37 protein-coding genes and 1 riboswitch (1 of these 38 cut by a window edge) are annotated in these 42,216 nt (G+C 72.3%); of the genes, 28 read left to right on the forward strand and 9 right to left on the reverse strand.

Annotation, left to right across the window (positions count from 1 at the left end; all coding sequences use genetic code 11):
• Positions 1 to 1,130, forward strand: the 3' portion of a protein-coding gene (locus ACH4K4_RS29245) for a CobW family GTP-binding protein (RefSeq protein ID WP_398171461.1). 121 nt of this gene lie to the left of the window's left edge; 1,130 of the gene's 1,251 nt are visible here — the last part of the coding sequence; its start codon lies beyond the left edge, outside the window; its stop codon occupies positions 1,128 to 1,130.
• Positions 1,131 to 1,204: 74 nt separating this feature from the next.
• Here the strand turns inward: ACH4K4_RS29245 and ACH4K4_RS29250 are convergent, their stop codons facing one another.
• Positions 1,205 to 3,652, reverse strand: a complete 2,448-nt coding sequence (locus ACH4K4_RS29250; RefSeq protein WP_398171463.1) for a DNA topoisomerase (ATP-hydrolyzing) subunit A — start codon at positions 3,650 to 3,652, stop codon at positions 1,205 to 1,207.
• A gap of 248 nt (positions 3,653 to 3,900) precedes the next feature.
• On the opposite strand from ACH4K4_RS29250, the gene ACH4K4_RS29255 reads away from it, so the two are divergent.
• From ACH4K4_RS29255 to ACH4K4_RS29270, 4 genes are all read left to right on the forward strand, one after another.
• On the forward strand, positions 3,901 to 5,238 hold the full coding sequence (locus ACH4K4_RS29255) for a M16 family metallopeptidase (protein ID WP_398171508.1): 1,338 nt from the start codon (positions 3,901 to 3,903) through the stop codon (positions 5,236 to 5,238).
• Between the two features lie 20 nt (positions 5,239 to 5,258).
• Positions 5,259 to 6,626: a M16 family metallopeptidase gene (locus ACH4K4_RS29260; protein WP_398171509.1), complete on the forward strand. Its 1,368-nt coding sequence runs from the start codon at positions 5,259 to 5,261 to the stop codon at positions 6,624 to 6,626.
• Between the two features lie 214 nt (positions 6,627 to 6,840).
• Positions 6,841 to 6,995, forward strand: a riboswitch (cyclic di-AMP (ydaO/yuaA leader).
• A 13-nt stretch (positions 6,996 to 7,008) separates the two neighbouring features.
• Positions 7,009 to 7,806 carry a M23 family metallopeptidase gene (locus ACH4K4_RS29265; protein ID WP_398171465.1) on the forward strand — a complete coding sequence of 266 codons (798 nt, stop codon included), beginning with the start codon at positions 7,009 to 7,011 and terminating at the stop codon, positions 7,804 to 7,806.
• A gap of 224 nt (positions 7,807 to 8,030) precedes the next feature.
• Positions 8,031 to 8,723, forward strand: a complete 693-nt coding sequence (locus tag ACH4K4_RS29270) for a GntR family transcriptional regulator (protein ID WP_398171466.1) — start codon at positions 8,031 to 8,033, stop codon at positions 8,721 to 8,723.
• 257 nt (positions 8,724 to 8,980) lie between these two features.
• Here the strand turns inward: ACH4K4_RS29270 and ACH4K4_RS29275 are convergent, their stop codons facing one another.
• Entirely contained in the window at positions 8,981 to 9,262 is a 282-nt protein-coding gene (locus ACH4K4_RS29275; protein WP_030021209.1) for an HPr family phosphocarrier protein, read from the reverse strand.
• Between the two features lie 259 nt (positions 9,263 to 9,521).
• Here ACH4K4_RS29275 and ACH4K4_RS29280 point away from each other — a divergent pair, with 259 nt between their 5' ends.
• The 4 genes from ACH4K4_RS29280 (at position 9,522) to ACH4K4_RS29295 (ending at position 14,985) form a co-directional block, all read left to right on the forward strand.
• Positions 9,522 to 12,410: a GNAT family N-acetyltransferase gene (locus ACH4K4_RS29280; RefSeq protein WP_398171467.1), complete on the forward strand. Its 2,889-nt coding sequence runs from the start codon at positions 9,522 to 9,524 to the stop codon at positions 12,408 to 12,410.
• A gap of 36 nt (positions 12,411 to 12,446) precedes the next feature.
• Positions 12,447 to 13,034, forward strand: a complete 588-nt coding sequence (locus ACH4K4_RS29285) for a DUF5998 family protein (RefSeq protein ID WP_003981824.1) — start codon at positions 12,447 to 12,449, stop codon at positions 13,032 to 13,034.
• On the forward strand, positions 13,034 to 14,233 hold the full coding sequence (locus ACH4K4_RS29290; protein WP_398171468.1) for an alkaline phosphatase family protein: 1,200 nt from the start codon (positions 13,034 to 13,036) through the stop codon (positions 14,231 to 14,233). Before ACH4K4_RS29285 ends, ACH4K4_RS29290 begins: the two co-directional genes overlap by 1 nt.
• Before the next feature lie 98 nt (positions 14,234 to 14,331).
• On the forward strand, positions 14,332 to 14,985 hold the full coding sequence (locus ACH4K4_RS29295) for a thymidine kinase (RefSeq protein WP_398171469.1): 654 nt from the start codon (positions 14,332 to 14,334) through the stop codon (positions 14,983 to 14,985).
• Between the two features lie 71 nt (positions 14,986 to 15,056).
• Here the strand turns inward: ACH4K4_RS29295 and ACH4K4_RS29300 are convergent, their stop codons facing one another.
• Positions 15,057 to 15,833, reverse strand: a complete 777-nt coding sequence (locus tag ACH4K4_RS29300) for a VOC family protein (protein ID WP_398171471.1) — start codon at positions 15,831 to 15,833, stop codon at positions 15,057 to 15,059.
• A gap of 228 nt (positions 15,834 to 16,061) precedes the next feature.
• On the opposite strand from ACH4K4_RS29300, the gene ACH4K4_RS29305 reads away from it, so the two are divergent.
• Positions 16,062 to 16,898: a sulfurtransferase gene (locus ACH4K4_RS29305; protein WP_398171473.1), complete on the forward strand. Its 837-nt coding sequence runs from the start codon at positions 16,062 to 16,064 to the stop codon at positions 16,896 to 16,898.
• An 82-nt stretch (positions 16,899 to 16,980) separates the two neighbouring features.
• On the opposite strand, the gene sepH is transcribed toward ACH4K4_RS29305, so the two are convergent.
• Positions 16,981 to 18,039, reverse strand: a complete 1,059-nt coding sequence (sepH, locus tag ACH4K4_RS29310; RefSeq protein ID WP_398171475.1) for a septation protein SepH — start codon at positions 18,037 to 18,039, stop codon at positions 16,981 to 16,983.
• Between the two features lie 497 nt (positions 18,040 to 18,536).
• On the opposite strand from sepH, the gene ACH4K4_RS29315 reads away from it, so the two are divergent.
• Complete coding sequence (locus ACH4K4_RS29315; protein ID WP_398171477.1) at positions 18,537 to 19,640, forward strand: hypothetical protein; 1,104 nt, start codon at positions 18,537 to 18,539, stop codon at positions 19,638 to 19,640.
• A 343-nt stretch (positions 19,641 to 19,983) separates the two neighbouring features.
• On the opposite strand, the gene ACH4K4_RS29320 is transcribed toward ACH4K4_RS29315, so the two are convergent.
• Together ACH4K4_RS29320 and ACH4K4_RS29325 are read right to left on the reverse strand one after the other, a co-directional pair.
• Entirely contained in the window at positions 19,984 to 21,369 is a 1,386-nt protein-coding gene (locus ACH4K4_RS29320) for a D-arabinono-1,4-lactone oxidase (protein WP_398171478.1), read from the reverse strand.
• Positions 21,263 to 22,570, reverse strand: a complete 1,308-nt coding sequence (locus ACH4K4_RS29325; protein WP_398171479.1) for an MFS transporter — start codon at positions 22,568 to 22,570, stop codon at positions 21,263 to 21,265. Before ACH4K4_RS29325 ends, ACH4K4_RS29320 begins: the two co-directional genes overlap by 107 nt.
• Before the next feature lie 146 nt (positions 22,571 to 22,716).
• Between ACH4K4_RS29325 and ACH4K4_RS29330 the strand changes: the two genes are divergently transcribed.
• Both ACH4K4_RS29330 and ACH4K4_RS29335 read left to right on the forward strand, forming a co-directional pair.
• Complete coding sequence (locus ACH4K4_RS29330) at positions 22,717 to 23,898, forward strand: ferrochelatase (RefSeq protein ID WP_398171481.1); 1,182 nt, start codon at positions 22,717 to 22,719, stop codon at positions 23,896 to 23,898.
• Positions 23,899 to 23,987: 89 nt separating this feature from the next.
• Positions 23,988 to 24,788 (forward strand): inositol monophosphatase family protein, encoded by an 801-nt coding sequence (locus tag ACH4K4_RS29335; protein ID WP_398171483.1) that lies wholly within the window; start codon positions 23,988 to 23,990, stop codon positions 24,786 to 24,788.
• 95 nt (positions 24,789 to 24,883) lie between these two features.
• On the opposite strand, the gene ACH4K4_RS29340 is transcribed toward ACH4K4_RS29335, so the two are convergent.
• Entirely contained in the window at positions 24,884 to 25,057 is a 174-nt protein-coding gene (locus ACH4K4_RS29340) for a hypothetical protein (protein ID WP_167515092.1), read from the reverse strand.
• 413 nt (positions 25,058 to 25,470) lie between these two features.
• On the opposite strand from ACH4K4_RS29340, the gene ACH4K4_RS29345 reads away from it, so the two are divergent.
• The 4 genes from ACH4K4_RS29345 to ACH4K4_RS29360 all read left to right on the forward strand — a co-directional run bounded on the left by ACH4K4_RS29345 (position 25,471) and on the right by ACH4K4_RS29360 (position 29,098).
• Positions 25,471 to 26,124 carry a response regulator transcription factor gene (locus ACH4K4_RS29345; protein ID WP_360133530.1) on the forward strand — a complete coding sequence of 218 codons (654 nt, stop codon included), beginning with the start codon at positions 25,471 to 25,473 and terminating at the stop codon, positions 26,122 to 26,124.
• Positions 26,125 to 26,130: 6 nt separating this feature from the next.
• Positions 26,131 to 27,432 carry a sensor histidine kinase gene (locus ACH4K4_RS29350; RefSeq protein WP_398171485.1) on the forward strand — a complete coding sequence of 434 codons (1,302 nt, stop codon included), beginning with the start codon at positions 26,131 to 26,133 and terminating at the stop codon, positions 27,430 to 27,432.
• A 511-nt stretch (positions 27,433 to 27,943) separates the two neighbouring features.
• Complete coding sequence (locus tag ACH4K4_RS29355; RefSeq protein WP_003982531.1) at positions 27,944 to 28,246, forward strand: DUF4193 domain-containing protein; 303 nt, start codon at positions 27,944 to 27,946, stop codon at positions 28,244 to 28,246.
• 15 nt (positions 28,247 to 28,261) lie between these two features.
• On the forward strand, positions 28,262 to 29,098 hold the full coding sequence (locus ACH4K4_RS29360; RefSeq protein WP_398171487.1) for a hypothetical protein: 837 nt from the start codon (positions 28,262 to 28,264) through the stop codon (positions 29,096 to 29,098).
• Positions 29,099 to 29,246: 148 nt separating this feature from the next.
• Here ACH4K4_RS29360 and ACH4K4_RS29365 read toward each other — a convergent pair whose 3' ends face one another.
• A complete protein-coding gene (locus ACH4K4_RS29365) occupies positions 29,247 to 29,690 on the reverse strand; it encodes a DUF3093 domain-containing protein (protein WP_398171489.1) in 444 nt (147 codons plus the stop codon).
• Positions 29,691 to 29,748: 58 nt separating this feature from the next.
• On the opposite strand from ACH4K4_RS29365, the gene ACH4K4_RS29370 reads away from it, so the two are divergent.
• From ACH4K4_RS29370 to kdpC, 7 genes are all read left to right on the forward strand, one after another.
• Positions 29,749 to 30,342, forward strand: a complete 594-nt coding sequence (locus ACH4K4_RS29370; protein WP_398171491.1) for a PaaI family thioesterase — start codon at positions 29,749 to 29,751, stop codon at positions 30,340 to 30,342.
• Positions 30,339 to 30,860, forward strand: coding sequence for a dUTP diphosphatase (gene dut, locus ACH4K4_RS29375; protein WP_398171493.1), 522 nt, complete (start codon positions 30,339 to 30,341; stop codon positions 30,858 to 30,860). The genes ACH4K4_RS29370 and dut overlap by 4 nt, the downstream gene beginning before the upstream one ends.
• Position 30,861: 1 nt before the next feature.
• Entirely contained in the window at positions 30,862 to 31,644 is a 783-nt protein-coding gene (locus ACH4K4_RS29380) for a DUF3710 domain-containing protein (protein ID WP_398171494.1), read from the forward strand.
• 314 nt (positions 31,645 to 31,958) lie between these two features.
• Positions 31,959 to 32,048 carry a K(+)-transporting ATPase subunit F gene (gene kdpF, locus ACH4K4_RS29385; RefSeq protein WP_003982525.1) on the forward strand — a complete coding sequence of 30 codons (90 nt, stop codon included), beginning with the start codon at positions 31,959 to 31,961 and terminating at the stop codon, positions 32,046 to 32,048.
• 8 nt (positions 32,049 to 32,056) lie between these two features.
• Positions 32,057 to 33,733: a potassium-transporting ATPase subunit KdpA gene (kdpA, locus tag ACH4K4_RS29390; RefSeq protein WP_398171495.1), complete on the forward strand. Its 1,677-nt coding sequence runs from the start codon at positions 32,057 to 32,059 to the stop codon at positions 33,731 to 33,733.
• Positions 33,734 to 33,774: 41 nt separating this feature from the next.
• The gene (kdpB, locus tag ACH4K4_RS29395; protein ID WP_398171510.1) at positions 33,775 to 35,889 is read left to right on the forward strand and encodes a potassium-transporting ATPase subunit KdpB; all 2,115 of its coding nucleotides are present in this window, start codon (positions 33,775 to 33,777) and stop codon (positions 35,887 to 35,889) included.
• 5 nt (positions 35,890 to 35,894) lie between these two features.
• A complete protein-coding gene (gene kdpC, locus ACH4K4_RS29400) occupies positions 35,895 to 36,548 on the forward strand; it encodes a potassium-transporting ATPase subunit KdpC (protein ID WP_398171496.1) in 654 nt (217 codons plus the stop codon).
• A gap of 105 nt (positions 36,549 to 36,653) precedes the next feature.
• Here the strand turns inward: kdpC and ACH4K4_RS29405 are convergent, their stop codons facing one another.
• Positions 36,654 to 37,202: a GNAT family N-acetyltransferase gene (locus ACH4K4_RS29405; RefSeq protein ID WP_398171497.1), complete on the reverse strand. Its 549-nt coding sequence runs from the start codon at positions 37,200 to 37,202 to the stop codon at positions 36,654 to 36,656.
• Positions 37,203 to 37,415: 213 nt separating this feature from the next.
• On the opposite strand from ACH4K4_RS29405, the gene ACH4K4_RS29410 reads away from it, so the two are divergent.
• The 4 genes from ACH4K4_RS29410 to ACH4K4_RS29425 all read left to right on the forward strand — a co-directional run bounded on the left by ACH4K4_RS29410 (position 37,416) and on the right by ACH4K4_RS29425 (position 42,094).
• Positions 37,416 to 39,980, forward strand: a complete 2,565-nt coding sequence (locus ACH4K4_RS29410; RefSeq protein WP_398171498.1) for an ATP-binding protein — start codon at positions 37,416 to 37,418, stop codon at positions 39,978 to 39,980.
• 91 nt (positions 39,981 to 40,071) lie between these two features.
• Positions 40,072 to 40,755: a response regulator gene (locus tag ACH4K4_RS29415; RefSeq protein ID WP_360133567.1), complete on the forward strand. Its 684-nt coding sequence runs from the start codon at positions 40,072 to 40,074 to the stop codon at positions 40,753 to 40,755.
• A gap of 79 nt (positions 40,756 to 40,834) precedes the next feature.
• Positions 40,835 to 41,233, forward strand: a complete 399-nt coding sequence (locus ACH4K4_RS29420) for an OB-fold nucleic acid binding domain-containing protein (protein WP_398171499.1) — start codon at positions 40,835 to 40,837, stop codon at positions 41,231 to 41,233.
• Positions 41,234 to 41,236: 3 nt separating this feature from the next.
• Positions 41,237 to 42,094 carry a DUF3159 domain-containing protein gene (locus tag ACH4K4_RS29425; protein ID WP_398171500.1) on the forward strand — a complete coding sequence of 286 codons (858 nt, stop codon included), beginning with the start codon at positions 41,237 to 41,239 and terminating at the stop codon, positions 42,092 to 42,094.
• Positions 42,095 to 42,216: the final 122 nt, after the last annotated feature.

The raw sequence follows: 42,216 nt of genomic DNA on the forward strand, positions 1-42,216 counted from the left end.
TCGTCAACGACTTCGGCAGCATCGAGATCGACGCCATGACGGTGGCCGGACAGGTCGACTCGATGGTCTCCCTGGGCAACGGGTGCCTGTGCTGCGCCGTGGACACCAGCGAACTGGACGAGTACCTGGAACGGCTGGCCCGGCCGTCGGCCCGTATCGACGTCATCGTCATCGAGGCGAGCGGGCTGGCCGAGCCGCAGGAACTCATCCGCATGATCCTGGCCAGCGAGAACGACCGCATCGTCTACGGCGGGCTGGCCGAGGTCGTCGACGCGGCGGAATTCCGGGCGACCCGGGCCCGGCATCCGGAGATCGACCGGCATGTGGCCATCGCCGATCTGGTGGTCCTGAACAAGGCCGACCGGATCGGGGAGGAGGAGCAGCGCGCGCTCCTGGCCACCCTCGCCGAGCTGAGCCCGGGGACGCCGGTCGTGCCTGCCGCGTACGGGCGGATCGACCCGGAGCTGTTCTTCGACCGCAAGCCGCGTGACGCGGACGACGAGGCGGTCCGTCAGCTGTCCTTCGAGGACCTGTTCCGCGAGGAGGCGGAAGGGGAGGCCGCAGCGGGCGGGGAGGTGCCCGGGGAGCAGGCGTGCGGCGAGCACGGGCCGGGATGCCACGGCCACCACGGGGCCGGCCGCCACCTCCACGCCGGCTACGAGAGTGTCGAGTTCGTCTCGGACGAGCCCATGAATCCGCGCCGGCTCATGGCCTTCCTGGACAGCAGGCCCGCCGGTCTCTACCGGATCAAGGGGTTCGTCCACTTCGACGTGCCCGAGAACCGCCAGAAGTTCGCCGTGCACGCGGTCGGCGACTTCCTGCGGTTCTATCCCTCGCCGTGGCAGCCGGGCGAGGAGCGCCGCACCCAGCTCGTCCTGATCGGCAGCGGGGTCGACGCGGCGGCGCTGCGCAAGGAACTGACGGACTGCCGGGAGACGGGGCCGGAGCGCGCCGAGCCGGACAGCATGTGGGGGGTGCTGCGGTACGTACCGTCCGCCGGGGAGCCCGGGGGCTTCGTTCCGGGGGAGTCCGGTGAGCCCGCGGACTTCACGTCGGGGGAGCCCGGCGAGCCGACGGACTTCGCACCGGGGGAGCCCGAGGACTTCGACGAGCCGCAAGCCGGACGGTAGAGCGATCCCGCGCAAGGGCGGGGTCCCGGGGCGGCCGCAGCCGCCGGGGACCCCGCCCTCACACCATCTCGCCCCTACACCGGCCCGGCCAGCGCCGCGACCGGCTTCGTCAGCGGTACGCCGGAGCCGTCCCGCCGCGGGTCCGGCTCCGGCAGGTTGACCGGCGCGCCCTTGGCGTCCGCCGCCCGTACCGGGGCGGCGCCGGCCCAGGCGAGCGTGAGGCAGTCCTCGCCCTTCAGGAACCGCTGGCAGCGCACGCCGCCGGTCGCCCGGCCCTTGCGCGGGTACTGGTCGAAGGGGGTGAGCTTGGCCGTCGCGGCCGAGTCGTCGAGCGTGCCGTGCGAGCCGGAGACCGTGAAGACCATGGCATCGGCGGCCGGGTCGACCGCCGAGAAGAAGACGACCTTGGCGTCCGCCCCCAGCTTGATGCCCGTCATGCCGCCCGCGGGCCGGCCCTGCGGCCGCACCTGCGCCGCCGGGTAGCGCAGCAGCTGCGCCTCGTCGGTGATGAAGACCAGGTCCTCCTCGCCCGTGCGCAACTCCACCGCGCCGATGATGCGGTCGCCCTCCTTGAGGGTGATGACCTCCAACTCCTCCTTGTGCGAGGGGTAGTCCGGCACGACGCGCTTGACGATGCCCGCTTCGGTGCCGAGCGCCAGGCCCGGCGAGGACTCGTCCAGCGTCATCAGGCAGATCAGCCGCTCGCCGTCCTGGAAGCTGAGGAACTCCGAGACCGGTGCGCCGCCGGAGAGGTTCGGCCCGGCGGCCGTGTCGGGCAGCTGCGGCAGGTCGACCACCTGGATCCGCAGCAGCCGGCCCGCCGACGTGACCGCGCCCACCTCGCCGCGTGTGGTGGCCGGCACCGCCGAGACGATCACGTCGTGCTTGGCGCGCCGGGCGTCGGCGTCGAAGCCGACCTCGCCGTTGGCGGTACGGGCCAGCAGTCCCGTCGAGGACAGCAGTACCCGGCACGGGTCGTCGGCGACCTCCAGCGGCACCGCGGCCACCGGCGCGCCCGCCGACTCCAGCAGGACCGTACGCCGGTCGGTGCCGTACTTCTTGGCCACGGCGGCCAGCTCGCCGGAGACCAGCTTGCGCAGCTCGCCGTCCGATTCGAGGATCTTGGTCAGCTCCTCGATCTCGGCCGTGAGCTTGTCGCGCTCCGACTCCAGCTCGATGCGGTCGAACTTGGTCAGCCGGCGCAGCGGGGTGTCGAGGATGTACTGCGTCTGGACGTCGCTCAGCGCGAAGCGGTCCATCAGGCGCTCCTTGGCCTGCGCGCTGTTCTCGCTGGAGCGGATGAGGCGGATGACCTCGTCGATGTCCACCAGGGCCGTGAGCAGGCCCTCGACCAGGTGGAGGCGGTCCCGCTTCTTGGTGCGGCGGAACTCGCTGCGCCGGCGCACCACGTCGAAGCGGTGGTCGACGTAGACCTCCAGCAGCTCCTTGAGGCCCAGCGTCAGCGGCTGGCCGTCCACCAGCGCGACGTTGTTGATGCCGAAGGACTCCTCCATGGCCGTGAGCTTGTAGAGCTGCTCCAGGACGGCTTCCGGGTTGAACCCGTTCTTGATCTCGATGACCAGGCGCAGGCCGTGCTGGCGGTCGGTGAGGTCCTTCACGTCCGCGATGCCCTGGAGCTTCTTCGCGCCCACCAGGTCCTTGATCTTGGAGATGACCTTCTCGGGGCCGACCGCGAACGGCAGTTCGGTGACGACCAGGCCCTTGCGGCGGGGTGTCACATTCTCGATCGCGACCGTGGCGCGGATCTTGAACGTGCCGCGGCCGGACTCGTACGCGTCCCGGATGCCGCTCAGGCCCACGATCCGTCCGCCGGTCGGCAGGTCCGGGCCCGGCACGTACTTCATCAGCGTGTCGAGGTCCGCGTTCGGGTGCTTGATCAGGTGGCGGGCGGCGGCGATGACCTCGCCGAGGTTGTGCGGCGGCATGTTCGTCGCCATGCCGACCGCGATGCCGGAGGCGCCGTTGACCAGCAGGTTCGGGTACGCGGCGGGGAGGGCGACCGGCTCCTGCTCCTGGCCGTCGTAGTTCGGTGCGAAGTCGACCGTGTCCTCGTCGATCGACTCCGTCATCAGGGAGGTCGCCGAGGCCATCTTGCACTCGGTGTACCGCATGGCCGCGGGCGGGTCGTCGTTGCCGAGCGAGCCGAAGTTGCCGTGCCCGTCCACCAGAGGCACCCGCATCGAGAAGGACTGCGCCATCCGGACCAGGGCGTCGTAGATGGAGGCGTCGCCGTGCGGGTGGAGTTTACCCATCACCTCGCCGACGACCCGGGCGCACTTGACGTAGCCGCGCTCGGGGCGCAGCCCCATCTCGTTCATCTGGTAGAGGATGCGGCGGTGCACGGGCTTGAGGCCGTCGCGGGCGTCCGGAAGGGCGCGGGAGTAGATGACCGAGTAGGCGTACTCAAGGAAGGAGCCCTGCATCTCGTCGACGACGTCGATGTCGAGGATCCTCTCCTCGAAGTCGTCCGGCGGCGGGGTCTTCGTGCTACGGCGGGCCATCGCGGCTGCGGCTCCTTCGCTTGCGTCCTGCTGCTTGCCGATGCGGGATCAACGTTCGGGTCTGACGCGGACCATTGTGGCCCGCCCCACTGACAACGCCGACCGCGACCCTCCCCGGTCCGTCGGACGGGGTGGCCGCGAGGACCGCTCGTACGAGGCAGCCCGGACGGGAACTTCGCCATAGCTCGGCGCGCTTGCATACAGTGACAGAACTTCCTCGCAAGCGGATCGAAGGGACGTACATGCCCATGGGTCACACGGCCACAGAACAAGCCGGCTCCGGCGGCCTGACAGCGACCGAGCACCGGCTGGCCAACGGCCTGCGTGTGGTGCTCTCCGAAGATCACCTGACCCCGGTCGCCGCGGTCTGCCTCTGGTACGACGTGGGCTCGCGCCACGAGGTCAAGGGCCGCACCGGCCTGGCGCACCTCTTCGAGCACCTCATGTTCCAGGGCTCCGCCCAGGTCAAGGGCAACGGACACTTCGAGCTGGTGCAGGGCGCCGGCGGCTCGCTGAACGGCACCACGAGTTTCGAGCGCACGAACTATTTCGAGACCATGCCCGCCCACGAGCTGGAGCTCGCGCTCTGGCTGGAGGCGGACCGCATGGGCTCCCTGCTGACGGCGCTGGACGAGGAGTCGCTGGAAAACCAGCGCGACGTCGTCAAGAACGAGCGCCGCCAGCGCTACGACAACGTTCCCTACGGCACGGCCTTCGAGAAGCTGACGGCCATGGCCTATCCGGAGGGGCACCCGTACCACCACACCCCCATCGGCTCGATGGCCGACCTGGACGCCGCCTCCCTGGAGGACGCGCGGGCGTTCTTCCGTACGTACTACGCGCCCAACAACGCGGTCCTGTCGGTCGTCGGCGACATCGACCCCGAGCAGACCCTCGCCTGGGTGGAGAAGTACTTCGGCTCCATCCCCGGCCACGAGGGCAAGCGGCCGCCGCGCGACGGCTCCCTCCCGGACGTCATCGGGAAGGAGCTGCGCGAGGTCGTCGCGGAGGACGTGCCCTCCCGCGCACTGATGGCCGCCTACCGCCTCCCGCAGGACGGCACCCGCGAGGCCGACGCGGCCGACCTGGCGCTGACGGTCCTGGGCGGCGGCGAGTCCTCGCGCCTGTACAACCGGCTGGTGCGCCGCGACCGTACGGCCGTGGCCGCGGGATTCGGCCTGCTGCGGCTGGCCGGCGCCCCGTCGCTCGGCTGGCTGGACGTGAAGACCTCCGGTGGCGTCGAGGTGCCGGAGATCGAGAGCGCCGTGGACGAGGAGCTGGCCCGCTTCGCGGCCGAGGGGCCCAGCCCCGAGGAGATGGAGCGCGCGCAGGCCCAGTTGGAGCGCGAGTGGCTGGACCGGCTCGCGACGGCCTCCGGGCGCGCCGACGAACTGTGCCGCTTCGCCGTCCTCTTCGGTGACCCGCAGCTCGCCCTGACCGCCGTGCAGCGCGTCCTGGAGATCACCCCGCAGGAGGTGCAGGAGGTCGCCAAGGCCCGGCTGCGCCCCGACAACCGCGCGGTGCTCGTGTACGAGCCGACCGAGCCCACCGCCGCCGAGGACAACGACGAGGAGGCGGCCCAGTGAGCGACGCCGTCAACAGCACGATGACCTTCCACCCGCAGCCGTCCGGCGGCGAGCCCAAGCCGTGGGCCTTCCCGGCCCCCGAGCGCGGGCAGCTGCCCAACGGGCTGACGGTGCTGCGCAGCCACCGCCCCGGCCAGCAGGTCGTCGCGGTCGAGATCGACATCGTCGCGCCCCTGGAGGCCGAGCCGGCCGGCCTGGACGGCGTCGCCACGATCATGGCGCGTGCCCTGTCCGAGGGCACCGACAAGCACGACGCCGAGGAGTTCGCGGCCGAGCTGGAGCGCTGCGGCGCCACGCTCGACGCGCACGCCGACCACCCCGGCGTGCGCGTCTCCTTGGAGGTGCCGGCCTCCCGGCTGGAGAAGGCGCTCGGCCTGCTCGCCGACGCCCTGCGGGCCCCGGCCTTCCCCGACGGCGAGGTCGAGCGCCTGGTGCGCAACCGCCTCGACGAGATCCCGCACGAGCTGGCCAACCCGGCCCGGCGCGCCGCGATGGCGCTGTCCAAGGAGCTGTTCCCGGCCGACTCCCGGATGTCCCGGCCGCGCCAGGGCACCGAGGAGACCGTCTCCCGTATCGACGCGGCGGCCGTCCGTGCCTTCTACGAGGCCCATGTGCGCCCCGCGACGGCCACGGCCGTCGTCGTCGGCGACCTCACCGGCGTGGACCTGGAGGCGGCCCTCGCCGACACCCTCGGCTCCTGGACGGGGTCGCCCGCGGAACCGGTGAAGGCCAGCCCGATCACCGCCGACGACACCGGCCGCGTCGTGATCGTCGACCGCCCCGGCGCCGTGCAGACCCAGCTGCTGATCGGCCGCATCGGCCCGGACCGGCACGACCGCGCCTGGCCCGCCCAGGTGGTCGGCACGTACTGCCTGGGCGGCACCCTCACCTCCCGCCTGGACCGGGTGCTGCGCGAGGAGAAGGGCTACACCTACGGGGTGCGCTCCTTCGGCCAGGTGCTGCGCTCCTCGGCGGCGGGCGACGGCGCCGCGATGCTCGCCATCAGCGGCTCGGTGGACACCGCCTCCACAGGACCGGCGCTGGAGGACCTGTGGAAGGTGCTGCGCACCCTCGCCGACGGGGGCCTGACGGACGCCGAGCGTGACGTCGCCGTGCAGAACCTCGTCGGCGTGGCGCCGCTGAAGTACGAGACCGCCGCCGCCGTCGCGGGCACCCTCGCCGACCAGGTGGAGCAGCAGCTCCCGGACGACTTCCAGGCGCAGCTGTACGCGCGGCTGGCGCAGACCGGCACGGTCGAGGCGACCGCGGCGGTTGTCAGCGCCTTCCCGGCGGACCGGCTGGTGACGGTTCTGGTGGGTGACGCCTCCGAGATCGCGGAGCCGGTCAAGGCGCTCGGCATCGGCGAGGTGACGGTCGTCGGCGGCTGACGGGTCGTGACTCCGGCGGGCTGACGGCCTGCCACGAGAAGATCCAGTGGTGCGCGCGTGCCACTGGATCTTCTTTATGTCCCAATTGCTGGGAGCGGTTGCCTGATGGCCGTGTGACGTACGGCACAAAACATCAGTTCTGTTTGCCGATTGAAAGTTGCCCCGTTTAGCGTCGATCCGACTGTCCGCCAGACCGACGCCGCAACCGCGGCACGGGCAGTCATCGCCGAGTCCCCGTACGGCGCGAGCCAGGGGAGCCGGGGACCCATGTCCCTTGGGGTGAATCGGACGCCTTCCCGGAGGTGCCCGTAGGAGACCTTCCTGCTCCGAACCCGTCAGCTAACCCGGTAGGCGAGAGGGAAGGAAAGGACACAGCCAGCCCATGGCGTTCACCCGTGCCACCGGGAAGCACCGTGGTCCGAGCCGCAGCGCGCGGACGACCCGTAACCTCGCCGGCATAGCCACGCTCGCCGCGTCCGGCGTCATCGCCTCCGTCGCCTCCCCGGCCCTCGCGGCCGGCAACCCGGACGACGCGAACGCCCACGACACCGGCTTCCACCAGGCCGTCGTCCTCGGTGACGAGCTGGCCGAGCAGATCGAGGCGCAGGCCGACGCGCAGCAGGAGGCCGCCGACGCCGCCGCCGCGCAGGCCAAGGCCGAGGCCGAAGCCCGGCAGCAGGCCGCGGAGGCCAAGCGCAAGGCCGACGCCGAGGCGAAGAAGGAGCGCGAGGCCCAGGAGCGCGCCGCCCGCGAGGCGGAGCGCAAGCGCCTGCTGACGTACGTCGCGCCCCTCGACAGCTCCTACGTCTCCACCAGCTACAAGGCGTCCAGCGGCCTGTGGTCCTCCGGCAGCCACACCGGCATCGACTTCCACGCCTCCTCCGGCACCTCCGTGCACGCCGTGGGCTCGGGCACCGTCGTCGAGGCCGGCTGGGGCGGCGCGTACGGGAACAACGTCGTCATCAAGATGAACGACGGCACCTACACCCAGTACGGCCACCTGTCGTCGATCAACGTCTCGGTCGGCCAGACCGTCACCCCGGGCCAGCAGATCGCCCTGTCGGGCAACACCGGCAACACCACCGGCGCGCACCTGCACTTCGAGGCCCGCACCTCGGCGGAGTACGGCTCGGACATCGACCCGGTCGCCTACCTGCGCTCGCACGGCGTCAACGTCTGACGCGCGCCCGCTCCCTCCGCTTGGTGCCCCGGCCGCCGCGGCCGGGGCACCGGTGTATCCGGGCCTGCCCTGGTCGCCTCGCCTTCCGCGTTCCTGGCCAAAAAATATCCATGAATTCGCCGAGGCCGCCGGATAAAGCCTGCCCGTCGAATAGAGTCGCGGAAATGCCGTCGGCCGACGGCAGGTGCGGACGATTCCAGGGGATTACGGCGGAGGCACGGACGATGCGAGGCCATATTTCCGCGCATGCGGTGTGCACGGCGATCCGCGAAGACATCGTGAGCGGCGTTCTGCCGCCGGGCAGCCGGCTGATCGAGGAACTGCTCGCCGGCCGTTACGGGGTCTCCCGCGTTCCCGTACGCGAGGCGCTGCGGACGCTGGAGTCCGAGGGCTTCGTCACCATCAGGCACCACGCCGGCGCCTGCGTGGCCACACCCACCGAGCGGGAGGCGGCCGACCTGCTGGACATCCGCGGCCTGCTGGAGCCGCTGGGCGCCGCCCGCGCCGCCGCCCGCCGCACCACCGCGCACCTCAAGGTGCTGCGCGGGGTGGTACGGCTGGGCCGTGAGCGCGTCCGGCAGGGGCAGCGCGCCGAGCTGCGTCAACTGGACGGCTGGTTCCACGAGACGCTCGCCCAGGCGTCGGGCAGCGCCAGCATGGCGGCGCTGCTCACCCAGCTGCGACGCAAGATCGACTGGATGTACGCGGTCGAGCCCCCGGTGCGCGAGGACCGGTCGTGGGAAGAGCACGGGGCGGTGCTGGACGCGGTGGCCCGCGGCGACGCGGAGCGGGCGCGCGCCCTGATGGCGGCGCACATCGAGCGCTCGCGCCCGGCGTACCGGCTGCGCCGGCCGACCGCCGCGCCGGCCGTGAGGGAACCGAAACAGTCCGTAAACACGTTGCGCGCCGGGAATTAACAAGGCCGCCGTATACAAGCGATACAGGGTTTTACCGGAAAATGCGCAGGGGTCGGACACCTGTGGACCGGTTGCCTATGGGCCGGAATGCGGGTCGGTCGCCGCGTTACGGATTCTTCGGCCGATTCCGCGATTTCGTATTCGCCGTGCCGTAAAGGCTCGGCGGGCAGTCGTGCGCGCAAGGAAAACGACCCCGCCCGGCGCCGGAAAACCGGCTACCGCGGCGGGGTCGCGCGCGCTGTGACCCGCGAAGGGGTTCAGACGGTCTCCGGGAGCTCCTCAAGGCCCTCGGCGACCAGCTTGGCGAGGCGGTCGAGCGCGGCGTCGGCGCCCTCGGCGTCGGAGGCCAGCACGATCTCCTCGCCGCCCTGGGCGCCCAGGCCCAGCACGGCCAGCATGGAGGCCGCGTTGACCGGGTTGCCGTCGGCCTTGGCGATCGTCACGGGAACCCCGGCGGCGGTGGCCGCACGGACGAAGATCGAGGCGGGGCGGGCGTGCAGACCCTCGGCCCAACCGACATTGACGCGGCGCTCAGCCATGGTGTTGCCCTTCAAGTCGTTGAGGTTGTCTAGACCAGTGTCTCATGCTGCCGGGAGTGCTCCGGCAGGCCGCGGCGGTGCTTTCCGCAGGCCGTCGGCACGCTACCGGCAGGTCACGGGCGCGCGGCCGGACCGTCCGCCATCCGGGACCCGCCATCCGGGACCGCCACCCGGGCCCCCGGCCCGTCCCAGCCTGCCCCGGCCCGTACGGCCACGCATGCCGAGCCGGTTGTCGGTGGCGGGTCGTACGCTGTCCCCCATGCAGAGCCCGTCGGACAGCGTCTACCCGGCCCACTGGGAAGCCGATGTCGTGCTGCGCGACGGCGGCACCGCGCGCATCCGCCCCATCACCCCCGACGACGCGCAGCGCCTGGTCTCGTTCTACGAACAGGTGTCGGACGAGTCGAAGTACTACCGTTTCTTCGCGCCCTACCCGCGCCTGTCCGACCGCGACGTGCACCGCTTCACCCACCACGACTACGTCGACCGGGTCGGCCTGGCGGCCACCGTGGGCGGCGAGTTCATCGCCACCGTCCGCTACGACCGCATCGACGAGCGCGGCCGCCCCGCCAAGGAGTCCGGCGCCGACCAGGCCGAGGTCGCCTTCCTGGTACAGGACGCCCACCAGGGCCGCGGCGTGGCCTCCGCGCTGCTGGAGCACATCGCCGCGGTCGCCCGCGAGCGCGGCATCCGCCGGTTCGCCGCCGAGGTGCTGCCCGCCAACTCCAAAATGATCAAGGTCTTCACGGACGCCGGGTACACCCAGCAGCGCACCTTCGAAGACGGCGTGGTGCGCCTGGAGTTCGACCTGGAGCCCACCGAGCAGTCCATGGCGGTGATGCGCGGCCGCGAGCAGCGCGCCGAGGCCCGCTCCGTGCAGCGCCTGCTCGCGCCCGCCTCGGTGGCCGTCGTCGGCACCGGCCGCGCCCCCGGCGGCGTCGGCCGCTCCGTCCTGCGCAACCTCCTCGGCTCCGGCTTCGCGGGCCGCGTCTACGCGGTCAACCACGCCTTCCCCGAGGGCGGCGCCCCCCTCGCCCCCGAGGGCGTGCCCGGCCACCGCTCGGTGTCCGAGATCCCCGAGCCCGTCGACCTCGCCGTGGTCGCCGTTCCCGCAGCCCAGGTGCCCGACGTGGTCCGCGACTGCGGCGAGCACGGCGTCCGCGGCCTGGTGGTCCTCTCCTCCGGGTACGCCGAGTCCGGCACCGAGGGCCGCGAGCGGCAGCGCGCCCTGCTGCGGCAGGCCCGCTCGTACGGCATGCGCCTCATCGGCCCGAACGCGTTCGGGCTGATCAACACCGCGCCCGCCGCCCGCCTGAACGCCTCGCTCGCCCCGCAGCTGCCCGGCGCCGGGCGCATCGGCCTGTTCACACAGTCGGGGGCGATCGGCATCGCGCTGCTCAGCGGCCTGCACCGGCGCGGTCCCGGCGACGGCTCGATCGCCGGCATCTCCACCTTCCTGTCGGCCGGCAACCGCGCCGACCTCTCCGGCAACGACCTGCTCCAGTACTGGTACGACGACCCCGCCACCGACGTCGCGATCCTCTACCTGGAGTCGATCGGCGACCCGCGCAAGTTCATGCGCCTGGCCCGCCGCACGGCCGCCGTCAAGCCCGTCGTCGTCGCCAAGGGCGCCCGCCACACCGGCACCGCGTCCCTCGGCCACACCGTCCCCACCGTCCGCATCCCCGACAGCACGGTCTCGGCGCTGATGCGCCAGGCCGGCGTGATCCGCGTCGACACGGTCACGGAGATGGTCGACGCCGGGCTGCTGCTCGCCTCCCAGCCGCTGCCCCACGGGCCGCGCGTCGCCATCCTCGGCAACTCCGAGGCCCTCGCCCTGCTGACGTACGACGCCTGCCTCACCGAAGGGCTGCGGCCGCTGCGGCCCCACGTCCTGGCCGCCGCGGCCACCCCGGAGGACTTCCGTACGGCCCTGTCCGCGGCCCTGGCCAACGGGCTCTGCGACGCCGTCGTCGTCACGGCCATCCCGTGGGTGGGGGAGGAGGGCGTGGCCTCCCCCGGCGAGGGCGCCGACCTCGCCGCGGCGCTGCGCGAAGCCGCCTCGGCCGCGGCCCCCGCGAAGCCGGTCACCGTCGTGCACCTGGCCATGGACGCCCTCGCCGACGCGCTGGCGGCCCCGCCGCCGGCCGCCCGTGCCCCGGAGGGCCGTACGGCTCCCGGCGACGCCGCCGAAGCTCCGCGGAGCCCCGCGACGGCCCCCTCCGACACGCCCGGCGGCAGCACGCCCCCCGGCACCCCGCCCGTTCCCCTGATACCGGTCTACCCCGCCGCCGAGCGCGCCGTCCGGTCGCTCGCCCAGGCCGCGTGGTACGCCAAATGGCGCCGGGATGCCGCCGACCCCGGCCGGGTGCCCGAGTACGAGGACATCCAGGAGGCCGCCGCCGGCGCCGACATCGACCGGCTGCTCGACGAGCTCGCCCGGCACGCCGACGTCACCCGCTCCGTCCCGCTGCCCCCCGACGACGCCCACGCCCTCCTGGACCGCTACGGCATCCCCGTCCGCCCCGCCCTCGCCGCCCCCGACCCGGACACCGCCGTACGCGCCGCGGCGCGCCTGGGCTACCCGGTCGCCCTGAAGACCACGGCGCCGCACCTGCGGCACCGCCCCGACCTCGGCGGTGTCCGCCTCGACCTGCCCGGCGAGCCGGAGCTGCGCCGCGCCTACGCCGAGCTGACCGACTTCCTCGGCAAGCCGGCGGAGCTGCGCCCGGTCGTCCAGCCGATGGTGCCGCGCGGCGTCGACACGGTCATCCGCGCCGCCATCGACCCGGCCGCCGGCGCCGTACTGTCCTTCGGCCTGGCCGGCGCCCCCTCGCAGCTCCTCGGCGACACCGCGCACCGCCTCATCCCCGCCACCGACCGTGACGTCGCCGAGCAGGTGCGGTCCATCCGCACCGCCCCGCTGCTGTTCGGCTGGCGCGGCAGCCAGCCGGTGGACACGGCCGCCCTGGAGGACCTGCTGCTGCGGGTGTCCCGGCTGGTCGACGACCACCCCGAGGTCGTCGGCGTCGACCTGGAGCCGGTCGTCGTGGCCCCGCACGGCCTCGCCGTCCTGGACGCCACGGTCCGCCTGGCCCGCCCGCCGGCCACCACCGACCTCGGCCCCCGCCGACTGCCCGCCTACTGAGACCTCCCGGCCGGTGCGCCCCGTAAGATGGGCCGCATGGCTAAGACCGGTACGACGACCCAAGGGCTGCGCGCGGCGATCGAGCGCAGCGGCTATTACCCGGCCCTGGTGGCCGAGGCGGTGCAGGCCGCGGTCGGCGGCGAGCCGGTGGTGTCGTACTTGGTCCACCAGGAGACGACCTTCGACGCCAACGAGGTCCGCCGCCACGTCACGGTCCTGGTCCTGACGGGCACCCGTTTCATCGTCAGCCACACCGACGAGCAGTCCGCCGACGACACGTCCCCCTCGCCGTACGCGACGACCTCCACCGAGTCCGTGAAGCTGGGCCGGATCTCCTCCGTCGTGCTCAGCCGGGTGGTGGCCAACCCCGAGTCGTACACCCCGGGCCGGCTGCCGCGCGAGGTCGTCCTGACCATCGGCTGGGGCGCCGTCGCCCGGCTGGACCTGGAGCCCGCCACCTGCGGCGACCCCAACTGCGAGGCGGACCACGGCTACACGGGCTCCTCGACCGCCGACGACCTGTCGCTGCGCGTCAGCGAGGCCGGCGACGGCCCGGACACCGTGCGGCAGACCCTCGCCTTCGCCCAGGCCCTGTCCGAAGCGACCGCGGCCACCACCCGCTGATGGCGCACGCCGTCCCCGCCTGGCCGGAACCGGAACCCCTCGACCCGGCCGGTGCGCCGGTGCCCGCGTACGGCACCGGCTCGCTCGCCGACCTGCTGCCCGCCGTCACCGCGGGCCAGGGGCTGACCCTGCCCGGCGCCGGGGGCCCCGGCATGGACCTGGCCCCCGCCGACCGTGTCTGCGTCTTCCTCGTCGACGGGCTCGGCTGGCAGCTGCTGCGCGACCACCCGGACGAGGCCCCGTTCCTGACGTCCCTTCTGGACAGCTCGTTCAACCGCACCGGCCGCCCGATCACCGCCGGCTTCCCGGCCACCACCGCGGCCTCGCTCGCCTCGGTCGGCACCGGCCTGCCGCCGGGCGCCCACGGCCTGGCCGGCTACACCTGCCTGAACCCGGACACCGGCGAGCTGATGAACCAGCTGCGCTGGTACCCGTGGACCGATCCGTACGCCTGGCAGCCCTACCCGACCGTCTTCCGGCAGGCGCACGCCGCCGGCATCCACACCTGCCAGGTCTCCTCGCCGAACTTCGAGCGCACCCCGCTCACCGAGATCGCGCTGAGCGGCGGCACCTTCCACGGCCGGCTCTCCGGCGAGGAGCGCATGGACCTGGCCGCCGAACAGCTCGGCGCCGCCGACCGCTCGCTGGTCTACACGTACTACGCCGAGGTGGACGGCGCCGGGCACCGCTACGGCACCGACTCCGACGCCTGGCGCGGCCAGCTGATGTACGTCGACCGCCTCGCCCAGCGGCTCGCCGAGCAACTGCCGCCGCGCTCCGCCCTGTACGTCACCGCCGACCACGGCATGATCGACATCCCCTTCGACCCGGAGTCCCGCATCGACTTCGACGAGGACTGGGAACTGCGCGCCGGCGTGCGCCTGCTGGGCGGCGAGGGCCGGGCCCGGCACGTGTACGCCCACCCCGGCGCGGCCGGTGACGTGCTGGCGGTATGGCGCGAGGTGGTCGGGGAACACATGTGGGTGGCGGGCCGTGACGAGGCCATCGCCGCCGGGTGGTTCGGCCCCCGGGTCGACGACCGGGTCCGGGCCCGTATCGGTGACGTCGTCGCCGCCGCACACGCCGACATGGTGATCGTGGCGAGCGAGACCGAGCCGCGCGAGTCCGCGATGGTCGGCATGCACGGCTCGATGACCCCGGCCGAACAGCTCGTCCCGCTCCTCGAAGTCCGCACCTGACCCCTGCCCCCCCCGCCCGTCCGGTGAGCGCACCCCACACCGCGCGCTCCCACCCGTACCCCCACTGCCGTACGAGCCCGAAAGGCCCGCCTTCTGCCATGCCCGAGCTGGTGTTCTTCTCCGGAACGATGGACTGCGGAAAGAGCACCCTCGCTCTGCAGATCGAGCACAACCGCTCGGCCCGCGGCCTCCAGGGAATGATCTACACGCGTGACGACCGGGCGGGCCGCGGCAAGCTCTCCTCCCGCCTCGGCCTGGTCACCGAGGCCGTCGAGGTCACCGACGAGACGGACTTCTACGCCCACATCGTCGGCGAACTCAGCTCCGGCGGCCGGGTCGACTACGTCATCGCCGACGAGGCGCAGTTCCTCGCCCCCGGCCAGATCGACCAGCTCGCGCGCGTCGTCGACGACCTGGAGCTGGACGTCTTCGCCTTCGGCATCAGCACCGACTTCCGCAGCAAGCTCTTCCCCGGCTCCCAGCGCCTGGTCGAACTGGCCGACCGCATAGAGGTCCTCCAGGTCGAGGCCCTGTGCTGGTGCGGCGCGCGCGCCACGCACAACGCCCGCACGCTGGACGGCCAGATGGTCGTCGAGGGCGCGCAGGTCGTCATCGGAGACGTGCACAGCGCACCGGCCGAGGTCGGCTACGAAGTGCTCTGCCGACGCCACCACCGACGCCGCCAGACCTCCGCCTCCGCCCACGCGGCGGCGCTCTCCCCGGACGTACTGCCGGTGGACGCCCCCAGGTAGCGCGAGGAGCCGGCCGGAAGGGCGCGCCGCGGCGCGCGGCAGCGGAACACCCTCCCCGCCGGCCGGTTCGCTCAGCCCTGCTGCTGGATCACGGCGAACACGGCCCCTTCGGGGTCGGCCACCGTCGCCACCCGCCCGTACGCGGAGTCCCGGGCCGCCCGTACCTCCTGCCCGCCCAGCTCCACCACCCGCCGCACCACGGCGTCGGTGTCCGCGACGGCGAAGTACGTCATCCAGTGCGGCCCCAGCTCACGCGGCAGCGCGTCCCCCACGCCGTGGACGCCCGCCACCGGCCGTCCCTTCAGGTGCAGCGTCAGGTAGTCGAACCCGGCCGAGACCTCCGACTCGGTCTCGTAGCCGAACACCGCCTCGTAGAACGTCCCGATGCCGATCGTCTCCCGGGTCACCAGCTCGTTCCACACGGGCGTGCCGGGCACCCCGACCAGTGCCGCGCCCACCATCTCCTTGCCCTGCCACAGTCCGAAGACCGCGCCCTGCGGGTCGGAGGCGATCGCCATCCGCCCCGCCTCGTCCGCGTCCAGCGGGCCCACCGCGACCGTGCCCCCGCAGCAGCGGATCTGCTCGGCGGCCGCGTCCGCGTCGTCACTGGCGAGGTACGTGGTCCAGGCGACGCGCAGGTGACGGTCGGGTGCCAGTTCCCCGATCCCGGCCACCTCCCGTCCCTGGAGATACGCCCGTACGTACGGACCGAAGTGCTGCGGTCCCGGTTTGAACTCCCAGCCGAACAGCGCACTGTAGAACTGCTCTGTCGCGGCCAGGTCGTGCACCATGAGACTCACCCAGCAAGGCGCGCCGGGCGTCCGCCGAGTCGTTGCCTCGGTCGTCATCGTCACTCTCTCCTCGGACCATCGGGGTGGTGGCCGTGCGGGGACCCGGCGCGAGTGCGCCGTCCCGTGCAGATGCTCGCACCCCCTCATCCGCTGCGCGCCCCGGCCGCGCCGTCTTCGGCGCGTTCCTGTGGGAGGATGCCCGATTTGATGTTTCGCATCCGTTTCGGCGGTGTTGCCTTTGCACCGCCTTCAGCGCGCGGCCGGTCCTGCGCAAGGATGAGCCCCATGACTCACCTCATCACCGCGTCCGCATTGGCGGGCGAACTGGCCGCCGCCACACCGCCGGTCGTCCTCGACGTCCGCTACCGGCTCGGCGGCCCGCCGGGACGTCCCGAGTACGAGGCCGGGCACGTACCCGGCGCGGTCTACGTGGACATGGAAGCCGAGCTGGCCGGCCCCGCCGGCCCGGCCGGCCGCCATCCGCTTCCCGGCCTCGACGCCTTCGCCGCGACCATGCGCCGGGCCGGGGTGTCGGCGGACCGCGCGGTGGTCGTGTACGACGGCGGCCAAGGGTGGTCGGCGGCCCGCGCCTGGTGGCTGCTGCGGTACACGGGCCACTCCTCGGTACGCGTCCTCGACGGCGGCCTGGCCGCCTGGACCGCGTCCGGCGGCGCGCTGAGCACCGACGTACCGGCACCCGAACCCGGCGACTTCACGGCCGAGCCCGGTGCGCTGCCCCTCCTGGGGGCGGACGAGGCGGCGGCACTGGCCCGGCGCGGCGTTCTCCTGGACGCGCGGGCCGGTGAGCGCTATCGCGGCGAGGTGGAGCCCATCGACCGCGTCGCGGGGCACATCCCGGGCGCGCTGTCCGCGCCGACGACGGAGAACCTGGCGGCGGACGGGACGTACCGGGAGCCCGCGGAGCTGGCCGAACGTTTCGCCGCCCTGGGAGCCACCCCGGACGCCGAGGTGGGCGTCTACTGCGGTTCGGGCGTATCGGCGGCCCAAGAGGTGCTGGCACTCGCCGTGGCGGGCGTTCCTGCGGCGCTGTACGTCGGTTCCTGGAGCGAGTGGTCGGCCGATCCGGCGCGTCCGGTGGCCACCGGGCCCGAGGCCGGCTGAGGCGGACCGGAGCGAAGCCGGCGGGCCTCGTCCGCACGGGCGGGCCCGCCGGCCGGCGGCGCCGCACCCTCCGGTTTCCCGGCTACTCCGGTTTCTTGCGCCGCGTCCCGAAGACGATCTCGTCCCAGCTCGGTACGGCGGCCCGGCGTCCCGGCCGTACGCCGTCGGCCTCGGCCTGCCGGTCGGTCGTCCCGGTGAGCCGGTCCCGGTGGCCCGCCACCGCGCGTGGCATGAGCACGTCGGCGTAGGCCGAGCCCGCGCCCGCGCTCGCCGCGGGGGCGGCCGGCTCCTCCAGCTCCTCGTCCTCGGCGGACTCCTCCTGCGCGGGCGCCTTCGCCGTCTCGGGAACGATCATGTCGCCCCGGAAGCTGGGCACCGCCTCCAGGAGGCTGGTCAGCGAGTCGCGCTCGCGCTCACCCGAGGACTCCTCGGCCCGCGCCTGCTCGTCCTCCTCGCCGCCCTGGCCCGAGCGGTCCGGGGCGCTCTGGCGGTCCAGGGCACGGTCCAGCGGCCGGTCGCGCGGCAGCCGCGCGATACGCGGCACGAACGGGAAGCTCGGCTCCGGGGTGTCGTCGGTCTCGCCGATCAGCGCCCGCGCCTCGTCGTCGACGGCCTGGACGAGCCGCCGCGGCGGGTCGTAGGTCCAGCTCGCCGAGTGCGGCTCGGCCGCGACGCGGTAGACCAGCAGGACTTCCCAGGTGCCGTCGTCGCGGCGCCAGGAGTCCCACTGCACGGAGTCCTTGTCGGCGCCGCGCAGCAGCAGCCGCTCCGCGACGGCCTCGCCGAGCTGGGGTCCGGTGTTCTCCCCGGGGCGGCGCACGGGCGTCTTACGGGCCCGCTCGGCCATGAACGCGCGCTCGGCGAGCACCGGGCCCTCGAAGCGGCGTACCCGGTCGACCGGGATGCCGGCGAGCTGGGCGACCTCCTCGGCGGAGGCGCCGGCCCTTATACGCGCCTGGATGTCCCGCGGCCGCAGGTGGCTCTCGACCTCGATCTCGATCTGGCCGAGCCGTGCGCGGTCGTTGCGGACCGCGGCGCGCAGCCGTTCGTCGATCGGAAGCGTGTACTCGGTGCTGTCCGCAGCTTTGAGCACCAGCCGTGTGCCGTCGTTGGAGACGGCCACGACACGCAGTTCGGGCATGGGGACCTCCCGGGTGGTGCCTGCCGACGTCACGTGCGTCGCTGCTTCCGCTAGTCGAGTGTGGCCTGCCCGGGTGCAGCCTGCCACAACATTGCCGAGTTACCCGGCGTGTCGCGGCTTGGCCCGCAAACGCCGTTATGACACGGTTACCTGTTCGCAACGCTCAGTGACCATGTCCTGTTCCTGCTCCCAGTCACCCGTGCCCGGTGGCGGCACCCGGGGGTGAGTGCCACCTGCCGGCCCCTTCCCGTGTATCCGGGCAGCCGGACGGGATTCCGGGGCCAGGGCTCGCCACAGTACTCCATTCGGGCCACTGAGGTGGACCGCCGCGCCGCTCAAGTTCTCGCGGGTCAAGGGAGTTGGGTCGCCTTGTCGATCTCTCTACACCGCGTGACGGGTGGCGAGGTTCACAGAATCCGCAGATTCGGAACTACCGGCTTCGCCCATAGGTCACTTGTCCGTGCAAGATGGATCGAAGGGGCGATCAAAGGCTGGAGATGGACAACAAAAGCGATACCGACACCAAAAAGAAGGAGAAACGGCTCGACCTGAGCGTTCCTCAGGTGGCGGGCAGTGCCCTGGCGGCGGCCGTCGCGGCGTTTCTCGCCGGCCAGCTCGGCGTGTACGGGACCATCATCGGCGCGGGTGTGGTGAGCGTCGTGGCCACGACCGGTGGCTCGATCTTCCAGCACCTCTTCCGGCGTACCGGCGAGCAGCTCAAGGAGGCGGCCACGGTCGGCACCCGGCCGAAGCCGCGCCGCTCCTCGTCGTCGCGCAGACCGCAGCGGGGCGGCACCGGCATGGTGCTGCCCACCTTCGACCGGCAGGGCGCGGAGGACGAGATCACCTCCGTCGCGGCCAAGGACGAGGCGCCGGCCGGCACGGACCGTACGCAGCTGCTGCCGCAGGCCGACGAGACGCAGATGCTCGGCCGGGCCGGCGCGGGCGGCCGGCCGGCCGACAAGACGCAGCCGGTGCCGCGGCTGGACGACCGGACCATGGCGTTCGGGCAGGCCAGGCCGGGGCACCCGGCGGCCGGCGCGACCGCCGTGCCGGCCGGGGCCGACGAGGTCAGCACGGCCACGTACGGCACCCGGCTGCGCGGCTGGAAGCGGCCCGCGCTCGGCGCCCTGGCGGTCTTCGTCCTGTCGCTGGGCGCGGTGACCTGCGTCGAGCTGCTGTCCGGGCACGACGCGTCGGGCGGCGACGGCACCTCGGTAGGCAACGTCTTCCGGGGCGGCGGGCACAAGTCCGAGGACCGGACGCCGCCCGCCACCGACACGCCGTCCCCCGGGTCCTCGCACGGCAACGGCTCCTCGGGCGGCACCAGCGGCACCCCGACGCCGGGCCCGAGCGGCTCCACCGGCACCGGCGGCGACCACACGAGCGGCGGTACGGGCGGCCGGCCGACGCCGAGCCCGGACGCGAGCAAGAGCGGCGAGCCCACGCCGCCGCCGAGCCCGAAGCCGAATCCGTCGAAGCCCGGCGGCAGCGACGGGGGCGACAGCGGCAAGGGCGGTGACGACTCCAAGGGAGACTCCGGCGGGCAGAACGACCAGAAGCCCGGCGGCCGGCAGGTGCCGGAGCCGAAATCCTCTTGAGCCGCAGGGCGGAAATGCCCGCCCCGCACGGGACCGAATACCGTCCCGTGCGGGGCGTAATGCCGTCCGGCGCGGGAGGCGGAATCCCCTCGCGCGCGACAATCGCGATCCGTACGGGGACGCAATTCCCGCCCGGCGCGCCGAACCGATTCCCTTTGCGCGGAAGAACGGTCACCGCCCCCGGACACGGGCGGTGACCGAACCGGCCCGGACCCGGCCGCGCACCGGCCCGTACCGGTACGCGGCGGGCCCGTGGAGCGCCCGGTCCCGTTCATCCGTCCGGGACGTTAGGCCGGCTGGGTACTTCAGCCGTCCGGGCGGCTCCCGCGAGGCCGGGTGCCGATCATTCGCCCAGCACACGCCGGAGATAGGCGTTGGCGAACAGGCGCCGCGGGTCCAGCCGGTCGCGCAGCGCGGTGAACTCCCCGAACCGGGGGTACACGCCCGACAGGTACGCGGCGTCCCGGCTGTGCAGCTTCCCCCAGTGCGGCCGTCCGCCGTGCGCCGTCATGATCCGCTCGGCCGCGGAGAAGTACGCCCGGTACGGCGTCCCCCGGTACATGTGCACGGCGATGTAGGCGGTGTCCCGCCCGGAGGCGGTGGACAGCGGTATGTCGTCCGCCGGCGCGGTCCGCACCTCCACCGGGAAGGCCACCCGGAAGTCCGAGCGCTCCACCAGCGCCCGCAGCTCGCGCAGCGCCTCCACGGCGGCCGCCCGCGGCAGCGCGTACTCCATCTCCACGAAGCGCACCCGGCGCGGGCTGGTGAAGACCTTGTAGGGGATGTCGGTGTACGTACGGGCCGACAGCGCGCGGCTGGAGAACTTCGCGATGCCCGGTACGGCGGCGGGCACCGCCCGGCCCATGGAGCAGGCCACCTGGAAGAGCCCGTTGGAGAGCAGTTCGTCCTCGACCCAGCCGCTGATCCGGCCGGGCGGGGCGGCGGGGCCCTGGCTGCGGTTGTTGCGCTTGGTGCTGCAGTTGCCGGTGTGCGGGAACCAGTAGAACTCGAAGTGCTCGTTCTCCGCGACGAGCTGGTCGAATTCGGCCGTGACCTGCGCGAACGACATCGGCTCCTCGCGGGCCGCCAGCCAGAACTGCGGCTCCACGGCGAAGGTGACCGACGTGATCACGCCCAGCGCGCCCAGCCCCACCCGGCCCGCAGCGAAGATCTCCGGGTTCTCCGACGCCGAGCAGGTGCGCACCGAGCCGTCGGCGGTGACCAGTTCGAACCCGGTGATCTGGGCGGCGACGGACGCCGAGTCGCGGCCGGTGCCGTGCGTACCGGTGCTCACCGCGCCGGAGACGGTCTGCTCCATGATGTCGCCCATGTTGGCCAGCGACAGGCCGTGCGAGGCGAGGACCTGGTTGAGGTGTTTGAGCGTGGTGCCGGCGGCCGCGGTCACCGTGCCGGCGGCCCGGTCCACCTCCCGTATGCCGGTCAGGCGGTCGGGGCGTATGAGGAGGCCTTCGGTGGCGGCGGCCGCGGTGAAGGAATGGCCGGTTCCGGCCGCCTTGACCGGCAACCCGTCGGCCGCCGCCGCGCGGACCGCGGCCGCCAGCTCCTCGGCGGAGGCCGGCGCGACGCTCCGCGCCGGCCGTACGGCGACGTTGCCCGCCCAGTTACGCCAGGCGGGCCGGGGACTGGTCCCCCGCACCGCCCGTACCGTCCTGGCCACCGCTCCCGCGGCCGTCCCCGTCCTGCCGGTCGTCCTGTGTGCCTCGGTCATCTGCGCCCGTCCCCTCCCGCTGCGCCGCCGGCCGCAGCCGGCGGTATCCGAGGAACGCCACCGCCGCCGCGAGCGCCCCCGCGACGGCCGGCACCAGGTAGCCGCGGCCGGCCCCGGCCGCGTCCACCACCCAGCCGGCGGCCGACGAGCCGAGCGCCACTCCGACCGCGAGCCCGGTGCTGGTCCAGGTCATGCCCTCGGTCAGGTTCGCGCGCGGTACGTGCTGCTCGACGAGGGCCATCGTGGTCACCATCGTCGGCGCGATGGCCAGGCCCGCGAAGAAGAGCGCCACGGCCAGAAACGGAAGGTTCCCGACCAGTTGGAGCGGGATCATACTCACGGCCATCGCACAGACGCCCACCAACCACCGGCGGGCGGCCGACCCCTTGAAGTGCAGCATGCCGAAGACCACGCCGGCGAGGCACGAACCGAGCGCGTAGGTCGCCAACACCAGGCTGGCGGCGCCCTGGTGGCCCTCCTCCTCGGCGAACGCCAGCGTCACCACGTCGATCGCGCCGAAGATCGCTCCGGTGGCCACGAACGTCATCACCAGCACCTGGAGGCCGGGCGAGCGCATCGCCGAGCCCTTGGCGTGGTGTTCGCGCGGATGCGGCTCCGGCTCGGTCGCGCGCTGCGCCGTCAGCCAGAAGACGCCGACGACCAGGAACGCCGTCGCGAGCAGCGGGCCCGCCTCGGGGAACCAGGAGGTCGACAGGCCGATGGAGAGGATCGGCCCGACGATGAAACACGCCTCGTCGACGATCGACTCCCAGGAGTACGCGGCGTGCAGCAGGCGCGGTGAGCTGTGGACGGCGGCCCAGCGCGCCCTGACCATCGCGCCGACGCTCGGCACGCAGCCCGAACAGGCGGTGAAGAAGAACAGCGTCCAGTCCGGCCAGTCCTGCTGGGCGCTGACCAGCAGGCCCGCCATCGCCGCCGCCGAGACGAGGGTGACCGGGCGCAGCACGCGGCGCTGGCCGTGCCGGTCCACCAGCCGGGAGACCTGCGGGCTGAGCACCGCCGAGGCCATCGCGACGGTCGCCGCCAGCGCGCCCGCGAGGCCGTAGCGGCCGGTGATCAGGGAGACCATCGTGACGATGCCGATGCTGGTCATCGACAGCGTCATACGGCCGAGGAAGCCGGCGGCGGTGAACGACTTGGTTCCGGGGATGTCGAAGAGCGCGCGGTAGGGGCTTGGCAAAAGGAACTCCGCCGGTGAAAGGCCGATGGCCGGTGTGGGTCCGGAGATCGGGTAAGGCATGTCGGGGCCGAGACAGCTTACGCGCGCGTCCCGCGTGGCCGCCTCCGGTTTTCCGGCTGTCAGTGGCTGGTGGCAGGATCGAAGCCATGTCCGAACAGTGCGATCCGCCCCTTCCATCCGCCGGGGGGACCCCCGGTCCCTACGACGCCCTGCTGCTGCTGTCCTTCGGAGGCCCCGAAGGCCCGGACGACGTCGTTCCCTTCCTGGAGAACGTCACGCGCGGCCGGGGCATCCCCCGCGAGCGGCTGAAGGAGGTCGGGCAGCACTACTTCCTGTTCGACGGCGTCAGCCCGATCAACGCGCAGAACCGGGAGCTGCTGGCCGCCCTGCGCGAGGACTTCGCCGGAAACGGCCTCGACCTCCCCGTCTACTGGGGCAACCGCAACTGGGCGCCCTACCTGGTCGACACGCTGCGCGAGATGGTCCGCGACGGCCACCGCCGCATCGCCGTCCTGGCCACCAGCGCGTACGCCTCGTACTCCGGCTGCCGCCAGTACCGGGAGAACCTGGCCGACGCGCTGGCCACCCTCCAGGCCGACGGCCTGCCGGTGCCGCGGGTGGACAAGCTGCGCCACTACTTCAACCACCCCGGCTTCGTCCGCCCCATGGTCGACGGCGTGCTCGCCTCGCTCGCCGAGCTGCCCGAGGACGTGCGCGCGGGCGCGCACATCGCCTTCACCACCCACTCCATCCCGACCGCCGCCGCCGACACGTCCGGCACCCCGGAGGACCACACGGAGGACGGCGAGGGCGGCGCGTACGTGGCCCAGCACCTGGACGTGGCCCGGGTGATCGCGGCCGCGGTCCGCGAGGAGACCGGTGTCGACCACCCGTGGCGGCTGGTCTACCAGTCCCGCAGCGGCGCCCCGCACATCCCGTGGCTGGAGCCGGACATCTGCGACCATCTCGAAGAGGCGCACCGCGCGGGCGTCCCCGCGGTCGTCATGGCCCCCATCGGCTTCGTCTCCGACCATATGGAGGTCAAGTACGACCTCGACACCGAAGCCGCCGCCAAGGCCGCCGAGCTGGGCCTGCCCGTCGCCCGCTCCGCCACCGTCGGCGCCGACCCGCGCTTCGCCGCGGCCGTCCGCGACCTGGTCCTGGAGCGCGCCGCCGCCGAGCGGGGCCGCGCGCCGGAGCGCTGCGCCCTCGGCGAGCTGGGCCCGAGCCACGACCTGTGCCCGGTCGGCTGCTGCCCGGCCCGCGCCCCGCGCCCGGCCGCCGCCGGCGCGGACTGGACGGGCCCGGTGGCAGAGGTCCAGGGATAGCCACGGCCCGCCCGCACCGAGTTGACCGACGGCGGCGCCACGCCGCCCCGCACGGCCGTCACGACCGGCCCGTACGAGCAAGGAGCACCGTGTCCGACCCGCTGCAGGACGAACTACTCGAACTGGCACTGGAAGCCGCCCGCCGCGCGGGTGACCTGCTGCGCGACGGCCGCCCCGCCGACCTGGGCGTCGCCGCGACGAAGACCAGCCCCATCGACGTCGTCACCGAGATGGACATCGCCAGCGAGAAGCTGATCACCGGCTTCCTCGCCGAGCAGCGACCCGCCGACGGCTTCCTGGGGGAGGAGGGCGCCAGCGTCACGGGCAGCAGCGGGGTGCGCTGGGTCATCGACCCGGTGGACGGCACGGTCAACTACCTTTACGGGCTGCCCTCCTGGGCCGTGTCCATCGCCGCGGAGAAGGACGGCGAGGCGGTGGCCGGCGTCGTGGCGGCGCCGATGCGCGGCGAGACGTACCACGCGGTCCTGGGCGGCGGCGCGTACTGCAACGGGGAGCCGGTCCGCTGCCGCCCCGCGCCGCCGCTGTCCCAGGCCCTGATCGGCACCGGCTTCGCCTACCTCAGCGAGCGCCGCGCCGCCCAGGCCGAGGTGCTGCGCAGTCTGGTGCCGCAGGTCCGCGACATCCGGCGGGGCGGCTCGGCCGCCATCGACCTGTGCGACGTGGCCTGCGGCCGGCTGGACGGCTACTACGAGCGCGGGCTGAACCCCTGGGACGTGGCGGCCGGCGCCCTGCTAGCCCGCGAGTCCGGCGCGCTCACCGGCGGCCGCCCCGGCCAGCCGGCTTCGCACGAGCTGACCGTGGCCGCGTCCCCCGAGGTGTTCGCCGTGCTCCAGCCGATGCTGGAGGAACTGGGCGCCTGGCACGACTGAGGGCCTTTGCCACGGGCCTGGCCGGTTCGGAACACGACAGCGCCCCGGTCCCTTCGGGGGCCGGGGCGCTGCCGTCGGTTGCGGCCGGGAGGTGGTCAGGCGCTGGCTGCGGTGACCTGCACGCCGTGCTCGGAAGCAAGGCGCTGGAGGTCTTCCAGCTCGGCCTGTTCCACCTCGACGAGGAAGTCGTCGCCCGACTCGCGGGCCCGGTCCAGGTCGGCTTCGGTGTTGCGTATGCGCTGCAGAATGCCTGCGGTGAACGCGTCCATGGTGCGCCCCCTCGTCGTGGGTCGGTGGCACGGGGGTGTGCCGACGGGCGGGACGATCACGGCGTGGTCCCTGCCGGTGGATCAGGGCGCGGCATGGCGCCGTACAGGGCGTGATCGCGGGTGTGCAGTCGTCCTCCCCAACGGTCACCTCAGGGAAACCTCAAGCGGCCCGGTAATCCTGTGAATCCGCCGGGGGAGGCCCTCCCGGGGCGGGAAGGGCGCGGCGACAGGGCCGGTCGGCCCCTGGAGGCTCCGCATCCGGCCCCGTGACCGGCCGAAACCGGCCCGCCGGCCGCCCCCACGCCCCCGCCGGCCCCCCTTACTGCCGGTTTACAGCTGTTCGGGGCAGGATGGAGGGGCTCCGAGTTTGTGGTGCCCCGGTACGACCAGGGCCGTGAGGAAGGACTAGCGACGTGCGTGTACTCGTCGTCGAGGACGAGCAGCTGCTCGCCGATGCGGTGGCCACCGGGCTGCGCCGGGAGGCCATGGCCGTCGACGTGGTGTACGACGGCGCCGCCGCCCTGGAACGCATCGAGATCAACGACTACGACGTGGTGGTCCTGGACCGGGACCTCCCGCTCGTGCACGGCGACGACGTCTGCCGGAAGATCGTCGAGCTGGGCATGCCCACCCGCGTGCTGATGCTCACCGCGTCCGGCGACGTCAGCGACCGTGTGGAGGGCCTGGAGATCGGCGCGGACGACTACCTCCCCAAGCCCTTCGCCTTCTCCGAGCTGACCGCCCGGGTGCGGGCACTGGGACGCCGTACGACGGTCGCCCTGCCGCCCGTGCTGGAGCGGGCCGGCATCAAGCTGGACCCGAACCGCCGCGAGGTCTTCCGCGACGGCAAGGAGGTGCAGCTGGCGCCGAAGGAGTTCGCGGTGCTGGAGGTCCTGATGCGCAGCGAGGGCACGGTCGTCTCGGCCGAGCAGCTGCTGGAGAAGGCCTGGGACGAGAACACCGACCCGTTCACGAACGTCGTCCGGGTCACCGTCATGACCCTGCGCCGGAAACTCGGCGAACCCGCGGTGATCGTCACGGTGCCGGGCTCGGGCTACCGGATCTGATCGCCGATGCCGGCTTCGTCCAAGGCGTCCACCCCGCCGCCCGCTACTCCGCCCATGCCCACCTGGGATCCCAAACCGGCCAACGTACGGCCCTTCCCCTGGCTCCGCCCGACCATCCGGATACGGCTCACGCTGCTGTACGGCGGCATGTTCCTGATGGCGGGCATCGTGCTGCTCACGATCATCTACATGCTGGCCGCCAACGCCCTGCAGGAAGGCAGCGAGCTGCCCGTCAAGATCCTCCGGGGCAACTTCACGGCCACCAGCAACGTCTGCAACCTGCCCACCGACACCTCGGGGGAGATCTTCACCCAGGCGATCCAGACCTGCCTCCAGCACCAGCGGGCCCAGGCCCTGAACACCCTGCTCAACCGCTCGCTGCTGGCGTTGCTGGGGCTGACCGTGGTGGCGTTCGCGTTCGGGTACGCGATGGCGGGGCGGGTGCTGTCGCCGCTGGGCCGTATCACCCGTACCGCCCAGCGGGTCGCCGGTTCGGATCTGCACCGGCGTATCGAGCTGGGCGGCCCGGACGACGAGCTCAAGGAGCTGGCGGACACCTTCGACGAGATGCTGGACCGGCTGGACCGGGCCTTCGAGTCGCAGCGCCGTTTCGTGGCCAACGCCTCGCACGAGCTGCGCACGCCGCTGGCGATCAACCGGACGCTGCTGGAGGTGCAGCTCGCCGATCCGGACGCGTCGCCGGAGCTGGCGCAGCTGGGCAAGACGCTGCTGGCGACCAACGAGCGCAGTGAGCAGCTGGTGGAGGGCTTGTTGCTGCTGGCCCGCAGCGAGAACAAGATCGTGGACAAGAAGCCGGTGGATCTGGCGGAGGTGGCCTCGCAGGCCCTCGACCAGGCGCGCGCGGAGGCGCAGGCCAAGGGGGTGGAGATCCGGGGCGTACGGCAGCAGGCGTTCGTGCAGGGCAACGGCGTCCTGCTGGAGCGCATCGCGCTGAACCTGGTGCAGAACGCGGTGCGCTACAACGTGCCACCGGAGGGGCGGCGCGAAGCGCTTCCGGCGGAGGGTGGCGGTGGGCGGCAGGCGGGCTGGGTCGAGGTGACCACCGAGCCGCAGCAGGGGTGTGCGGTGCTGGTGGTCTCCAACACCGGCCCGGCCGTTCCGGCGTACGAGGTGGAAAACCTCTTCGAGCCCTTCCGGCGGCTGCGGACCGAGCGTACGGGCAGCGACAAGGGCGTGGGCCTGGGCCTGTCCATCGTGCGCTCCGTGGTGCGCGCCCACGACGGCAGCATCACCGCCACGCCCCGCGAGGGCGGCGGCCTGGTCATGCGCGTCGTCCTGCCGCTGTGAGACCGGGGCGCCAGGGCTCCTGGCGCCCCGCCGGCTGTCCTTTTTGACCCGAGACCCCACTTCTTGGCACTCTTGGTCGCCCTCCGCACGTCGGCCCCCCGGGCTTGACGGGATGCCGGGCGGCCATGGATCCTTCGCCGAGTTCGCTTTGCGCTGAATTCTCACGGTCCGCCCGGCGGCCCGTGCGTGTGTGATCGCTCACAGGCGGGAGATTCGCGCCATCTACTCTCCGTGATCGAAAAGGTTGGCGGAAGGCCGGGAAAATGCGGGTTTCCAAGGGCCTTGATCACGGGAAGTACACGTGATGGCGTGCGCGAGGTGCGACATTCGGACCGTGTACGGTCCTGATCGCCATCCAAACCGATCACCTCTTCAGGGGTGCGGTTGGGTGTCGATTGAGTAACAGACTTTGATGTGAGGCAAAATCTCCGCCTCAGGTCGGGCACAAGTCCGGCCTCTCACGCGTTACGTGCGCTGGAGACACCGCAGACACCCAGAGGGGGAGAGCGACATGGCTACGGATTACGACACCCCACGCAAGACAGATGACGACCTCAACGAGGACAGCATCGAGGAACTGAAGTCGCGGCGGAACGACAAGTCCGCCTCGGCCGTCGACGTCGACGAGTTCGAGCAGGCCGAGGGCCTGGAGCTGCCCGGCGCCGACCTGTCCAACGAAGAACTCGCCGTCCGGGTGCTGCCCAAGCAGCAGGACGAGTTCACGTGCATGAGCTGCTTCCTGGTCCACCACCGCAGCCAGCTGGCCGCGGAGGACAAGAACGGCCAGCCGATCTGCCGCGACTGCGCGGCCTGAGGACCGGTCTACGCCGTGGCGGGCGTGAACCCGTTCCGCAAGGGCCACAAGGGCGAGAAAGGCCCGGCGGCAGGCGCACGATCACGCGACGAAACCGCGCCCGTGCCCGCCGACCCGACCGCCCTGCCCGCGGAGCGGACGACCGGTGCACCGGAGGGGCGAGGCCGCGCGGCCTCGCTCGCAGCGGCTGTGGGCCGCGGCGGCAGAAGAGGCCGAGCGGGCGCCCGCAAGGCCCTGGCGGTCGTCGCCGACCGCATCATCGACAACGCCCCGCGGATCCCGGTCCGCGACCTGGCGGCGTTGCGCAGGCAGTTTCCCGGCCTGACCCCCGAGGAACTCGCCGACAAGCTCGTCTCGGGTGCCATGAAGGGCACCGCCACCGTGGGAGCGGGGGTCGGCGCGGCGGCGATGCTGCCCGTACCGCCCGCCATGCCGGCCGAGCTGGCCGCCGAGGTCGTCGGGGTGGCATCCGTGGAGATCAAGCTCATCGCCGAGCTCCACGAGGTCTACGGACTGCGTCCCCCGGGTGGCCTCAAGCCGCGCTCCATGGCCTATCTGACGTCCTGGACCGAGGAACGCGGCATCGACGTCACCAAGCCGACGACGCTCAACGCGGCGCTCGGCGGGCAGATGAAGCGCGAGCTGCGCCAGCAGATCATGAAGCGCACGCTGCGCAACCTGCCGAACCTGACGCCGTTCATGGTCGGCGCCGCGGTCGGCGCGTTCATGAACCGGCGGGACACCAAGAAGCTCGCGGAAAAGATCCGCAAGGACCTGCGCGCCCAGCAGGTGCCGTGGGACGCCCTGCCGGAGGCCGCCACGACGGCCCTGCCGGCGCGCAAGAGCCGCTGACGGCCCCTTTCACCGGACGAGGCTTCGCGGTCCCGGTCTCACCGGCCAGTGCTCACCGGCCTGCCGGAATCCCGCCCCGCACCCCCGGGAAGGCCGCTGTGCCGCCCGTCGGCGCCCCCGCCGCCCCGCCGGGCTCCCGCAAGGCGGTTCAGGCCCGTACGGCCGCCAGCGCGGCCACCAGGCGCTCCGGCTCGCGCGTCGAGAGGTACGCGTACGGCGTCGGGTCCGCCGGGTCCGTGATCTCCACCCGTACGGCCGTGCGGACGTAGCTGCGCAGCAGCATGAACGCGCGGGTGTCGGCCTTGTGCGTACGCCACGCCAGCGCCTCCTCGGCGTCCAGCGCCCGCGCCTCGCCCAGCGCCGCCACCGGGATCCGGGCGTCACCGGCGATCAGCGAGTCGCCCACCACGCGGATCCGCACCGAGCCGTACGAGCTGACCGCCACCGCGGCCAGCGCCGCACCGCCGATCAGCCCGCCGAGCATCGGCAGCGTCCCCAGCGGGAGCAGCATCAGGGCACAGGCGATGCCGATCAGCCCGGCGATCACCCACCAGGAGCGGGGCGCGGTGAGGCGTTCTTCGTACGACTGCATGGCTCCAGCTTGGCACGGCGGCGCAGGCCGGTTACGCGCGCGGGTAGGGTCTGCACTCGTGAGTGGAACCGACAAGGCCCCGACGCGGCTGACCCCGCCGGCCGACGCCGTCGCCCCGGTGCGGCATCCGGACGCCCCCGCGCCGGGGGAACTTCTCGGCGCGCACTACGACCAGTGCTTCGGGTGCGGCGCGGCGCAGCCCCACGGGCTCCGGCTGCAGGCCCGAGCCGGCGACGGCGTGCGGGTCACCGCCGAGTTCACCGTCAAGGAGGCCCACCAGGGCGCGCCGGGCCTCGCGCACGGCGGGGTGCTGGCCACCGCGCTGGACGAGACGCTGGGCTCACTCAACTGGCTGCTGCGGGTGATCGCGGTGACCGGCCGGCTGGAGACCGACTTCCTGCGGCCCGTACCGCTCGGCACGGTGCTGCACCTGGACGCGGAGATAACCGCCGTCCACGGCCGGAAGATCTACTCGACGGCGGTGGGGCGCATCGGCGGGCCGGCGGGCCCGGTCGCGGTGCGCGCCGACGCCGTCTTCATCGAGGTGAAGGTCGACCACTTCGTCGACAACGGAAGGCCGGCCGAGATCCGGGCCGCGATGGCCGATCCGGACCAGATCAGACGAGCTCGTGCTTTTGAGGTGAACCCGTGAGTCAGGTACGCAATCCGGTGGACGTACTCATCAGGCGACTGGACCCCGAGGTGCCGCTGCCCGCCTACGGGCACCCCGGTGACGCGGGCGCCGACCTGGTGACCACCGAGGCGGCGGAACTCGCCCCGGGGGAGCGGGCGGTGCTGCCGACCGGAGTGTCCGTCGCCCTGCCCGACGGGTACGCGGCGTTCGTGCACCCCCGCTCGGGCCTGGCGGCCCGCTGCGGAGTGGCGCTCGTGAATGCCCCCGGGACGGTGGATGCCGGGTACCGTGGGGAAATCAAGGTGATCGTGGTCAATCTGGACCCGCGCGAGAACGTGCGGTTCGAGAGGTTCGACCGGATTGCCCAACTGGTCGTCCAGCAGGTCGAGAAGGTGCGCTTCCACGAGGTGGCGGAACTTCCCGGCTCGGCGCGGGCCGAGGGGGGATTCGGTTCCACCGGCGGTCATGCGGCGGTGGACGGCTCCACGGGTGGGAATGGATACGCATCGGTCGGTGCCGACCGGGAAGGACAGTGACGTGTTCGGACGTCGCAAGAAGAACGAGGCTCCCGCAGAGCCGGCCCGGGCGGCGGAAGCCGCCGACGAGCCGGCCGCGGACGAGACTTCCGCGGACGGGGCTGCCGCGCCCGGCGAGGAGGAGCGGCGGGTGAACCTGCCGCCGGCCCCCCGGCCCGACGGCCCCTGGGACCTCTCCGAGGTCACCGACGCCGCCGAGGGGCGCGTCGACCTGGGCGGCATGTTCGTGCCCGGCGTCGAAGGCATGGAACTGCGCGTGGAGGTCGCGGGCGACGCGATCGTCGCGGCGACCGTGGTGCTCCAGGACAGCGCCGTACAGCTCCAGGCGTTCGCCGCTCCGAAGAAGGAGGGCATCTGGGGCGAGGTCCGCGAGGAGATCGGCGTCGGCATCACGCAGCAGGGCGGCGTCATCGACGAGGTCGAGGGCCCGCTGGGCTGGGAGCTGCGCGCGCAGGTCCCCGTACAGCTCCCGGACGGCACCAACGGCGTCCAGGTCGTGCGCTTCGTCGGCGTCGACGGCCCGCGCTGGTTCCTGCGCGGCGTCATCTCCGGCCAGGGCGCGGTCCAGCCCCAGGCCGCCGGCATCCTGGAGCACATCTTCAAGGACACCGTGGTCGTCCGCGGCGAGGCCCCCATGGCCCCCCGCGACCCCATCGTCCTCAAGCTCCCCGAGGACGCCCAGATGGTCCCCGACGGCGTCCAGCAGGAGCCCGCCGAAACCTCCCGCTTCGGCGGCGGCGTGGAACGCCTGGAACGGGGCCCGGAAATCACGGAAATCCGCTGACGCGCGGCGCCCTGCGAGGGCGCCCCCGCGGCCGGTTTTGTGCGTTGCCCATGGGTCGTACTCCCTTTCGAGGGGTGCGGCCCATGGGTGTTTTTGCAGGTCAGGGCGCGAAGCGTATGGGAATCGTCAATGGGGCGCTAATGGCCGTAAGGGAGACGTCAACGGCGGTCGGAAACGGTCAGGTTGGGGGTTTGCTCTAGGGGTCCGTTCAACCGATCCCATTAGGAGCACACGATGGCCGACGTGGCCTTCGTCGTCACCACGCTCGCGGTTTTCGCGCTGGTGGCCCTCGTCGCCAAGGGGGTGACGAAGCTGTGACCATCGAGAACGTCGTCGGCCTGATCGTCGCCGTCGCCCTGCTCGGCTACCTGGTCCTCGCCCTCGTCTTCCCGGAGAGGTTCTGAGCGTCCCGATGAGCCCCATCCTGGCCGGCGTGCTCCAGCTCACCGCGCTCGTCGCGGCGCTCGCCCTGGCATACCGTCCCCTCGGCGACTACATGGCCGCCATGTACAGCTCGCGCAAGCACCTGCGCGTCGAGAAGGTGATCTACCGCTGCATCGGCGCCAACCCGGACACGCAGATGCGCTGGCCCGCTTATCTGCGCGGCGTCCTCGCCTTCTCCGTGGCCGGTGTGCTCTTCCTCTACCTGCTCCAGCGCCTGCAGGGCAGCCTGCCGCTGTCGCTCGGCTTCGCGTCGATCAGCCCGGACCAGGCGTTCAACACCGCCGCGTCCTTCGTCGCGAACACCAACTGGCAGTCCTACAGCGGTGAGCAGGCCATGGGCCACGTCGTGCAGACGGCGGGCCTGGCGGTGCAGAACTTCGTCTCGGCGGCGACCGGCATGGCCGTCGCGATCGCCCTGGTACGCGGCTTCTCCCGGACCCGTACCGGCGACCTGGGCAACTTCTGGGCGGACCTGGTGCGCGGCACCGTGCGGGTGCTGGTGCCGATCGCCGTCATCGGCGCGCTCGTACTGGTCGCGTGCGGCGCGATCCAGAACTTCTCCGGCATCCACGAGGTCGGGCAGTTCATGGGCGGCACCCAGCAGACCAATGGCGGCGCGGTCGCGTCGCAGGAGGTCATCAAGGAGCTGGGCACCAACGGCGGCGGTTACTTCAACGCCAACTCGGCCCACCCCTTCGAGAACCCCAACGGCTTCACCAACCTCTTCGAGGTCTTCCTCATCCTGGTCATCCCGTTCGCGCTGACCCGTACCTTCGGCCGCCTCGTCGGCAACGTACGGCAGGGCTACGCGATCCTGGCCACGATGGGCGTCATCTGGCTCGGTTTCACCGCGCTGATGATGTGGACCGAGTTCGCGCACGGCGGTCCGGCGCTCCAGGCGGCGGGCGCCGCGATGGAGGGCAAGGAGAACCGCTTCGGCATCGGCGGCTCGTCGATCTTCTCCGTCGCCACCACCCTCACCTCGACCGGTGCCGTGGACGGCTTCCACGACTCCTTCACGGCCTTCGGCGGCGGCATCCAGCTGCTGGGCATGATGCTCGGCGAGGTCGCCCCCGGCGGTGTCGGCTCCGGCCTGTACGGCATGCTCGTGATGGCCGTGATCGCGGTGTTCATCGCGGGCCTGATGGTGGGCCGTACGCCCGAGTACCTGGGCAAGAAGATCGGCACCCGCGAGATCAAGCTCGCCGCCTGCTACATCCTCATCACCCCGACCCTCGTGCTCGGCTTCACCGCCGCGTCGATGGTGATGCCGGACGCGCTGGGCTCGATGCTCAACACCAAGGCGCTGGGCGCCGGTTCGCACGGCTTCTCCGAGGTGCTGTACGCGTTCACCTCCGGCGCCAACAACAACGGCTCGGCCTTCGGCGGCCTGAACGCCAACACGCCCTGGTACAACACCACGATCGGGCTGGCGATGCTGCTCGGCCGCTTCCTGCCGATGGTGTTCGTCCTGGCCCTGGCGGGCTCGCTCGCCGAGCAGCAGCCGGTCCCGGAGACGGCGGGCACGCTCCGTACCGAGAAGCCGCTCTTCGCGGGACTGCTGGTCGGCACGATTCTGATCATCACCGGTCTGACCTACTTCCCGGCGCTGGCCCTCGGCCCGATCGCGGAAGGGCTGTCATGACGACCGACGTAAACGACGTACAGCAAGAGGAGCACCGCTCCATGTCCACCGCAACACCGACCCGCGCGCCGCACCAGGACGTTCCCAGCGGGCACAAGCCGGACGGCGACGGCCGCGTCGGCGGGGGGCTCTTCGACCCGGCGCAGCTGGTCAGGTCGCTGCCGGACGCGGTGCGCAAGCTGGACCCCCGGGTGATGATCAAGTCCCCGGTGATGTTCGTGGTCGAGGTGGGTTCGGTTCTGACCACCTGCTTCGCCGTCGCGTCGCCTTCGGACTGGTTCGGCTGGGCCATCGCCGTCTGGCTCTGGCTCACCGTGATCTTCGCCAACCTGGCGGAGGCGGTGGCCGAGGGGCGCGGCAAGGCGCAGGCGGACACGCTGCGCAAGGCCAAGACCGACACGGTGGCGCGGCGGCTGAACGGCTCGGCCGAGGAGCAGGTGCCCGGCACGGAGCTGCGCATCGGCGACCTCGTCGTCTGCGAGGCGGGCGACATCATCCCGGGTGACGGCGACGTCGTCGAGGGCGTCGCGTCGGTCGACGAGTCCGCCATCACGGGCGAGTCGGCGCCGGTCATCCGCGAGTCCGGCGGTGACCGGTCGGCGGTCACCGGCGGTACGAAGGTGCTGTCCGACCGGATCGTCATCAAGATCACGACGAAGCCCGGCGAGACCTTCATCGACCGGATGATCAACCTCGTCGAGGGTGCCGCCCGGCAGAAGACGCCGAACGAGATCGCGCTGAACATCCTGCTCGCCTCGCTCACCATCGTCTTCCTGCTGGCCGTGGTGACCCTCCAGCCGTTCGCGATCTACGCGGGCGCCGAGCAGCCCATGATCGTACTGCTGGCCCTGCTGGTCTGCCTGATCCCGACGACGATCGGCGCGCTGCTGTCGGCCATCGGCATCGCGGGCATGGACCGCCTGGTGCAGCGCAACGTGCTGGCCATGTCGGGGCGCGCGGTCGAGGCCGCCGGCGACGTCTCCACCCTGCTGCTCGACAAGACCGGCACCATCACCCTCGGCAACCGGCAGGCCGCCGAGTTCGTCCCGGTCAAGGGCGTGACCGAGGCCGAGGTCGCGGACGCCGCCCAGCTGTCCTCGCTCGCCGACGAGACGCCCGAGGGCCGCTCGATCGTCGTCCTGGCCAAGGAGAAGTACGGCCTGCGCGAGCGCCACCAGGGCGAACTGACCGACGCCGAGTGGGTGCCCTTCACCGCCCAGACCCGCATGTCGGGCGTGGACGTGACCGAGGACGGCGCCGTGCGCAAGGTGCGCAAGGGCGCGTCCGGTTCGGTGATCGCCTGGGTCGAGGAGCAGGGCGGCACCGTCCCCGACGACGCCGACCTGCTGGCCAACGGCATCTCCGAGGCCGGCGGTACGCCGCTGCTGGTCGCCCTGGAGGACGAGCGGGGCGCCCGGGTCCTCGGCGTCATCCACCTCAAGGACGTCGTCAAGGACGGCATGCGCGAACGTTTCGTCGAGCTGCGCAAGATGGGCATCAAGACCGTCATGATCACGGGCGACAACCCGCTGACGGCCAAGGCCATCGCCGACGAGGCGGGCGTGGACGACTTCCTCGCGGAGGCCACGCCCGAGGACAAGATGGCGCTCATCAAGCGCGAGCAGGCGGGCGGCAAGCTGGTCGCCATGACCGGCGACGGCACCAACGACGCGCCGGCCCTCGCCCAGGCGGACGTGGGCGTCGCCATGAACACCGGCACCTCGGCCGCCAAGGAGGCCGGGAACATGGTGGACCTGGACTCCAACCCCACCAAGCTCATCGAGATCGTCGAGATCGGCAAGCAGTTGCTGATCACCCGGGGCGCGCTGACCACGTTCTCGATCGCCAACGACGTCGCGAAGTACTTCGCGATCATCCCGGCGATGTTCGCGGTGGCCTACCCGGGCCTGGACACGCTCAACATCATGCGGCTGCACAGCTCGCAGACCGCGATCCTGTCCGCGATCGTCTTCAACGCGCTGATCATCGTCGCGCTCGTACCGCTGGCCCTGAAGGGCGTGCGCTACCGCCCGGTGAGCGCGGACCGGATGCTCCGCCGCAACCTCGGCATCTACGGACTCGGCGGCCTGATCGCCCCCTTCATCGGCATCAAACTCATCGACCTGCTCATCTCTGCGATCCCCGGGATCGGGTGACTGACATGAACAACGCGGTACGCACCAGCGGCCGGCTCCTCGGCGCCGGGCTGCGCGCCCTGCTCGTCCTGACCGTGGTCTGCGGCGTGATCTACCCACTGGTGGTCACCGGCGTCGCCCAGGCCGCCTTCCACGGCAAGGCCAACGGCTCCGAGGTACGGCAGGACGGCAGGACCGTCGGCTCCGAACTCCTCGGCCAGCGCTACGACAAGGGCCAGGACAAGGACGGCACCCCGGTCCCCGACCTGCGGTACTTCCAGCCGCGCCCGTCCGCGGGCCTGGGCAGCAACCAGACCAACGGCGTCAACACCCAGTACGACCTCCAGGTCTCCGGCGCCACCAACCAGGGCGCCACCAACACCGACCTGATCGCCGCGGTCAAGGAACGCAAGAAGTGGGTCTCCGAGACCTACGGCGTCCCCCAGTCGCGGGTCCCGGCGGACGCCGTCACCTCCTCCGGCTCGGGCCTCGACCCGGACATCTCCCCGGAGTACGCGAAGCTCCAGGCCAACCGGGTGGCCAAGGAGAACCGCCTGGACCCCGCCAAGGTCGAACAGCTGGTGGAAGACACCACCGAGGGCCGGATCCTGGGCTTCATGGGGGAGCCCCGGGTCAACGTCCTGAAGCTGAACATGGGGCTCAAGGAGCTGCTCAAGTAGACAGGTGCCGGTGGAACCCGCCGGCCCGCGTTCCCGGCAACCGGCCCGCCCGTGCACCACGGGCGGGCCGCTCGTCGTTTCCGCGGCCTCACGAGCGTGCGGCCGTCACCACACGTCCCCGCTCCTCCAGTCGCACGCCAGCTGCCCCGTGAGATCCAGGGGCACGGCGCCCGGGAGGACGTAAATGGCGCCGTCCTCCTCCTTGGTGGGGTGGAGACCGGAAGGGGCGAGGACGGCGGACGGGCCCTGCCACAGGCGCCAGCCGCGGGCGGCGTAGAAGGCCGCGGCGCCGTCGGAGGCGCACAGGGCGCCCAGGTCGTAGGCGCCGCGGATCACCCTTTCCAAGGCCGTCATCGCGGCCGCGCCGTGGCCCCTGCCGCGCCGGTCGGCACGGACGCCGACGCCTTCCACGTAGCCGCACCGCAGGGCCCGGCCGGCGTGCAGCAGCTGCCGCTGTACGACCGAGGCGTGGCCGATCAGCTCGTCGCCCTCCCAGACCAGCGCGTGCACGCCGCCGAGGGCGTGGTCCCAGTCCTCCTCGGTCATGCCGTCCTCGAAGACGTCGTACAGGAGCGCCCGTGCGGTGGCGCGGGTGGCGGCGTCCAGGTCGGCGGTGTGCGCCATGCGGATGTGTACGTCGGTCATGGCTGCCATCGTCGTCGTGCCGCGACGGGAGGTCGAACGCATTCCGCCCCGGCCGGCGAGGGCCGGGGAAACCCGGGGCGCGGTGGGGTTGCGCCCCGTATCAGAGTCGCGTCAAGACCTGGGCCGAAGCCGCTACCTGCGGCTTTTGTGCTGGTGTGCGGTCGGTAGGGTCGCATCAGGTTCAGCCCGGTGGGGGCGGCCTTCACGTAAGACAATGGGGCCATGGCACGCGGCAAGCTACGGATCTATCTCGGCGCTGCACCGGGCGTCGGCAAGACGTACTCGATGCTGTCCGAGGCGCACCGGCGGGTGGAGCGCGGCACGGACGCCGTGGTGGCGTTCGTCGAGCACCACGACCGGCCCCGTACCGAGGTCATGCTGCACGGCCTGGAGCAGATCCAGCGCGCGGAGCTGGAGTACCGCGGCTCGGTGTTCACCGAGATGGACGTGGACGCGGTGCTGGAACGCCGCCCCGCCGTCGCGCTCGTCGACGAACTCGCGCACACGAACGTGCCCGGCTCCCGCAACACCAAGCGCTGGCAGGACGTGGAGGAGCTGCTGGAGGCCGGTATCGACGTGGTCTCGACGGTCAACATCCAGCACCTCGAATCGCTGGGCGACGTCGTCGAGTCGATAACGGGCGTACGGCAGCGCGAGACCGTGCCCGACGAGATCGTCCGCCGTGCCGACCAGATCGAACTGGTCGACATGTCGCCACAGGCCATCCGGCGGCGCATGGCGCACGGCAACATCTACAAGCCCGACAAGGTGGACGCCGCCCTGTCCAACTACTTCCGGCCGGGCAACCTGACCGCGCTGCGCGAGCTGGCCCTGCTGTGGGTCGCCGACCGCGTCGACGAATACCTCCAGCAGTACCGCACCGAGCACAGCGTCTCGACGATCTGGGCGGGACGCGAGCGTATCGTCGTCGGCCTCACCGGCGGCCCCGAGGGGCGTACGCTCATCCGCCGCGCGTCCCGGATGGCGGCCAAGGGCTCGGGCAGCGAGGTGCTCGCCGTCTACATCGCGCGCAGCGACGGGCTGACCTCGGCCTCGCCCAAGGAACTCGCCGTACAGCGCACGCTCGTGGAGGACCTCGGCGGGACGTTCCACCACGTCATAGGCGACGACATACCGAGCGCGCTGCTGGAGTTCGCGCGCGGGGTCAACGCCACGCAGATCGTGCTGGGTTCCAGCCGCCGCAAGACGTGGCAGTACGTCTTCGGGCCGGGCGTCGGCGCCACCGTCGCCCGCGACTCGGGACCCGACCTGGACGTCCACATCGTCACGCACGACGAGGTCGCCAAGGGCCGCGGTTTGCCCGTGGCGCGCGGCGCCCGCCTCGGCCGGGCCCGGATCATCGCCGGCTGGCTGCTCGGCGTCGTCGCGCCCGCCCTGCTGTCGCTGCTGCTCACCGCCATCGACAACGGCCCGGGGCTGGCCAACGACGTCCTGCTCTTCCTGTTCCTGACCGTCGCCGCCGCGCTGATCGGCGGGCTGCTGCCGGCGCTCGCCGCGGCCGCCGTCGGCTCGGTGCTCCTGAACTTCTACTTCACCCCGCCCACCCACTCGGTCACCATCGCCGACCCCAAGAACATCGTCGCGATCCTGATCTTCTTCGCGGTCGCCGTCTCGGTCGCCTCCGTCGTCGACCTGGCCGCCCGCCGCACCCACCAGGCGGCGCGGCTGCGCGCCGAGTCGGAGATCCTCTCCTTCCTGGCGGGCAGCGTGCTGCGCGGCGAGACGACGCTGGACGCGCTGCTGGAACGGGTACGGGAGACGTTCGGCATGGACTCGGTCGCGCTGCTGGAGCGCGCCGGCGACGTCGAACCGTGGACCTGCGCGGGCCGGGTCGGCGGCACCGGCGAGGGGCCGGAGGCCGAGCCCCTGCTGCGGCCCGAGGATGCCGACGTGGACATGCCGGTCGGCGACCACATGGCGCTGGCGCTGACCGGCCGGGTGCTGCCCGCCGAGGACCGCCGCGTGCTGGCCGCCTTCGCCGCGCAGGCCGCCGTCGTACTGGACCGGCAGCGGCTGGTCGGCGAGGCGGAACGGGCCCGCGAGCTGGCCGAGGGCAACCGCATCCGGACGGCGCTGCTGGCCGCCGTCAGCCACGACCTGCGCACGCCGCTCGCGAGCATCAAGGCGTCGGTGACCTCGCTGCGCTCCGACGACGTCGCCTGGTCCGAGGAGGACGAGGCGGAACTGCTGGAGGGCATCGAGGCGGGCGCCGACCGGCTGGACCACCTGGTGGGCAACCTGCTGGACATGTCCCGCCTCCAGACGGGTACGGTCACCCCGCTGATCCGCGAGATCGACCTGGACGAGGTGGTGCCGATGGCGCTCGGCGGCGTCCCCGAGGGCAGCGTCACCCTCGACATCCCCGAGGAACTGCCGATCGTCGCCGTCGACCCCGGCCTGCTGGAGCGCTCCGTGGCCAACCTGGTCGAGAACGGCGTCAAGTACAGCCCGGAGGGCGAACGCGTGCTGGTCTCCGCCAGCGCCCTCGGCGACCGCGTCGAACTGCGCATCGCCGACCGCGGCCCCGGCGTGCCCGACAGCTCCAAGGACCGCATCTTCGAGCCCTTCCAGCGGTACGGGGACGCCCCGCGCGGCGCGGGCGTGGGCCTGGGCCTCGCCGTCGCCCGCGGCTTCGCCGAGTCGATGGGCGGCACCCTCGCCGCCGAGGACACCCCCGGCGGCGGCATGACCATGGTCCTCACCCTGCGGGCCGCGCCAGGCCGGCCGCCGGTGCGGCCCGACCTGCCGGCCCAGGCGACGACGTGACCGCGGGCCGCCGTGGACTCCCCGAGCCGCCATCCAGCCGACACCCCGCGGGCAGGGCCCGGCGGGTTTCCCCACCACGAGGAGAACGACAGTGAACCGGGTGCTTGTGGTCGACGACGAGCCGCAGATCGTACGTGCCCTCGTGATCAACCTGAAGGCGCGCAAGTACGAGGTGGACGCCGCCCCCGACGGGGCCACCGCCCTGAAGCTGGCCGCCGCCCGCCACCCCGACGTCATCGTCCTGGACCTCGGCCTGCCCGACATGGACGGCGTGGAGGTGATCAAGGGACTGCGCGGCTGGACCCGGGTGCCGATCCTGGTGCTCTCCGCCCGGCAGACCTCGGACGAGAAGGTCGAGGCGCTGGACGCGGGCGCTGACGACTACGTCACCAAGCCCTTCGGGATGGACGAGCTGCTGGCCCGGCTGCGGGCCGCGGTGCGCAGGGCCGAGCCGACCGGGCCCGCCGAGGACGCGGTGATCGTGGAGACCGACGGCTTCACCGTCGACCTGGCCGCGAAGAAGGTCAACCGCGAGGGCCGGGACGTGCGCCTTACGCCGACCGAGTGGCATCTGCTGGAAGTCCTCGTCCGCAATACGGGACGTCTCGTCAGTCAGAAGCAGCTCCTCCAGGAGGTCTGGGGGCCCTCGTACGGCACCGAGACCAACTACCTGCGGGTCTACATGGCGCAGCTGCGCCGGAAGCTGGAGAGCGACCCCTCGCACCCCCGGCACTTCGTCACCGAGCCGGGCATGGGCTACCGCTTCGAGCAGTAGGGCGCGGGCCGGGCAGCCGGGCCGTCCGGCGCCGTCCGGCGCAGTGATCCGGGGTGCCGGGCACCGGTACGCTGGGTTCATGAGTGCTGGGACCCGATCCGAGAAGCCGGCAGGCCGTTTCCGCCGGATGCTCGACAGGCTGTCCTCCTCCGAGGAGGAGCTGGAGTCCGCCGAGCTGCAGCAGGACGCGCACGACACGGGCTGCACCCGTATATGCGACTGCGACGACCGGCAGATAGTCAAGGTCACCGGTACCCTGCGCCACGTGACGCTGCGGCCGCGCGCCGGTGTGCCCGCGCTGGAGGCGGAGCTGTTCGACGGCTCCGCCGCGCTGGACGTGGTGTGGCTCGGCCGCCGTTCCATCGTCGGCATAGAGCCGGGACGCAAGCTCATCGCCTCGGGCCGGGTCTCGCTGAGTCACGGACGCCGGGTGCTGTTCAATCCGAAATACGAACTCCGACCACTCGGACAGGAGTAGCCGGTGACGTCTGACGACCGACCGACCCGACCCACCGGACCGGCCGGCGAGCCGGTCCAGGAGCAGGACGCAGCACCGGACGGCAGAGCCGTCACCGAAGCCGCCCTGTTCGAGGCCTTCGGCGGCGTGCGCGGCATGGTGGAGACCGTGCTGCCCGGCCTGCTGTTCGTCACGATCTACACGGTCAACAAGGACCTGCACGTCTCCGCGATCGCCGCCCTGGTGGTCTCGCTGGTGCTGGGCGTCGCGCGCCTGGTGCGCAAGGACACCGTCAAGCACGCCTTCAGCGGCGTCTTCGGGGTGGCCTTCGGCGTGGTCTTCGCGATGATGACCGGCAACGCCAAGGACTTCTACCTGCCCGGCATGCTCTACACGCTGGGCCTGGGCGTCGCCTACATCGTCACCACGCTGGCCGGCGCCCCGCTGATCGGCCTGATCCTCGGGCCGGTGTTCAAGGAGAACCTGTCCTGGCGCACCCGCAACCCGGGCCGCAAGAAGGCGTACGCCAAGGCCAGCTACGCCTGGGGCGCCATCCTGCTCGCCAAGTGCGCGATCCTCTTCCCGCTGTACTGGTGGGCGGACACCACGCACCTGGGCTGGGTGCTGATCGCGCTGAAGATCCCGCCGTTCCTGCTGGCGGTCTGGCTGACCTGGCTGTTCCTGGCCAAGGCGCCGGCGCCGATCGACGTCTTCGCGGAGATGGAGGCCAAGGAGAAGGCCGAGGAGGAGTCGAAGGCGCGGCGCGAGCGCGCGACGCTCGACAACGGCGTCCTGGACGGGGTGGCCACCGACCTCGCCAAGGACGTCACGCCGCAGGCGATGGCCGCCGAGCAGCCCCGCACCACGCGGCACCGGGGCTGACGCCGGGCGGTACGAACGACGAAGGGCCGGCCACACACCTTGGGTTCTAGGAGTCGTCGCAACACCCCAGCTCAAGGGGTGCGATGGACTTCAAGATCCGAGGGGACCGGACGCCGCAGGGC

The sequence above is a fragment of the Streptomyces sp. NPDC017529 genome (genome assembly GCF_044329785.1).
Lineage (GTDB): Bacteria > Actinomycetota > Actinomycetes > Streptomycetales > Streptomycetaceae > Streptomyces.

Excerpts from the sequence above, each read along its gene's own strand:
- ACH4K4_RS29250 (WP_398171463.1), bottom strand. The coding sequence starts at position 3,652 with ATGGCCCGCCGTAGCACGAAGACCCCGCCGCCGGACGACTTCGAGGAG.
- ACH4K4_RS29255 (WP_398171508.1), top strand. The coding sequence starts at position 3,901 with ATGGGTCACACGGCCACAGAACAAGCCGGCTCCGGCGGCCTGACAGCG.
- ACH4K4_RS29260 (WP_398171509.1), top strand. The coding sequence starts at position 5,259 with ATGACCTTCCACCCGCAGCCGTCCGGCGGCGAGCCCAAGCCGTGGGCC.
- ACH4K4_RS29265 (WP_398171465.1), top strand. The coding sequence starts at position 7,009 with ATGGCGTTCACCCGTGCCACCGGGAAGCACCGTGGTCCGAGCCGCAGC.
- ACH4K4_RS29270 (WP_398171466.1), top strand. The coding sequence starts at position 8,031 with ATGCGAGGCCATATTTCCGCGCATGCGGTGTGCACGGCGATCCGCGAA.
- ACH4K4_RS29275 (WP_030021209.1), bottom strand. The coding sequence starts at position 9,262 with ATGGCTGAGCGCCGCGTCAATGTCGGTTGGGCCGAGGGTCTGCACGCC.
- ACH4K4_RS29280 (WP_398171467.1), top strand. The coding sequence starts at position 9,522 with ATGCAGAGCCCGTCGGACAGCGTCTACCCGGCCCACTGGGAAGCCGAT.
- ACH4K4_RS29285 (WP_003981824.1), top strand. The coding sequence starts at position 12,447 with ATGGCTAAGACCGGTACGACGACCCAAGGGCTGCGCGCGGCGATCGAG.
- ACH4K4_RS29290 (WP_398171468.1), top strand. The coding sequence starts at position 13,034 with ATGGCGCACGCCGTCCCCGCCTGGCCGGAACCGGAACCCCTCGACCCG.
- ACH4K4_RS29295 (WP_398171469.1), top strand. The coding sequence starts at position 14,332 with ATGCCCGAGCTGGTGTTCTTCTCCGGAACGATGGACTGCGGAAAGAGC.
- ACH4K4_RS29300 (WP_398171471.1), bottom strand. The coding sequence starts at position 15,833 with ATGACGACCGAGGCAACGACTCGGCGGACGCCCGGCGCGCCTTGCTGG.
- ACH4K4_RS29305 (WP_398171473.1), top strand. The coding sequence starts at position 16,062 with ATGACTCACCTCATCACCGCGTCCGCATTGGCGGGCGAACTGGCCGCC.
- sepH (WP_398171475.1), bottom strand. The coding sequence starts at position 18,039 with ATGCCCGAACTGCGTGTCGTGGCCGTCTCCAACGACGGCACACGGCTG.
- ACH4K4_RS29315 (WP_398171477.1), top strand. The coding sequence starts at position 18,537 with ATGGACAACAAAAGCGATACCGACACCAAAAAGAAGGAGAAACGGCTC.
- ACH4K4_RS29320 (WP_398171478.1), bottom strand. The coding sequence starts at position 21,369 with ATGACCGAGGCACACAGGACGACCGGCAGGACGGGGACGGCCGCGGGA.
- ACH4K4_RS29330 (WP_398171481.1), top strand. The coding sequence starts at position 22,717 with ATGTCCGAACAGTGCGATCCGCCCCTTCCATCCGCCGGGGGGACCCCC.
- ACH4K4_RS29340 (WP_167515092.1), bottom strand. The coding sequence starts at position 25,057 with ATGGACGCGTTCACCGCAGGCATTCTGCAGCGCATACGCAACACCGAA.
- ACH4K4_RS29350 (WP_398171485.1), top strand. The coding sequence starts at position 26,131 with ATGCCGGCTTCGTCCAAGGCGTCCACCCCGCCGCCCGCTACTCCGCCC.
- ACH4K4_RS29355 (WP_003982531.1), top strand. The coding sequence starts at position 27,944 with ATGGCTACGGATTACGACACCCCACGCAAGACAGATGACGACCTCAAC.
- ACH4K4_RS29365 (WP_398171489.1), bottom strand. The coding sequence starts at position 29,690 with ATGCAGTCGTACGAAGAACGCCTCACCGCGCCCCGCTCCTGGTGGGTG.
- kdpA (WP_398171495.1), top strand. The coding sequence starts at position 32,057 with ATGAGCCCCATCCTGGCCGGCGTGCTCCAGCTCACCGCGCTCGTCGCG.
- kdpB (WP_398171510.1), top strand. The coding sequence starts at position 33,775 with ATGTCCACCGCAACACCGACCCGCGCGCCGCACCAGGACGTTCCCAGC.
- kdpC (WP_398171496.1), top strand. The coding sequence starts at position 35,895 with ATGAACAACGCGGTACGCACCAGCGGCCGGCTCCTCGGCGCCGGGCTG.
- ACH4K4_RS29405 (WP_398171497.1), bottom strand. The coding sequence starts at position 37,202 with ATGGCAGCCATGACCGACGTACACATCCGCATGGCGCACACCGCCGAC.
- ACH4K4_RS29410 (WP_398171498.1), top strand. The coding sequence starts at position 37,416 with ATGGCACGCGGCAAGCTACGGATCTATCTCGGCGCTGCACCGGGCGTC.
- ACH4K4_RS29420 (WP_398171499.1), top strand. The coding sequence starts at position 40,835 with ATGAGTGCTGGGACCCGATCCGAGAAGCCGGCAGGCCGTTTCCGCCGG.